At 54.3% G+C, this 56,919-nt stretch carries 46 protein-coding genes, 2 tRNA genes and 1 other RNA gene; 28 read left to right on the plus strand and 21 right to left on the minus strand.

Features of this window, described 5'->3' with window-relative positions; genetic code table 11:
* Positions 1-60 precede the first annotated feature (60 nt).
* A tRNA-Leu gene (locus ACT3R4_RS13545) sits at positions 61-145 on the minus strand.
* Between the two features lie 87 nt (positions 146-232).
* Here ACT3R4_RS13545 and ACT3R4_RS13550 point away from each other — a divergent pair.
* Complete coding sequence (locus ACT3R4_RS13550) at positions 233-937, plus strand: double zinc ribbon domain-containing protein (RefSeq protein WP_441679326.1); 705 nt, start codon at positions 233-235, stop codon at positions 935-937.
* Positions 938-976: 39 nt separating this feature from the next.
* On the opposite strand, the gene ACT3R4_RS13555 is transcribed toward ACT3R4_RS13550, so the two are convergent.
* Positions 977-1,738, minus strand: a complete 762-nt coding sequence (locus ACT3R4_RS13555; RefSeq protein ID WP_172116509.1) for an SDR family oxidoreductase — start codon at positions 1,736-1,738, stop codon at positions 977-979.
* 155 nt (positions 1,739-1,893) lie between these two features.
* Between ACT3R4_RS13555 and ACT3R4_RS13560 the strand changes: the two genes are divergently transcribed.
* The 4 genes from ACT3R4_RS13560 (at position 1,894) to ACT3R4_RS13575 (ending at position 5,527) form a co-directional block, all read left to right on the plus strand.
* The gene (locus ACT3R4_RS13560) at positions 1,894-2,394 is read left to right on the plus strand and encodes an FxsA family protein (protein WP_172116508.1); all 501 of its coding nucleotides are present in this window, start codon (positions 1,894-1,896) and stop codon (positions 2,392-2,394) included.
* A gap of 240 nt (positions 2,395-2,634) precedes the next feature.
* On the plus strand, positions 2,635-2,928 hold the full coding sequence (locus ACT3R4_RS13565; protein WP_018916005.1) for a co-chaperone GroES: 294 nt from the start codon (positions 2,635-2,637) through the stop codon (positions 2,926-2,928).
* Between the two features lie 58 nt (positions 2,929-2,986).
* Positions 2,987-4,630: a chaperonin GroEL gene (gene groL, locus ACT3R4_RS13570; RefSeq protein WP_172116507.1), complete on the plus strand. Its 1,644-nt coding sequence runs from the start codon at positions 2,987-2,989 to the stop codon at positions 4,628-4,630.
* A gap of 159 nt (positions 4,631-4,789) precedes the next feature.
* Complete coding sequence (locus tag ACT3R4_RS13575; RefSeq protein WP_193056362.1) at positions 4,790-5,527, plus strand: RNA methyltransferase; 738 nt, start codon at positions 4,790-4,792, stop codon at positions 5,525-5,527.
* Positions 5,528-5,619: 92 nt separating this feature from the next.
* Here the strand turns inward: ACT3R4_RS13575 and ACT3R4_RS13580 are convergent, their stop codons facing one another.
* From ACT3R4_RS13580 to ACT3R4_RS13595, 4 genes are all read right to left on the minus strand, one after another.
* The gene (locus ACT3R4_RS13580) at positions 5,620-6,966 is read right to left on the minus strand and encodes a Na+/H+ antiporter family protein (protein WP_172116505.1); all 1,347 of its coding nucleotides are present in this window, start codon (positions 6,964-6,966) and stop codon (positions 5,620-5,622) included.
* A 293-nt stretch (positions 6,967-7,259) separates the two neighbouring features.
* Positions 7,260-8,177, minus strand: coding sequence for a metal ABC transporter permease (locus tag ACT3R4_RS13585; RefSeq protein ID WP_172116766.1), 918 nt, complete (start codon positions 8,175-8,177; stop codon positions 7,260-7,262).
* Between the two features lie 23 nt (positions 8,178-8,200).
* Positions 8,201-9,028 carry a metal ABC transporter ATP-binding protein gene (locus ACT3R4_RS13590; RefSeq protein ID WP_193054370.1) on the minus strand — a complete coding sequence of 276 codons (828 nt, stop codon included), beginning with the start codon at positions 9,026-9,028 and terminating at the stop codon, positions 8,201-8,203.
* Positions 9,029-9,034: 6 nt separating this feature from the next.
* Positions 9,035-9,952, minus strand: coding sequence for a metal ABC transporter substrate-binding protein (locus ACT3R4_RS13595; protein ID WP_193056361.1), 918 nt, complete (start codon positions 9,950-9,952; stop codon positions 9,035-9,037).
* 198 nt (positions 9,953-10,150) lie between these two features.
* Here ACT3R4_RS13595 and mntR point away from each other — a divergent pair, with 198 nt between their 5' ends.
* The gene (gene mntR, locus ACT3R4_RS13600; RefSeq protein WP_226911993.1) at positions 10,151-10,600 is read left to right on the plus strand and encodes a manganese-binding transcriptional regulator MntR; all 450 of its coding nucleotides are present in this window, start codon (positions 10,151-10,153) and stop codon (positions 10,598-10,600) included.
* A 37-nt stretch (positions 10,601-10,637) separates the two neighbouring features.
* On the opposite strand, the gene ACT3R4_RS13605 is transcribed toward mntR, so the two are convergent.
* Positions 10,638-11,069 (minus strand): DUF488 domain-containing protein, encoded by a 432-nt coding sequence (locus ACT3R4_RS13605; protein WP_193056360.1) that lies wholly within the window; start codon positions 11,067-11,069, stop codon positions 10,638-10,640.
* A 234-nt stretch (positions 11,070-11,303) separates the two neighbouring features.
* Between ACT3R4_RS13605 and ACT3R4_RS13610 the strand changes: the two genes are divergently transcribed.
* The 3 genes from ACT3R4_RS13610 (at position 11,304) to betC (ending at position 14,438) form a co-directional block, all read left to right on the plus strand.
* The gene (locus ACT3R4_RS13610) at positions 11,304-11,750 is read left to right on the plus strand and encodes an Rrf2 family transcriptional regulator (protein ID WP_193056359.1); all 447 of its coding nucleotides are present in this window, start codon (positions 11,304-11,306) and stop codon (positions 11,748-11,750) included.
* Positions 11,751-11,918: 168 nt separating this feature from the next.
* The gene (locus ACT3R4_RS13615; RefSeq protein ID WP_193054374.1) at positions 11,919-12,662 is read left to right on the plus strand and encodes a Crp/Fnr family transcriptional regulator; all 744 of its coding nucleotides are present in this window, start codon (positions 11,919-11,921) and stop codon (positions 12,660-12,662) included.
* A gap of 261 nt (positions 12,663-12,923) precedes the next feature.
* Positions 12,924-14,438, plus strand: coding sequence for a choline-sulfatase (betC, locus tag ACT3R4_RS13620; RefSeq protein ID WP_193056357.1), 1,515 nt, complete (start codon positions 12,924-12,926; stop codon positions 14,436-14,438).
* A 161-nt stretch (positions 14,439-14,599) separates the two neighbouring features.
* Here betC and ACT3R4_RS13625 read toward each other — a convergent pair whose 3' ends face one another.
* The 4 genes from ACT3R4_RS13625 to ACT3R4_RS13640 form a co-directional block, all read right to left on the minus strand.
* Positions 14,600-16,201, minus strand: coding sequence for a BCCT family transporter (locus ACT3R4_RS13625; RefSeq protein ID WP_441679327.1), 1,602 nt, complete (start codon positions 16,199-16,201; stop codon positions 14,600-14,602).
* Between the two features lie 853 nt (positions 16,202-17,054).
* Positions 17,055-17,151: signal recognition particle sRNA small type (gene ffs / locus ACT3R4_RS13630), an RNA gene on the minus strand.
* Positions 17,152-17,201: 50 nt separating this feature from the next.
* Positions 17,202-17,278, minus strand: a tRNA-Met gene (locus tag ACT3R4_RS13635).
* 91 nt (positions 17,279-17,369) lie between these two features.
* Complete coding sequence (locus tag ACT3R4_RS13640) at positions 17,370-18,302, minus strand: choline ABC transporter substrate-binding protein (RefSeq protein ID WP_441679328.1); 933 nt, start codon at positions 18,300-18,302, stop codon at positions 17,370-17,372.
* 176 nt (positions 18,303-18,478) lie between these two features.
* Here ACT3R4_RS13640 and betI point away from each other — a divergent pair, with 176 nt between their 5' ends.
* The 5 genes from betI (at position 18,479) to ACT3R4_RS13665 (ending at position 26,908) form a co-directional block, all read left to right on the plus strand.
* Complete coding sequence (betI, locus tag ACT3R4_RS13645) at positions 18,479-19,093, plus strand: transcriptional regulator BetI (protein WP_441679329.1); 615 nt, start codon at positions 18,479-18,481, stop codon at positions 19,091-19,093.
* A 19-nt stretch (positions 19,094-19,112) separates the two neighbouring features.
* Complete coding sequence (gene betB, locus ACT3R4_RS13650) at positions 19,113-20,582, plus strand: betaine-aldehyde dehydrogenase (RefSeq protein WP_441679330.1); 1,470 nt, start codon at positions 19,113-19,115, stop codon at positions 20,580-20,582.
* 48 nt (positions 20,583-20,630) lie between these two features.
* Entirely contained in the window at positions 20,631-22,304 is a 1,674-nt protein-coding gene (gene betA / locus ACT3R4_RS13655; protein ID WP_441679331.1) for a choline dehydrogenase, read from the plus strand.
* Positions 22,305-22,602: 298 nt separating this feature from the next.
* Entirely contained in the window at positions 22,603-25,089 is a 2,487-nt protein-coding gene (locus tag ACT3R4_RS13660; protein WP_441679332.1) for an acyl-CoA dehydrogenase, read from the plus strand.
* A 178-nt stretch (positions 25,090-25,267) separates the two neighbouring features.
* Complete coding sequence (locus tag ACT3R4_RS13665; protein WP_441679333.1) at positions 25,268-26,908, plus strand: glycerol-3-phosphate dehydrogenase/oxidase; 1,641 nt, start codon at positions 25,268-25,270, stop codon at positions 26,906-26,908.
* Positions 26,909-27,044: 136 nt separating this feature from the next.
* On the opposite strand, the gene ACT3R4_RS13670 is transcribed toward ACT3R4_RS13665, so the two are convergent.
* The 5 genes from ACT3R4_RS13670 to ACT3R4_RS13690 form a co-directional block, all read right to left on the minus strand.
* Entirely contained in the window at positions 27,045-27,269 is a 225-nt protein-coding gene (locus ACT3R4_RS13670) for a hypothetical protein (RefSeq protein ID WP_172116492.1), read from the minus strand.
* Positions 27,270-27,691: 422 nt separating this feature from the next.
* Positions 27,692-29,179, minus strand: coding sequence for a glycerol kinase GlpK (gene glpK / locus ACT3R4_RS13675; protein ID WP_441679334.1), 1,488 nt, complete (start codon positions 29,177-29,179; stop codon positions 27,692-27,694).
* A gap of 109 nt (positions 29,180-29,288) precedes the next feature.
* Positions 29,289-30,047, minus strand: a complete 759-nt coding sequence (locus ACT3R4_RS13680) for a DeoR/GlpR family transcriptional regulator (protein WP_087105625.1) — start codon at positions 30,045-30,047, stop codon at positions 29,289-29,291.
* Positions 30,048-30,187: 140 nt separating this feature from the next.
* The gene (locus ACT3R4_RS13685) at positions 30,188-32,032 is read right to left on the minus strand and encodes an SLC13 family permease (RefSeq protein WP_441679335.1); all 1,845 of its coding nucleotides are present in this window, start codon (positions 32,030-32,032) and stop codon (positions 30,188-30,190) included.
* 311 nt (positions 32,033-32,343) lie between these two features.
* Positions 32,344-33,321, minus strand: a complete 978-nt coding sequence (locus tag ACT3R4_RS13690) for an NADPH:quinone reductase (RefSeq protein ID WP_441679336.1) — start codon at positions 33,319-33,321, stop codon at positions 32,344-32,346.
* Between the two features lie 195 nt (positions 33,322-33,516).
* Here ACT3R4_RS13690 and ACT3R4_RS13695 point away from each other — a divergent pair, with 195 nt between their 5' ends.
* Positions 33,517-34,281: a glycerophosphodiester phosphodiesterase family protein gene (locus ACT3R4_RS13695; RefSeq protein ID WP_441679337.1), complete on the plus strand. Its 765-nt coding sequence runs from the start codon at positions 33,517-33,519 to the stop codon at positions 34,279-34,281.
* 38 nt (positions 34,282-34,319) lie between these two features.
* Positions 34,320-35,180, plus strand: coding sequence for a deoxyribonuclease IV (gene nfo, locus ACT3R4_RS13700; RefSeq protein WP_172116487.1), 861 nt, complete (start codon positions 34,320-34,322; stop codon positions 35,178-35,180).
* Here nfo and ACT3R4_RS13705 read toward each other — a convergent pair.
* Positions 35,150-35,737 (minus strand): helix-turn-helix domain-containing protein, encoded by a 588-nt coding sequence (locus ACT3R4_RS13705; protein WP_193056347.1) that lies wholly within the window; start codon positions 35,735-35,737, stop codon positions 35,150-35,152. The genes nfo and ACT3R4_RS13705 overlap by 31 nt on opposite strands.
* A gap of 320 nt (positions 35,738-36,057) precedes the next feature.
* On the opposite strand from ACT3R4_RS13705, the gene ACT3R4_RS13710 reads away from it, so the two are divergent.
* Positions 36,058-37,269: a benzoate/H(+) symporter BenE family transporter gene (locus ACT3R4_RS13710; protein ID WP_441679338.1), complete on the plus strand. Its 1,212-nt coding sequence runs from the start codon at positions 36,058-36,060 to the stop codon at positions 37,267-37,269.
* Positions 37,270-37,383: 114 nt separating this feature from the next.
* Here ACT3R4_RS13710 and ACT3R4_RS13715 read toward each other — a convergent pair whose 3' ends face one another.
* Positions 37,384-37,818, minus strand: a complete 435-nt coding sequence (locus tag ACT3R4_RS13715; RefSeq protein WP_087105633.1) for a hypothetical protein — start codon at positions 37,816-37,818, stop codon at positions 37,384-37,386.
* A 237-nt stretch (positions 37,819-38,055) separates the two neighbouring features.
* Here ACT3R4_RS13715 and ACT3R4_RS13720 point away from each other — a divergent pair, with 237 nt between their 5' ends.
* Complete coding sequence (locus ACT3R4_RS13720) at positions 38,056-39,792, plus strand: proline--tRNA ligase (protein WP_441679339.1); 1,737 nt, start codon at positions 38,056-38,058, stop codon at positions 39,790-39,792.
* A 470-nt stretch (positions 39,793-40,262) separates the two neighbouring features.
* Here ACT3R4_RS13720 and ACT3R4_RS13725 read toward each other — a convergent pair whose 3' ends face one another.
* A complete protein-coding gene (locus tag ACT3R4_RS13725) occupies positions 40,263-40,781 on the minus strand; it encodes an FKBP-type peptidyl-prolyl cis-trans isomerase (RefSeq protein ID WP_441679340.1) in 519 nt (172 codons plus the stop codon).
* A gap of 96 nt (positions 40,782-40,877) precedes the next feature.
* Between ACT3R4_RS13725 and ACT3R4_RS13730 the strand changes: the two genes are divergently transcribed.
* Positions 40,878-42,239, plus strand: coding sequence for an AmpG family muropeptide MFS transporter (locus tag ACT3R4_RS13730; RefSeq protein WP_441679341.1), 1,362 nt, complete (start codon positions 40,878-40,880; stop codon positions 42,237-42,239).
* Positions 42,240-42,278: 39 nt separating this feature from the next.
* Here ACT3R4_RS13730 and ACT3R4_RS13735 read toward each other — a convergent pair whose 3' ends face one another.
* Both ACT3R4_RS13735 and ACT3R4_RS13740 read right to left on the minus strand, forming a co-directional pair.
* Positions 42,279-44,099: an SEC-C metal-binding domain-containing protein gene (locus ACT3R4_RS13735; RefSeq protein ID WP_441679342.1), complete on the minus strand. Its 1,821-nt coding sequence runs from the start codon at positions 44,097-44,099 to the stop codon at positions 42,279-42,281.
* A gap of 71 nt (positions 44,100-44,170) precedes the next feature.
* Positions 44,171-45,418 (minus strand): ABC1 kinase family protein, encoded by a 1,248-nt coding sequence (locus tag ACT3R4_RS13740; RefSeq protein WP_441679343.1) that lies wholly within the window; start codon positions 45,416-45,418, stop codon positions 44,171-44,173.
* 84 nt (positions 45,419-45,502) lie between these two features.
* On the opposite strand from ACT3R4_RS13740, the gene ACT3R4_RS13745 reads away from it, so the two are divergent.
* The 9 genes from ACT3R4_RS13745 to selA form a co-directional block, all read left to right on the plus strand.
* Entirely contained in the window at positions 45,503-47,416 is a 1,914-nt protein-coding gene (locus ACT3R4_RS13745) for a DNA topoisomerase III (protein ID WP_441679344.1), read from the plus strand.
* 279 nt (positions 47,417-47,695) lie between these two features.
* Positions 47,696-48,316, plus strand: coding sequence for a type IV toxin-antitoxin system AbiEi family antitoxin domain-containing protein (locus ACT3R4_RS13750; RefSeq protein ID WP_441679345.1), 621 nt, complete (start codon positions 47,696-47,698; stop codon positions 48,314-48,316).
* 46 nt (positions 48,317-48,362) lie between these two features.
* On the plus strand, positions 48,363-49,322 hold the full coding sequence (locus tag ACT3R4_RS13755; RefSeq protein ID WP_441679346.1) for a nucleotidyl transferase AbiEii/AbiGii toxin family protein: 960 nt from the start codon (positions 48,363-48,365) through the stop codon (positions 49,320-49,322).
* Between the two features lie 178 nt (positions 49,323-49,500).
* Complete coding sequence (locus tag ACT3R4_RS13760; RefSeq protein WP_172116477.1) at positions 49,501-49,899, plus strand: hypothetical protein; 399 nt, start codon at positions 49,501-49,503, stop codon at positions 49,897-49,899.
* Positions 49,900-50,052: 153 nt separating this feature from the next.
* On the plus strand, positions 50,053-53,115 hold the full coding sequence (gene fdnG, locus ACT3R4_RS13765; protein WP_441679350.1) for a formate dehydrogenase-N subunit alpha: 3,063 nt from the start codon (positions 50,053-50,055) through the stop codon (positions 53,113-53,115).
* A gap of 15 nt (positions 53,116-53,130) precedes the next feature.
* Complete coding sequence (gene fdxH, locus ACT3R4_RS13770) at positions 53,131-54,048, plus strand: formate dehydrogenase subunit beta (protein ID WP_172116476.1); 918 nt, start codon at positions 53,131-53,133, stop codon at positions 54,046-54,048.
* On the plus strand, positions 54,045-54,752 hold the full coding sequence (locus ACT3R4_RS13775; RefSeq protein ID WP_441679347.1) for a formate dehydrogenase subunit gamma: 708 nt from the start codon (positions 54,045-54,047) through the stop codon (positions 54,750-54,752). Before fdxH ends, ACT3R4_RS13775 begins: the two co-directional genes overlap by 4 nt.
* Entirely contained in the window at positions 54,749-55,675 is a 927-nt protein-coding gene (gene fdhE / locus ACT3R4_RS13780; RefSeq protein ID WP_441679348.1) for a formate dehydrogenase accessory protein FdhE, read from the plus strand. Before ACT3R4_RS13775 ends, fdhE begins: the two co-directional genes overlap by 4 nt.
* 85 nt (positions 55,676-55,760) lie before the next feature.
* Positions 55,761-56,919, plus strand: a 1,159-nt coding sequence (selA, locus tag ACT3R4_RS13785) for an L-seryl-tRNA(Sec) selenium transferase (protein ID WP_496201869.1), incomplete at its 3' end; no start/stop codon positions are given.

Consider the following 56,919-nt stretch of genomic DNA (forward strand, 5'->3'; position numbering starts at 1 on the left):
ATCGGCAAGCAGATGCTGGCCGATTGATATTTAAGCAATAACTATGAGATAACAAATAATTGGTGCGGATGGGGAGACTCGAACTCCCACACCTTACGGCACTAGAACCTAAATCTAGCGTGTCTACCAATTCCACCACATCCGCAGAAGACGAGACGTATATTATATATATGCGGTGCAAAAGTCAACGCTATCATCCAACATAATTATTCAAAAGCATTCCAGGAGCAGTATGCGTTTAAGGTCAACGTGGCAGCAAGCGGCCCATAAGGAACTTCAAAAGGCATTACCGGGCTACTGCGCCTTTTGTTTAATGCCAGCGGGTCGAGGCTTAGGCTGGTGCCAAGCTTGTTTTACTGAATTACCCTGGAACGTTTCAAGTTGCGAACAATGCGCCGAGCCCCTGGATCATCCAGCACAACGACGCTGTGGGCACTGCTTGCTTGATCCGCCTCTGGTCACTCACGCCCATGCTGCTTTGCTTTTTCAAGCATCGATTAAAGAGCTGCTGCACGATTTCAAATTCAAGGCATCTCCTCGTGCTGGGATGCTGCTGGTAGAGCTTATGCTGGCGAGCATACCCGACGACCTAGGCACTGCCTTGATAGCAGTCCCCATGCATCGCAAACGAGCACGCGAGCGAGGGTTCAATCAAGCGCGATGGTTGGCGGAGCAACTGGCAAAGCGTACAGGCCTTGTCGTGCTGGAAGCTCAATGCAATAAGCTGGTCGCTTCCCAGCGTAGCTTAAACCGACACGAACGGGCGGCTAATTTGCACGGAGCCTTCTCAATCAAAGCACCACTTCCAGCACATATAACGCTGATTGATGATGTAATCACTACCGGTGCGACCATCAATGCATTAGCGAACGTTGCCCAACAAGCAGGTGCCACACGCATCGATAGCTGGGCAGTCGCCAGGACGCCGCTGGGCTAGAGGATGATGCAAAAAAGCCAAGTGATAGCTCAGGCGATACTAAAGCCGCAAGCCGCCATCGCACTCAATAATACGCGCGCTAAAATAGTCGTTATCAAATATAAACGCGACACTTTTGGCAATATCATCCGGCTCCCCCAAGTGCTTTAATGGCACGCTTGAAGAGATCCGCTCTAACATATCAGGGCGCATGGACGCCGTCATTTCGGTCGCTATAAACCCAGGTGCCACGGTGCCGGTGCGGATGCCATAGCGCGCAAGCTCTTTACCCCACGTGACGGTTAACGCATGAACGCCCGCCTTCGCGGCGGCATAGTTGCTTTGCCCCGCATTGCCAGCCCGGGAAATACTCGAAATATTGACAATCACCCCTTCATGTCCGGCTTTGATTATCTGTGTTGCCGCTTCACGGCCGCATAGAAATACACCGGTTAGATTAACATTGAGGACTTTCTGCCAACTCTCTAGCGACATGCGCTTTTCGACCTGGCCATCACGTGCTTTTACCAGCAAGGCATCTTCGGTAATACCCGCATTATTAACGCAACCACTGATGGCACCCATGCGTTTCGCAATATCATCAAACGCCGTGATGACTGACGACTCATCGGCAACATTGACGACAAACGCTTCGGCGTGAATGCCTTGTGACTTAAGGGTTGAGACCGCTTGGTCCAACGCTTCAGCACTCCTATCAAGCAGTGCAAGCGCGGCACCTTGCTGGCCCAAACGCTCTGCAATGGCATAGCCTAATCCCCGCGCCCCGCCCGTTACTGCAATGACTTTATCGGTTAACTGCATCCGTTACTCCTTTAATGTAAGCGTGCATTCAAAATTCGAGTTTATCCAGGAGCGCCCCCTTGTCAGTAAAGGGCTTTCCGGCAAAGACCTTCGGGCGCTTGTTTTTTGCATATTTGACACAATAATGAGCGATTACGCCTGTTACGGAGTCCACCATGCCTATTCTTGTTTTTATTTCCTTGTTTACCTTACTCGATTTTATTTTGCTATTTTCGATTGGTAGTCAAATAGGCTTATTAACCACCCTACTGCTCGTGCTGGCAACCGGTGTTATTGGCCTTCATCTTATTCGTAAAGAGGGTGTGGCCACCTTTTCCCGCGCCCGCCAGCGCATGCAAGCCGGCGAGCTACCGTCCAGCGAGCTCCTAACCGGCGCGGCACTTATATTCGGCGGCGCTTTACTGATGGCGCCCGGCTTTCTCTCCGACCTATTGGGCATCGCTTGCTTGCTCCCCACTGCCCGACAGCTTATGTACAACGCATTAATGTGGCTGGGTTTAAAAACCAGAGTGAATAGCGAGCAAGCAACATCTACCAAAACGCATCGTCGTGAAGGCACGACTTACCACGAAAATAGCCACTCCAATGCTAATACCTCACATAAAGAGACTCCCCTGGAAGGCGATTTCATTAGCCGTGATGAAACTACCCGGTGACGCTAGCCTGCATTAGCAAGAAAAAATCCAACAAAAGACACTTTTTTCACTGCCACCCCCTTGAAAGGGCTACTGAAGCCCCCACTTTTGAACCAGCATACAAATTCGGTGGCGATGGTGACATTGCCACCATTAACAACGAAGGTCGCGAACCTTCATTTCTCGATGGGACATCCTCGAGAATCTTGTTTTAGCTATCTGCCCTATACGGGCCTTGACGATACTCAGGAGAACGTGAGCATGAAAATCCGTCCTTTGCACGATCGCGTCGTTGTTCGTCGCGTGGAAGAAGAACAGAAAACTGCTGGTGGCATCGTTCTGCCAGGCAATGCACAAGAAAAGCCCACGCGTGGCGAAGTTCTTGCAGTAGGCAACGGTCGCATTCTCGATAACGGCGAAGTACGTCCGCTAGACGTTAAAGTTGGCGACAGCGTCATTTTCAAAGATGGTTTCGGCGTTGAGAAGCAAAAAATCGACGGTGAAGAAGTCTTGATCATGAGCGAAGCCGACATCCTGGCGGTCGTTGAAGGCTAATCATCGCCTCGACTACTTACTTTCACCTTTTACAATTCGATTCTAGGAAGTAACGAACATGGCAGCTAAACAAGTTAAGTTTTCTGATGACGCACGCAAACGTATGGCGCATGGTATTGACGTCCTGGCCAACGCGGTAAAAGTTACTCTAGGCCCGAAAGGCCGTAACGTTGTGCTCGACAAATCCTTTGGTGCGCCGACCGTCACTAAAGACGGTGTATCAGTTGCCAAAGAGATCGAACTGAAAGACAAGTTCGAGAACATGGGCGCACAAATGGTGAAAGAAGTTGCGTCTAAAACTTCTGACGCTGCGGGCGACGGTACTACGACAGCTACCGTACTGGCTCAAGCTATTGTTGCTGAAGGCCTGAAAGGCGTAACGGCTGGCATGAACCCGATGGACCTTAAGCGCGGCATCGACCAAGCGGTTACTGCAGCGGTTAAAGAAATCCAGGCAATGTCTGTGCCCTGCACCGACACCAAGTCTATCGCTCAGGTCGGTACTATTTCTGCCAACGGCGACAAGCGCATCGGTGAAATCATCGCTGAAGCGATGGAAAAAGTCGGTAAAGAAGGCGTTATCACTGTCGATGAAGGCCGTGGCTTCGAAGACGAGCTGGAAGTCGTAGAAGGTATGCAGTTTGACCGCGGCTACCTCTCGCCCTACTTCGTTACCAACCAGGACACTATGGCGGTTGAACTTGAAGATCCTTACATCCTGCTAGTGGATAAGAAGATCTCCAACATTCGCGAACTGCTCCCGGTACTGGAAGCCGTTGCCAAGCAAGGCAAACCGCTTGCCATCATCGCTGAAGATATCGAAGGCGAAGCGCTGGCAACGTTGGTTGTGAACAACATGCGCGGCATCGTTAAAGTAGCAGCGGCCAAGGCACCTGGCTTCGGCGACCGTCGTAAAGCCATGCTGCAGGACATCGCCATCCTGACTAACGGCACCGTTATCTCTGAAGAAGTTGGCCTGACACTTGAGCAAGCGACCCTGGATCACCTGGGTACCGCCAAGCGCATGACCATGTCCAAAGAGAACACCACCATCATCGATGGCGCTGGTGCAGAGAACGATATCGAAGCACGCGTTAACCAGATCCGCGCGCAAATCGAAGACACCACTTCTGATTACGACAAAGAGAAGCTGCAAGAGCGCGTTGCCAAACTGGCAGGCGGTGTTGCCGTTATCCGCGTTGGTGCTGCTACCGAAGTAGAGATGAAAGAGAAGAAAGCTCGCGTTGAAGACGCGCTGCACTCTACTCGCGCTGCCGTAGAAGAAGGTGTTGTGCCTGGCGGCGGTACTGCGCTGGTTCGCGTAATGGCCAAAGTACAAGGCTTGACTGGCGATAACGAAGATCAGAACCACGGTATCAACATGGCGCTGCGCGCTATGCAGTCTCCGCTGCGTCAGATCGTTACCAACGCCGGTGAAGAAGCCGCTGTTGTGATCAACCGCGTTAAAGACGGCGAAGGTAACTTCGGCTACAACGCTCAAACGGGTGAGTACGGCGACCTGTTCGAAATGGGTGTTCTTGACCCGGCAAAAGTAACCCGTACTGCGCTGCAGTCTGCGGGTTCCGTTGCTGGTCTGATGATCACCACCGAGTGCATGATCGCTGACGATCCGGAAGAGAAAGAAGCTGCACCGGATATGGGTGGCATGGGCGGAATGGGTGGCATGGGCGGCATGATGTGATGCACCCCTGAGCCTACCGCTCTGACGCCTAGCGTCACCAAGAACCCCGCCTTTGCGGGGTTCTTGCCGTTTAACGCCTGCGTAATGCCCACGCGTACCCGGCGTTAAAGCGTGCTACCATCAGCGCCTTTATTAGGCAGCTTTTAGGTCATCATTACCGTGCTTTCCAACATTCGCATTGTACTCGTGCAAACCTTTCATCCTGGCAACATAGGCGCTGCCGCTCGCGCCATGAAAACCATGGGACTAACCCACCTGGTACTGGTTAACCCACGAAGCTTCCCTGATGAAGAGGCCACCCGACTGGCAGCGGGCGCGACGGATGTGCTGGAAAACGCCCGCGTGGTTACTAACCTTGAAGAAGCGGTGCAGGATTGCGTGCAAGTGATTGGCGCAAGCGCCAGATTACGCAGCCTGCCACTTCCCCACTTTGATGAGCCGGATGAAATGGCCGAACAGGTTATTTTAAACGCGGCCAATGCCCCCGTCGCACTCGTTTTTGGCCGTGAGCGTTCGGGCTTAACCAATGGCGAGATTCGCTGCTGCACGCATCAAGTCAGCATACCGGCCAACCCTGAATACGGCATTTTAAACCTTTCTCAAGCCGTACAGATCCTCGCCTACGAAACCCACCGCGCTTGGCGAAAACGCGCTGGTAACGACTTCACTTACCAGCGCCCTCTTGACGCCACCCCACCCAGCCGCGAGCAGTTTGTGCATTTCCAGGACCACTTGGGCCGCTTGATGCAGCAAAGTGGTTTTCTTACCCAGCCGCATGCGCGCACCGAAGAGCAGCTTCAGGCGCTCTTTGCACGTGCCCAGCCAAGCCGAAAAGAGCTTTCTCTGTTGCGCGGGTTATTAAGCGCCTTTGAAGTTCACTTCCCGAAGCAGCCATAAGCGCTAAAACCAACAAGGGCAGCCATTGGCTGCCCTTGTTGTGACTGCTATTACCGTTTTGAGTGCTTAATGGTTGCTGCCCTATAACACTATTAAAGCGTCATGGCCGCCAGCCAACCAAAGGCGATTAATGGCAGGTTGTAATGCAGAAATGTCGGTACAACGCTATCCCAAATGTGGTCGTGTTGCCCGTCCACGTTTAGGCCTGAGGTTGGCCCTAACGTCGAGTCAGATGCTGGTGAACCAGCATCGCCCAATGCCGCCGCCGTACCCACCAGCGCCACCGTTGCCATGGGGGAAAAGCCAAACTGTATCGCCAAGGGTACAAAAATCGCGGCAATAATCGGAATCGTCGAGAATGATGATCCAATGCCCAAGGTAATAAAAAGCCCTACCAGCAACATCACTAACGCTGCGACACCTCGATTATCCCCAAAGATATCAAAAGCCCCCGTCACTAACGTATCGATCTCACCCGTGGATTTCATCACTTCGGCGAAACCTGACGCAGAGATCATAATAAAACCGATCAGCGCCATCATCCGCATGCCGCTGGTAAACAGGTCGTCAGCTTCACGCCACTTAAAAATGCCGCCTAAGGAGAGCAAGCCAATCCCGACCAGGCCACCCAAAATCATCGACCCGCTATAAAGCTGCAAGCCAAGCGCTGCCACAATGGCAACACCAGACATTACCAATCCAAAGAGGTGAGGCTCAGCCGGTGTAGAATCCTGCTGATAAGGAGCCGCCGCCAACTCTTTATCCGCATATTCGCGATTACCGCGGTAGCTAAAGAACAGCGCCACTAATAAGCCAATGGCCATACCACCAACAGGAATGGCCATCGCCATCGGCACCATGCCACGCGTAATCTCCAAGCCAAATGGCGTACCGGCGCTGTTTAAGTTAGCCAACAAAATATCGTTCAAGAAAATTGCGCCGAACCCAACGGGCAATAACATGTAAGGCGCGGTTAGGCCGAACGTTAATGCACAGGCTACCGCTCGACGATCCAACTTCAGACGATTCATAAGGGTAAGCAGTGGAGGAATCAGTACTGGAATAAACGCAATATGCACCGGAATCACGTTTTGCGATGCAATAGCCACTAACAATATGGCGGTGAGCAGCAGCGTTTTCACACGAGCCTGACGCGCGGCCGTTGCCTCCTTGCCCAGCATGGCAATCAATCGGTTCGCCAGCATATCGGGCAAGCCAGAACGCGAGATGGCAACCGCAAACGCACCGAGCGTTGCATAGGCCAGCGCTACTTGCGCTCCCCCGCCAACGCCGTTGTTGAAGGCCTCTAACGTTTGGTCAAGCGTAAGCCCACCCACCAGGCCACCCACCAGCGCACCTACAACCAATGCAAAAACAACTGAGACACGCACAAGAGACAGCACTACCATGACAAGCACGGCAAGAATAACTGCATTCATGAAGATTTCCAGACCGATGACAAGGTGATTAGGACGTGTACGAAAAACAAGCGAATGCCGGATGGCACACTCAAGAGCCACCATTTCGTACACAGCCTAATATCGAAGGGTGCAAATTTTAGCAGATAGCGCGCTTACAAAAAGCATCCATCAGTTATTTCTCTGCTGCTACTTATGTTTTGGCATATAGAGGCATCTCTGTACGTTTGCTAGCCCCGCTAATGGCGTCACTGGCCGTACTGCTTTTTGGCCAACTCATGGCGGACTCGGGTGCTCTGTTCGTAAACGAGCCGTTATCCCATCTTCCAATGACGCCACTGGCGCGGCACGATACCCTGCTTGGGCGAAAAGAGCAGCGCCAAAACAAAGAAAGCGAAAGCCACCAGTACGATTGAGCCACCCGATGCCACGTTAAATACTACCGAAAGCCAAAGCCCGATAACCGCAGACAATATGCCAATGGATACTGAAATCAACAGCATTATCGTGAAGCGGTCTGTCAGCAGATGTGCTGTCGCACCTGGCGTGATCAACATGGCAACGACCAATATGATGCCGACAGTTTCAAGGCTTGCAACAATCGTCAGCGTCAGCAAAAGAATGAGGCCATAGTGAATAATCTGCGTATTAAAGCCCAATGCCTGTGCCTGCTGAGGGTCGAAGGCATAGAGCAACAAGGGCCGATAAGCGAGCCATACCGTTAAAATGGCAATGATGCTGGCAACAAAGGTCAGCATTAATGCTGAGTGTTTAACACCCAGTACATTGCCAAACAGAATGTGCATCAGATGGGTACTGGAAGCCAGTTTACTGATAATGACCACACCAAGGGCGAAGGAGGCGGTAAACATCAGCCCCATCGCAGCATCTGCTTTAATTCGTGTGTTCCTTTCAATCGCCCCGATGCCTACCGAGGTCAGCGCCCCAGTAATAAACGCTCCTACAAAGAAGGGCCAGCCAAGCAAATACGCAATGGCTACCCCCGGCAGCACGGCATGAGAAATCGCATCCCCCAACAGTGACCAGCGCTTTAGCACGACATAACAGGAAAGCATCCCACAAATAGCGCCTACCAGCACCGAGGTGAGTAGCGCTCTTTGCATAAATGCATACTGAAAGGCGTCAGAAACGCTGTCAGGTAGCAGGTTAACTACCACCATTAACGCTGCGATTAAGCCGTTTACCAGTGCATCGCTAAACGTTTCAATCATTAATATGCTATCAACCACGTAACTTACCCCTGCCCAGAACTATTGGAAGCCACTGGCATCGTTTGGCGATCATTGGCCGTTTGCTCAATTGAACTCACTGCAAGTTCGGCCAGTTTTGTTTCGCTTAGCATCTCTTCAGGCGTACCGGTACCCCGCACAAAGCGATTAATCAGCACGACGTGGTCCACATAGCGGCGAGCACCAGGCATATCATGTGTGACCATAATCACGGTTTTACCCGCTTCACGCTCGCGACGAAGTACCGACAAGATGAGCTTCTCGCTGGGCGGGTCAACGCCAGCCAGTGGCTCATCCAACAACAAAATGCTGGCCTGCTGCGCTAGCGCGCGTGCTAGCAACACACGTTTTTTTTGACCACCGGAAAGCGCGCCAATAGGTCGGTCAGCCAGGTCGAGCATATTGACTGCCACCAAAGCATCATGCACCGCTTCGCTATGTCGAGCGTGATGCCAGCGCGCTGGCAATAAGCGGCGCCATAACGCATCGCTGCGCATGTGTCCGTAGCGCCCACCCATAACGGTGTCCCATACCGAGACAGGAAAATCCCACTCAATCGCCTCACGCTGAGCCATATACGCGATACGCCCCGCCCGACGATGCTTTGCTATGGGCTCGTCAAAGGCTTTTACGCTGCCTTGCAGCGGCTTCATGCTGCCGGTCAACACATGAAAAAGTGTCGATTTACCCGCACCGTTAGGCCCGACAATGGCCGTCCATTTCCCAGCGGGAAATGTGAGGTGTATATCTTCCAGCACGGTTTGGCGCTGATAAGCAGCGTACAGCCCGGTTATTTCAATGGCGGCCATCGTGCTCGGTAAACTGGTTGTCATGGTGCACTACTCAACGGCTAAATACTGGCGCAGCATATCGGCGTTATGCCTCAACATGGCAAAATAGTCTCCCGCCTCGCCCTCTGGCTCGCTTAACGAATCCACGTATAAAGGGCCCGCGGTGGGAATTCCCGTATCTCTGGAAAGGCTACTAACGTAACGATCCGACGTTGTGCTTTCCCAAAAAAGCGCTGCAGGCTGGCGTGCGTTAATCAAGTCGATGACGCGCATTAACTGCTGCGGCGAGCCTTCCGTTTCGGCGTTATTTCCCCAGATACCGTCATGTTCAAAGCCATAAGTATCAGAGAAATACAAAAATGCTGCTTCGCTTGAGAGCAAAACACGACGCTCTTCCGGAATATCGCTTAGCGTCTGTTGAAGCTCCAAGTGAAGGTCTTGAAGTTCTGCCACGACGTTATCGGCACGCGCCTGAATATCCTCTGCCTGCTCTGGCAGAAGGTCTTCCAACTCATTCGCTATCACATGAACATAGGCCATTGCCGCACGCGGGTCTGTCCACAAATGTGGGTCGACATCGCCCTGCATATCGCCAATCATAATATGTTGAGTGGGGTATTCAGACGCTTCGGCAACGGCGACCAAGGACACATCGCCTTGGGTAGTCGCTTCCACTTGGCGCATCCACTGCTCCAGTTGATAGCCGTTATAAAAAACAATATCGGCTTCTTCCAGAGCGGCAAAATTATTGGGCGTTAATTCCCACTCGTGCACCTCTGCATTAACAGGGCTCAGCACTGATACGTTGGCGTCGTCTCCTGCCACGCGGGCCACCAAATCGCCCAATACTGTAAACGTCGCCACAACATTAATCGGCGGCGATAGCGTCTGGGCACTGGCCGTCGTAACGCTGCCCGCCGTCGCAAGCAACAAACTTATCATCAAGCATGTTTTTCGTTGGCTCATGGACGTCCCCCGTTGTGAATTTGGTTTGCGCTAATTACAACTTTAGCTCAACAAAAAAGCATTGTGCAAATAGTTTAGCCTTGGCTAACAATTATTCTACAATATGCGCTACCATGATCCATTAGAGTTTTCCATTCACCTCGATATAGTCTGCCAATGAGTGATAACGATCAGCCGCTTCCCCATAACGCCAAATGTATGAGTAAAAGTTACTGCAATGACGCATTGCCGCCCATTGAAGAGCACACACGGCAATATGAAACCGTGCGCAATGCGCATGAAACCGAGCTAATCGAAGATTACGTTGAGCTGATCGGCGACCTGATTCGCCATCGGGGAGAAGCGCGCGCCGCCGACATCGCCAGCCGCATGGGGGTGAGTCAAGCGACCGTATCCAAGATGATCCGCCGCTTAAATGAGCTGGGACTGGTCACCAGCAAGCCTTACCGCTCCCTGTTTCTAACAGCGGAAGGCCAAAAAATGGCAGAAACATCCCGGGCACGGCACGATATAGTGCTACATTTTTTACGCGCGCTGGGCGTTAATGATCATACCGCACGCATTGATGCTGAAGGCATGGAGCATCATGTCAGCAATGAAACTCTGGCGATTATGCAGCACTTTATTGACGAACAAACAACGCGTTAATCACGACCGATAGCCAGCCTAGTGATAACATCCCTCGCTACTCACTATCCTGAGAAGTGCTATTTAAGTAACACGGTGAGGACGCTAACTCTTGGTCTGCTCGGTCTTCTATATCCAGCGCGTCCAGCACCGCTTCACGCAGAGTGGGCAAATGTGAATGGTCCAGTTGGCGTGAAGCCGTTAATAACGTCAGCTTACCTTGCCTGGCATAACGCATCAGCGGTAGTAATGCGTCATCAGACTCCTTTAATTCCAAACGGTAGCGGGTCTGAAAGGAAGCCTCACTAATCTTGCCCTGGTGGTAGTCACGCCTTAGAGATGATGAAGGCGCGGCATCGCGATACCACTCCGTTAGCGCCAGCGAAGCACGCTCTTTTCCACGCGGCCATAAACGGTCAACCAGGACGCGTGCCCCCTCGTCGTCTTCAAACGCTGAATAGACGCGCTTAAGCACTATTTCGTAGTTCATATGACCTCCCTGATCCGCTTTTTTAACAACACCCCATCCACCCTACCCATGCTATACAGGCTACCAGGCAATTACTCTGCCCCATGTTAACGACATTAACGATGAGCAAAAATGATTAATAACGCTCATTTTCTATCAAACACCTTCCTTCTATTATCGCGGCCCGTAGCCGAATCATTCCCCATCCTTTTTAAACCCCGTACAATGCAGTGTTTAGTCCACACTTGGCAAACCATGCACCTAACCCGCTTCACGGATTACTCTATTCGCGTTTTGATTTACCTGGCAGCCAAGGGAGAAGAGCGCGCAACAATCACGGAAATTGCCGAGACATTCTCGATCTCGCGCAATCACTTGATGAAAATTGTCCAGGAACTACATCAAAAAGAGTACCTCAAAGCCATCCGCGGCAAGCATGGCGGGCTTTGGCTAAACCGGGCGCCCGAACACATTCGATTAGGGACGTTGGTGAGAGATACCGAGCAGGAAATGGCGCTCGTCGAGTGCTTTCGAGACGATAGCGCCTGCATCATTACCCCCGCATGCCGCTTAAAGCCTATCCTTAACGATGCACTAGACGCCTTTTTGGGCGTTCTGGATCAATATACACTGGCCGATTTGCTGCAAGGCCAACACACCAGCCTAGCGTCACTGATGAAAATACCTGCCACAGAACTTTAATTTTTTTTAAAGTCTCCTTCCGAATAAATAAAATTCAATACGATAAATCGCGTAACCTGGCTATTTCACCTCACGTGGAGCATGCTTGAGACTGGCATTACCAAACCATATAGTGCGCAGGAAATGTTGCATCAGGCTTCATTATTTCTGCAAACCTCGGAGCCAAACATGACCACAGCGCCCTTCTCGCCCAATCACATCATGATCCGCAAATTAGAAAATATTTTCGCGCTTACCAGTGAAGAGAAGCAGGCACTGATGGGGTTACCGATTCACACAAAAGAAATCAAGAGCAATCAAGACATTGTTAAAGTGGGCGATCAGCCAAACCAGTGCTGCTTGATGGTTGAGGGCTTTACCTGCGTCAACAAAGTATCCATTGAAGGCAAGCGCCAGATCATGGCCCTGCATGTTCCTGGCGACATACCCGACCTGCAAAGCCTTCACTTGAGAGTAATAGATATTAATATTGCCTCTATCAGCCCCTGCAAGCTCGGCTTCATTCAGCATAAAGATCTGCATCAACTCTGTGAGCGCTATCCCAGGCTTGTTGCTGCCTTTTGGCGCGAGACACTTGTCTACGCCTCTATTTTCCGTGAATGGCTGTTAAATATTGGACAACGCGAGGCTTACTCCCGCATTGCGCATATTATCTGCGAACTCATGGTGCGCCTAAAGACAGTAGGCTTAACTGAGGGGAACACGTTCTATATGCCAACGACCCAAGCAGAAATAGCAGATGCGACAGGGATGACGCCCGTCCACGTAAACCGCGTTTTTCAGGCACTACGCGCAGATGGCTTGATCATCACCGAAAGAAGCCGGATGACCATACCTGACTGGGACAAGCTGCAGCAAGCTGGCGAGTTCGACCCACTCTACCTTCACCTTAAAAACGATGGAAACACATAGCGCTCAGCCTCCAACCGGCAGGTAGGCCGTATGATTATCACCTAGCAGTAGCATTAATATAGGGCACAGTAGAACCAGGTTGATGGCGGTAACAGGCACTATCCACTAAATCGTCGTTTATACCTAAGGCCAATGTGAGTTTGGGCTTAGGGGGCAAATAAATCATTGGTTTACTACTTCCTGGCACGTCATTGTAAGGGATTGAAGTCGCGCCTATTGGCAGCTTCGAATATCAACAATACTCGCCAGGGAGATTTCTATATGGCTAGACCTAATGTACTGGTGTTAATGGCCGACCAACTCAACGGTACACTGTTCAAGGATGGCCCCGCCGATTTCTTGCATGCGCCTAACCTCAAGAAACTGGCCAAACGCTCGGTCAATTTCAACAATGCCTATACACCTAGCTATCTTTGCGCACCGGGGCGAGCCGCCTTCATGTCGAGCCAGTTGCCGAGCCGCACCGGGGTATATGACAACGCAGCGGAATTTCCTTCAAGCGTGCCGACATGGGCGCATCATTTGCGTCGCGCAGGTTATTCCACCTGCTTGTCGGGAAAGATGCATTTCGTCGGCCCAGATCAGCTCCACGGTTTCGAGAAACGCTTAACCACCGATGTCTACCCAGCTGATTTCGGCTGGACACCTGACTACACCAAGCCCGGGGAACGTATCGACTGGTGGTACCACAATCTGGGGTCGGTGACAGGCGCTGGCATTGCTGAAATTTCCAATCAGATGGAATACGACGACGAAGTCGCGTTTCACGCCGAGCAGCGGCTATATGACCTATCGCGCGGTCACGACGAGCGGCCTTGGGCGCTGTGCGTCAGTTTCACTCACCCGCACGACCCCTATGTAGCACGTCGCCAATACTGGGATTTATATAACGACTGCGAGTATCTTGAGCCCCAGCAAGGGCCCATACCCTTCGATGAACTGGATCCGCACTCCCAGCGGATTTTCGAAGCCAACGATTACACCAAGTTCAACATCCAGCCCCAAGACGTGCGCAATGCTCGCCAGGGCTATTTCGCCAACATCTCCTATGTCGACGACAAGATCGGCGGCATTCTAGACGTGCTCGAACGCACCCGCATGCTCGACAACACGATTATCGTGGTCTGTGCCGACCACGGCGATATGCTTGGCGAAAAGGGCCTGTGGTTCAAGATGAGCCCCTATGAAGGCTCGTCGCGGGTACCGCTGATGCTGTCTGCACCGGGGATCGAACCGCGCAATGTTGAGGACCCCGTATCGATCATCGATATCAACACCACCATCGCCGACCTGGTCGGCATCGACCTTTCCTCGATCGCGCCCTACACCGATGGCCAGTCGCTGCTCCCCTTGACCAGAGGCGAGAAGCGCGACGCGCCGGTGTACATGGAATACGCCGCCGAGGCCAGTTATTCGCCAATTGTGACCATCCGCGAGGGCAAGTGGAAATTCAACTATTGCGAGATTGACCCACCGCAGCTATTCGACCTGGAGGCCGACCCGCTGGAGCAGCACAACCTGGCGGTGCATCCCGACTACGCCGAGGTGGTGGCCGACTATCAGGCCAAGGTACACAAGCAGTGGGACATGAAAGCCTTCGATGCCGACGTGCGCGCCTCCCAGGCACAGCGTCTGATCGTCTACGAAGCCCTGCGTAATGGCCACTACTACCCGTGGGACTATCAGCCGCTGCAGGACGCTTGCGAGCGTTACATGCGTAATCACATGGACCTGAACGAAGTCGAAGAAGCCCAGCGCTACCCCCGCGGCGAGTAAGCTCATGGCGACTCACCTCATCTGAGCCGAATCGGATTTTCGGGGGGATTACACAAGCAACGCGGACGCCCGTACCTGTTGGGGTACAGGCGTTTTTCTTTCATGTGGGACAGTAAAAACTTCTCTTTACCGGACATCGCGCCCGGCAAAGGGTCAACACGTTACTTTCCGTTGCGCATGCGGCGCAGCTCGCCGTTCAGCGCTCGGATGATGCAGTAGCACATCAGCAGCATCAAGATGGAAAATGGGATAGCCGTCGCCGTGACACCCGCTTGAAGCGCCGACAACCCACCACCGATCAATAACACGATGGCAATCAACCCCTCTACCGTCGCCCAGAACATACGCTGAGGCCGAGGCGCTTCGATCTTGCCGCCGGCGGTGATGGTATCGATCACCAGAGAGCCGGAATCCGATGACGTCACGAAGAAAGTGAGCGCCAGAATGATCCCCAGGCTCGACATCAAGCCCGTCAGCGGTAGCTCATTGAGCATGCCGAATAGGGCTAGTTCGGGACGGTAGCTATCGATCACGTACTCCTTGACCAGACTGGCGGCGGGATTGGTATAAAGCTGATCCAGTGCAATGCTGCCGAATACCCCCATCCAGATAAAGATAAAAAGGCTTGGCACAATCAGCACGCAGAGCAGAAATTCACGCACCGTACGACCCTTGGACACGCGCGCGACAAACATGCCGACAAAAGGCGCCCAGCTGACCCACCACGCCCAGTAAAACACCGACCAGTCTTGACGATAGGCGTCATCTTCACGTCCAAAGGGCGCCGAGAGCGGAATGAGCTCCGTCACATAATGGGTGATTCCCGTCCACATGCCGCTGATCGCCATCAGGGTCGGGCCAGCGAATAGCACAAAGAAGAAGAACATCAAGGCCGCGATCATGTTGATCTCGGAGAGTCGCTTTACGCCCCCCTCCAGGCCGCGCCACACCGATACCAGCGCCACCGCAGTGACAAGTGCAATGATAATGACCTGTGTCGTGGTATTGATTTCCATGCCGAAAACAAAATTTAGTCCCGCGTTGGCCTGCTGCGCGCCCAGGCCCAGTGCCGTGGCCAAGCCAAACAAGGTGGAAAACACCGCCAGGATATCGATCCAGTGGCCCCACCAGCCCCATACGCGATCCCCCAGGATAGGAAAGAAGATCGAGCGAATAGAAAACGGCAGTTTCTTGTTATAGCTAAAGATCGCCAGGGCAAGCGCCATCACCGCGTATACGGCCCAGCCGTGCAGCCCCCAGTGTAGAAACGTCCCCGCCAGCCCCATGGCCGAGGCTTCGCCAATCGCGGCCATATTTAGCGCACCGTCGGTACCGAAGGGCGAAGGGGTGCCTAAGGGCGAAGACACATTTGCATGATAAACCGGTTCCAGCACGCTGAAGAACAGCAAGGCGATCCCGATACCCGCCGTGAACAACAAAGCGAACCACGACAGGTAGCTGTGTTCCGGCCGGGCATCCGGGCCGCCTAGTCTCACTTTGCCATGGGGAAGCACGATCAGCGCCAGACAGAAGACAATGAAAAAATCCACCAGAATCATGAAGTACCAGTCCAGCGTGCGCGTCGAGAAGCCAACGATAGATTGGAACAGCTCCCCTGCCTGCGCCGGGAGCATCAGGGTCAACACAATGAAAATCAACGAGGCGAGTGCGGACAGGACAAAGACGCGGTTATGAATGTCAAAACCGATGGGCCCCATACTTCCCTGGATGTTGTCCTGCCCTACAACATAATCCGTCTGCATGTCGCTGTCGTCGTACGTCGACGAGGCCCGTTTATTTAATAAGCCCATACGATGTATCTCCTTATTGTAGTGATTGATTTATCATTGTTCTCGCTTGGGCACTGAAGACTGGCTGCAAAGCGAAATGGCTTGCTGCTCGAAGCGTTGTTATGTAGAAAAACGTCATGCAGGAAACCCCTGGCAATGCCTTTCATGAAGTAATGCGCCCAGGCAGCTAGTCTCTGCCAGCGCCCCCCTGGGGATTCCCCTCACTCTTATGCTCTCCCCCCCTCTCACCGAGACAACGGCTACGAATAGTCAGTTGACCTGAGTGGCGCGCCAGGAGGCTGGCTTATCTCGAACTGGGGTGCTTTCACGGGGAAACCTCTCAGGCAGGGACTACCAATGCTAAAACGATTCATCTAGTCGTCGTGAGTCCATGCACAATGACGTGCTTGTCGCTAACAGACCAATGATTTATTCGCTACCTGAGCCCAAGCACACATTGGCCTTGGGCATCACCGCCACGGAGTTCTTCAAAGCCTTGGATGGATATAAGAAAATGCATGCCATCGCATAAGATAAAGGCGCTACTCGCTTTAGCTGCTTAATCGCCATGTTCCCAGTAGTAATAGCACGCGTGCTGATCACAACCCGTCAAGGAAGACTCAACAATGCGAGTACAGCTTGTTTTAAAACTAGCAAATTTGTAGAGGTTTTTAACACGAGGGTGACGGAGCTTGCGCTAAACATGACAACACCCCATTTCGTAGGATTACTACAAAAACAGGTTATGTCACGATAAGCCGCAAATTATGTCATTTTGGCTGGAATTTATATCACAACAGGCTGGAAACGACAGAAATGGAGGCGGCCCCAAAAGCCACATCCCGGCACACGCAGCCACCACTACCGTTGCTCCCTTCCGGGCCTGGCGGGGTTTGCAGTTTAGCGTTGCGGGAGGACCTAAGGGGCCACCATAGCAATACACTTGAATAGCCATGTACTGCGGCGCTGATTTTGGTGGCTACGCCCTGATTTGAACAGGGGACCCCATCATTATGAGTGATGTGCTCTAACCAGCTGAGCTACGTAGCCTTTCCGACATCAGCGGGTGCAGATTATGCCTATTCTCGAAACAAAAGGCAAGCCGAAAACAGGCTTACCTTTCAATGAGACAATGACAGATTTACAGAGCGGTCTGAACCGCTGGCAGTGCAGGCTCACCATCCCGGGTCGTCACACCTTCAAGCCACGTGGCTAATAAATCGTCGTGCTCTTTTAAATAACGATTGGCGGCAACGCGAGGGTCGACACCCTCATTCATAATGGCGCCCATTAACTGGTTTTCCATTTCCAGCGTAAACGTCATATTGCCAAGTAGTGTACCCACGTTCGGGCACGCTTCGACAAACCCGGCGCGCGTATTGGTGTGCACCGTGGCGCCACCCAAATCAGGTCCAAAGTAATCATCCGCATCGGATAAATAGGCCATATCAAAGTTGGTATTCATGGGATGCGGCTCCCACCCCAGAAAGACCATCCACTCTTCATTGGGGACGCGTGTTGTCAACTCTGAAAGCATGCCTGCTTCACTGGAATCCACCACCTGCCAATCGCCCAGGTCGTAGGCATTATCATCAATCATTTGCTGGATAAGCTCATTGCCATCGTTACCCGCCTCGATACCATGCACGCGATGGTTAAATTGATCAGCGTGAGCCGCCAAATCATTCACAGAGGTAACACCTGCATCGTACACGTATTGCGGTACGGCCAGCGTGTATTTGGCGCCTTCTAAATTGACAACTAACCGCTCAACATCGCCACTCTCAATATACGGGTCGCTGATGGACGCCATAGAGGGCATCCAGTTGCCTAGAAAAACATCAAAATCATTGTTACGCATGCCCGCATAGGCAATCGGCACTGACACCGTATCGACGGTTGGCGTGTAGCCTAGCGCCTCCAACACTTCGCTGGCCAACGCCGTCGTCGCGGTAATATCGGTCCAGCCCACTTCGGCAAAACGCACACGCGAACACTCATCGGCTTGGGCCATCATGGGCATAGCAGCCCCCAACACCAATGCGCTTAATCCCGCCACCTGGACACGTTTCATTACAACTCCCCTTCTATTTTACGTAAATGGGCATGTTTATTCCTTTAACGCCAAGCGCAGCAACATGCACCAGCGTTTATTGATTGAACGTTCAATAAACAACTACTAAGATATACAGATAATCATGACTAACCGTATGTTTCAAGTTAGGCATTCAACGTCATCAGGAGACAGCTGTGCCAAAGCTGGGAATGGAACCGATACGCCGCCAGCAGTTAATCAACGCCACCATGGCGGCCATTGACGAAGTGGGGTTGGCAGAAGCAACCATTATGCGGATTGCCCGTCACGCGGGCGTCTCTGCAGGCATCATCAGTCACTACTTTGGCGGGAAAGATGGCCTTCTTGAAGCCACTATGCGCCAGATCTTGACTGACCTTAGTGACGCTATTTCTGCGCGGCGCAGGGCGTTGAACGATGACTCACCTAAAGCGCACATCAGCGCGATTATCGAAGGCAACTTCGATCGCACTCAAGTGACCGGCCCTGCGGCTAAAACATGGCTTGCCTTTTGGGCCAGCAGCATGCACAAGCCGATGCTCCAGCGCCTACAGAATGTGAACGATAGACGCCTTTACGCCAATTTATGCTGTCAGTTTCGACGCGTGCTCCCCCACGTTGAGGCACGCAATGCGGCCCGTGGGTTGGCCGCCATGATTGATGGTTTATGGCTACGCGGTGCATTAACACCCGAAGGGCTTGATGCCGACAAAGCCCGCCATCTAGCGCTCCACTATCTTGATCAACTCTTGGCCCATCACCAATATCAACACTCAGCACCCGCTCATTAAGGTTATAAAGGAGATCAACATGTCCGCTCAAGATGTACAGCCTCTCTATATTGATGGTCGTCCGGTCGCTGCCACGTCAGGTACTACTTTTACCGTTACTAACCCATTTGATGGCAGCCTGCTTGCGACACTTGGCCAAGCAAGCCAACAGGACGTTGACGCAGCCGTTGAAGCGGCCCAGCGTGGCCAGCGCGAGTGGGCTGCCATGACCGGCATGGAGCGCGCCCGTATTATGCAGCGCGCGGTTGCGTTGCTGCGTGAGCGCAATGACGAGCTGGCAGCGCTCGAGACCCGCAACACCGGTAAGCCGATTAGCGAAACAGCAAGTGTCGACATCGTGACGGGCGCTGATGCGATTGAGTACTTCGCAGGGCTGGCCCCCGCTATTCAAGGTAGCCAAATTCCACTGCGCGAAAGCTCCTTTGTGTATACCCGCCGCGAGCCGCTGGGCGTCATTGGCGCCATCGGCGCGTGGAACTACCCCCTTCAAATCGCCTGCTGGAAAGCCGCGCCAGCGCTGGCGGCAGGTAATGCCGTTGTCTTTAAACCCAGTGAAGTGACACCGCTGAGCGCAATTAAACTGGCTGAGATATTTACCGAAGCTGGCCTGCCAGACGGTGTTTTCAACGTGGTGCAAGGCGATGGCGACGTAGGCGCGATGCTGACGGCACACCCGAGCATTGCCAAAGTGTCGTTTACCGGTGAAGCAGGTACCGGCAAAAAAGTGATGGCCGCAGCCGCTAGCTCATCGCTTAAAGACGTTACGATGGAACTGGGTGGAAAGTCACCGCTGATCATCTTTGCCGATGCGGACCTGGACCGCGCCGCCGATGCGGCCATGATGGCCAATTTCTACTCCAGTGGCCAAGTTTGCACCAACGGTACGCGGGTGTTTATCGAACGCAGTGTGAAAGACGCATTTGAAGCCAAGCTGGTGGAGCGTGTTAAGCGCATCAAAGCAGGCGACCCTATGGACCCTAGCGTTAATTTTGGTCCTCTGGTCAGTTTTGAGCACCAGGCAAAGGTGCTTTCCTATATTGCCTTGGGTAAACAGCAAGGCGCCCGCCTGCTGGTGGGGGGTGATGAGTGGAAAAGCGGCGACTGGGCCAACGGCGCTTGGGCAGCACCTACCGTATTTACCGATTGCACAGATGATATGCGCATTGTGCAGGAAGAAATTTTCGGCCCAGTGATGTCGGTGCTGGCCTTTGATGATGAAGCTGACGTCATTCGTCGCGCCAACGACACCCGGTATGGCTTGGCAGCCGGCGTATTTAGCGAAAGCTTAAACCGGGCGCATCGCGTTATTCATCAGTTGGAAGCGGGTATTTGCTGGATGAATACGTGGGGTGAATCACCTTCTGAAATGCCGGTTGGCGGTTATAAAGAGTCGGGCATTGGCCGTGAAAATGGTATCGATACGCTTAACCACTATACCCAAACCAAGTCGGTACAAATCGAGATGGGCCCCTTTGAGTCGGTGTTTTAAAGCGAAACAGCAAACACGCCAGCTATTCTACTCTCTCAAGGTGTAACTATGCCGCAACCGCATGAATTTGATTACATTATTATCGGCGCGGGCTCAGCGGGAAGCGTGCTGGCTATGCGTTTAACGGAAGACAGCGACGTCCGCGTTCTCTTGTTAGAGGCCGGCGGGCCGGACTACCGGCTTGATTTTCGTACCCAAATGCCAGCAGCCCTCGCCTTTCCACTTCAGGGAAAGCGTTACAACTGGGCATTTGAAACGGACCCGGAACCACATATGGATGGCCGTCGCATGGAGTGCGGGCGCGGGAAAGGGTTGGGCGGCTCTTCGTTGATTAACGGCATGTGCTATATCCGCGGTAATGCACTGGATTACGATAACTGGGCTCAACAGCCAGGCTTGGAAGATTGGGATTACTTAAGCTGCCTACCCTACTTTAAAAAGTCAGAAACCCGCGACACCGGGGCCAACGACTACCACGGTGGCAGCGGCCCTGTCAGCATCACTACTCCCAAAAACGGTAACAACCCGCTGTATCGCATCTTTATTGAAGCAGGCAAACAGGCAGGTTACCCGGAAACAGACGATGTTAACGGCTATCAGCAAGAAGGCTTTGGCCCCATGGACCGGTTCGTTACGCCCAAGGGGCGACGCGCCTCTACCGCCCGGGGTTACCTGGACACCGCCAAACAGCGCACCAACCTGACCATAGAAACCCACGCCGTTACCGACATCATTGAGTTTGACGGCAAGCGCGCTGTAGGTGTGCGCTACGAGCGCAAAGGGCAACAGCAGACCGCCCGCGCCAAGCGGGAAGTGCTGCTGTGTGGTGGTGCTATTGCGTCACCTCAAATTTTGCAGCGCTCGGGCATCGGCTATCCTGAAGTGCTCGAGCCGCTAGGCATCAAGCCCGTTCATGCCCTGCCGGGTGTCGGCGAAAACCTGCAAGACCACTTAGAGATGTACATTCAGTACGCATGTAAAGAACCCATCTCGCTCTACCCCGCTCTAAAATGGTACAACCAGCCCATGATAGGCGCTGAGTGGCTACTCAAGGGTACGGGCATTGGCGCCAGCAACCAGTTTGAAGCGTGTGCGTTTATTCGCAGCCGTGATGAGGAAGAGTGGCCCAACCTGCAGTATCACTTTTTACCCATCGCGATTAGCTATAATGGCAAAAGCGCGGTTCAAGCGCATGGCTTTCAAGCGCACGTGGGCTCGATGCGCTCCAAAAGCCGAGGCCGCATTCGGCTAGCCTCAAAAGACCCGCACGCGGCACCCAGTATTTTGTTCAACTACATGTCGCATGAAAAAGACTGGGAAGAGTTCCGTGATGCCATTCGCTTAACGCGCAACATTATCGAACAACCCGCATTCGATAAGTACCGAGGCCGTGAGATTTCCCCAGGGCCTGATGTACAAAGCGATGAAGCGCTGGATCAGTTTATTAAGGCAAACGCGGAAACGGCGTATCACCCCTGTGGCAGTTGCCGTATGGGAGACGATTCGCTGGCCGTGACAGATGGCCAAGGCCGCGTTCATGGCGTAGAAGGCTTAAGGGTGGTTGACGCCTCACTGTTTCCCCTAATTCCTACCGGCAACCTGAATGCGCCAACCATCATGCTGGCCGAAAAGATTGCCGACCACATCCGTGGACACGAACCGCTGCCTCGCGCGCAAGTTACCTATTTTGTAGCTAACGGCGCGCCTGCCCAACATGGGTGAATGACGTTTTCACACGTGAATCCCCGTTCATCCAAGCGCCACGGCTAACTGCCGTGGCTTTTTTTTACTAAGCTACTATTAATAAGCAGGATAAAAAGACGTAACGACTTGCGCGGGATAGCGTACGTCTGCCAATATTCAAACATCTGTTCGAATGCCTATGGCTTGCGTTCTAATCATCACTTCAAGCGTTACACACGACGGCAAGGCTGCATCGGTGGATCAGACATCAACGTTCTGAGCCAAGCGCAATGCAGACCAGAACTGGACAGTGCCTAATAATACATGGAGACGTTCTATGCTCACCCTACTACTGATTATCCTGGCCGTGGTTGGCCTGCTGATTGTTATGCGCCGCGAAGCAGGCGCCCCAGCAGCCCTGACACTGTTGGGTATATTAGGGCTTGTTGGCCTACTCTTTGACGCCGCCGTTATAGGCGTATTGCTGCTAATCGCTGCTCTGGTCGTTGCTGTGACGGGCCTTGAAGCAGTGCGCAAACAGTGGCTGACACCGCGGATTTTTAAAGTTTTCAAAAAGGTCGCGCCAAAGGTCTCCGCCACCGAGCGCACGGCGCTAGAAGCCGGTAGCGTTTCCTGGGACGGGGAGCTTTTCTCCGGTAAGCCACAGTGGAATAAGCTGCTGGCTTACAAGGATGAAGGCCTGCGCGAAGATGAACAGGCTTTTCTTGATAACCAGTGCGCTAGAGCGGCTGGCATGTGTAACGCATGGGACATTGCTCAAGAGCGTGCCGACCTGCCCCAGCAGTTATGGGACTACCTAAAAAAAGAAGGCTTCTTTGGGATGATTATTCCCAAGGAGTACGGTGGCCTGGGTTTCTCAGCAAAAGCCCAGTCCATGGCATTGCAAAAACTCTCCGCCAACGAAACGTTAATGGTGACCGTTGGGGTGCCCAACTCCCTCGGCCCGGGCGAGCTGCTGCTTAAATACGGTACTGAGGAACAGAAAGACCACTACCTGCCCCGTTTGGCCGATGGCCGCGAAATCCCCTGCTTCGGCCTAACAGGCCCGCGGGCGGGCTCTGACGCAACGTCATTGCCTGATACCGGCGTAGTGTGTAAAGAGATTATTAATGGAAAAGAGACGCTGGGCCTGCGCCTGACGTTTGAAAAACGCTGGATCACGCTGGCTCCCATTGCCACGGTTGTAGGTTTAGCCTTCCGTTTATTCGACCCTGAAAAGCTGTTGGGCGACGAAGAAGACCGAGGCATTACCTTAGCGCTCATTCCTCGCGATACGAAAGGCATGGACATTGGCCGCCGCCATCACCCCATCGGCAGCCCGTTTATGAACGGCCCGATTAAAGGTGTGGATGTCTTTGTCCCGCTGGATACCATCATCGGTGGGCAGGAGATGATTGGCCAAGGCTGGCGCATGCTGGTTGAGTGCCTATCGATTGGTCGTTGTATCACGCTGCCCTCCGGCGCGACCGGCACCGCCCGCTACGCACTGGGCTGGAGCGGTGGCTTTACGCGTGTTCGTCGTCAGTTCAACGTGCCTGTCGCCGAAATGGAAGGCGTTCAAGAACCGCTGGCACGTATGGCAGCGATGGCTTACATTTCCCAGGCAACCGTTTATCAAACGGCTAACCTGATTGATCATGGTGAGAAACCGGCGGTTCCTTCAGCGATTTTGAAGAGCCAACTGACCGAGTTCCAACGTGATTTGTTAAGCGATGCGATGGATGTGCATGGCGGTAAAGCGGTCACATTGGGCCCACGTAACTATTTAGGTATTGGCTATAGCGCCAACCCGGTAGCGATTACCGTTGAAGGCGCCAACATCATGACGCGCAACCTGATGATCTTTGGTCAAGGGGCGATCCGCTGTCACCCCTACGTGCTGGAAGAGCTGGCCGCCAAGGATGCCAACGACATCAACGCGTTTGATAAAGCCTTCTTCAGCCATGCGGGCCTGATTTTTGGTAACGCCGCACGTGCGTTCACCATGGGGCTAGGGGTTGGTAAAGAACGCGTGCCATTTGACGGGCCAGCCGCGGCTTATGCGCAAGATATTGCCCGCCTCTCGGCAGGCTTTGGACTATGTGCGGATGCCGCCATGGCAAGCCTGGGGTCCGCGCTGAAAAAACGCGAAATGCTCTCTGCCCGTTTGGGCGATGTGCTCTCTAACCTGTATCTCGCATCCATGGTGCTCAAACAGTGGCAAGCAGGTGACAAAGTGGAAGGCGAAGACGCCCTGCTTCACTACAGCTGCCGCTTCCTGCTGCACCGTGCGGAACAAGCCTTTGTGGAGATTTTCGACAACTTGCCTAATCGGGCACTCGGCCGTGTGCTTAACGCCGTGGTAATGCCAACCGGCCGTCGTTGGGATAAACCCCATGACGATTTGGCACGCGACATTGCTAAACGGGTTTCCACCCACACTGCGTTGCGTACCAAACTGCTTTCCAACACCTGGGATACCGACGACGGCGAACAACCCAACCCATTGGCGCGCTACAACGCACTGCTGGTTGATTATGACCGTGCTGAAGCCATTTATCGCACGGTTAACAAAGCCTACGCCAAAGGTGAGCTGCCTCAAACGGCCCTTCACCCTGAAGCTCGGGTTGAGGTAGCGTTTGAGAAGGGCCTGCTTAGTGAAGAAGAAACGATCTTTATGCGCGAATTCGAAAAGAACGTGCTGGAGATGCTAACGGTCGATGACTTTGCCTACGATGCGTTTGCAAAGAATAAAGGCACGCTCATTAATCATAATGCGACGCAGGCAGCGCCAATTAATCCTGAGGAAGCCCACGTCGAATAACACATCCTGGAAACAGGATTGCCATAAGCCGGCTCCACAATGGAGCCGGTTTTTTTATAGGCGCCCAATGTTCGTTTTCAAACTTGAAAGATCGCAAACGATCACATATTCTTCATAAATGAAAATAACTGTGTTTTGCTTTGGTTATCAAACCTAATTTCCCATTAATGAGGCTATCATGACCCTGCGTGAACAAAACGTTAGTCAATTGACAAGTACCACCTTTGACGCGCTGGTAATTGGTGGCGGTATTAATGGCGCGGCCAGCGCGGCGGCACTGGCAGGCAAAGGTGCCAAAGTCGCCTTGATTGATCGTGGCGACTTTGCAGGCAGCACCAGCATGCACTCCTCCAACCTGGTGTGGGGGGGCATCAAGTATATGGAAAGCAATGACTTTGGTCTGGTGCGTAAACTCTGTAAAAGCCGCAACCATCTGATCAAGAGTTACCCTTCCACGGTTGAGGAAATACGTTTTCTCACCACGATTACCAAAGGGTTTCGCCACTCCCCTCGCTATCTTTGGGCAGGCACCTGGCTTTACTGGTTAATGGGTAATGGTTTTACCAAAACGCCCCGCCTGCTTTCGCCAAAAAACATCAAGCAAGAAGAGTCGATCATTAATGTCGATACATCAGTGGGCGGCTTTGAGTATTCGGATGCCTACCTGCACGACAATGATGCTCGGTTTGTGTTTAATTTTATCCGCCACGCGCTCGATTTCGGTGCGACAGCCGCCAACTATGTGGAGTCGCTGGGTGCTGAGCGCAAAGATGGTGTCTGGGTAACGAAAGCCCGCAACACCATGGATGGCAGCACGTTTGAGATACGAGCCAAGGTATTGATTAACGCGGCTGGCCCGTGGGTAGATCATCACAACAAGCTGACCAACCAGCAGACATCTCACCAGCACCTTTACTCAAAGGGCATCCACTTAATCGTGCCGCAGTTAACAGAGTCAAAGCGTGTACTGGCGTTTTTTGCTGACGATGGGCGGCTTTTCTTTGTTATCCCCATGGGCAATCGTACCTGTATCGGCACTACCGATACGCACATGGACCACCCTAATGCGGTGGTGACCGATGAAGACGTAAGCTTCGTGCTGGAGAACATTAACAAGCGCTTAACGCTTGAGAAGCCCCTGACACCTGACGATATTATTTCAACACGCTGTGGCGTGCGCCCCTTGGCCGTCGAGGCCAACCAAGGCAGTGACCGTGACTTCCTGCAGCTTTCACGCAAGCACATTATTGATACACATGACGATACGGCACATATCAGTATCTTTGGTGGCAAGCTCACCGACTGTTTAAACGTCGGTGATGAAATTGCGGATGCGGTAACCCAGCTAGGCGTGACGTTAACCAACCCCAGGTTCCAGTGGTACGGCGAACCTGCTGATTCTGTTAAGCAGCAATTTATGGCTCAGGCCGAGCGTATCGGCCTTGATGCGATGACGCCCAGCACCTCTTCAGAGCTACTGACAAAACGCCTGTGGCGCCGCTACGCGGATAAAGCGTTTGCGATGCTTGAGAAAATCGAAGCAGACCATGACCAGGCCGCCTTGCTTATTGAAGGTACCGAATATATTCGCGTTGAGCTTGAACACGCCCGCGATTATGAAATGATCACTGAACTGGAAGATTTCCTGCGCCGCCGGGCCAAAATATCGCTTGTGGTGCGTCATGATCAGCTACGCCACTCTGAAGGGCTTAAAGAGGCTTGCCGGATGCTTTTCGGTGACCAGGCCGATGAACGATTTAATGCCTACTTCGAAAATAATTCTGGCGAGGCGATTCAACAAGCAATGGCAGACGCCTAGTGCTTGCTAAAAGCACATAACCAAACGGACATAATCAAACGGACATAACCCAATTATCGTGCTAAAAAAGCTCCCTTAAAATTTTTAAGGGAGCTTTGTGTACATCCACCACCAAGGCTTCTAAGCGTTTAACGCCTTACTCCTCGTTGGCAACCTGTAGCTGCGAGTCGCCTGCCAACACTTCATCCCAGGCTTCATCCAGCGTACAGCCAGACCGACTATCGAGCGTATCGATCACTTCCACGGCACATTGAAGCGATCTCGGGCTATCTTTAAGCGCAAGTACCAGTTTAGCTAGGTCCTGCTTGCTAAATGTACTGGCAATCTGGTTAGCTTGTTGGCTTAGTTCAATACAGTTCATATTCAGTACCTCATGGTATGGTCATCCGTTGCCGGTCTCACAAAGGGCTTTCGTTGGCAAAGCCAGCCGCCCTATACGTATGGTGGCATTGCTACTCATGCCAGGTCGGATAAGCACCTGGTTCGGTGACTGCGAACGGTCAAAAAAACAGATAAAATCTTCGCTCTTTAGCGCCTGCTGTATGCACGCACAAAGGTTATATGGCAAGGCATAGTGCGATGTGTCGGGGTAACGAGGCATCACTCCATCCCATGCCTTGACTATGGTTCATGAACGATCAGCCAACAATGCATCATTGGACGCACGCCCCGTTGTAGCTTGACTACATTGGCCGCCGCCCAGGGTTAAACGTGTTAAAAGCTTACAACAAGAAGAGAATCAAGAAGTGCACGCAGCCACCTTACGATGGCTACGTGATGGCCTTATTCGCCGGAACGTACGCGCGACACGGCATCCAGCCAGCCTTGGTACAGCTGCTCGCGAGACGCATCCTCCATGGTCGGCATAAAGCTCTTTTCACAGTCCCAGAGCTGTTCAATTTCTTCCAAAGAGTCATACCAGCCTAAGCGTAAGCCTGCCAGGTACGCTGCTCCCAGTGCAGTAGTTTCTAAAATAGTGGGACGATCCACCTCAACATCCAGCATGTCGGACAAAAACTGCATCAGCCAGCTGTTCTTAACCATGCCGCCATCCACGCGTAGTTTGCTTGGTGTGGCGTCCATATCGTCGTTCATGCAGTGCTGTAAATCGCGAGTTTGATAACAGACTGCCTGCAAGCCTGCCGCAACGATTTCTGCAATACCGGTGTCCCGTGTCAGGCCAAAGATTGCTCCCCGCGCTTTAGGGTCCCAGTGCGGCGCCCCAAGCCCCGTAAAGGCAGGTACCAAATAGACGCTATGGCCCAGCCGGGTCTCCTTGGCAAGCGCCTCGGTTTCAGCCGCATCCGCAAACAGGTTCAAGCCATCCCGCAGCCACTGTACGGTTGCGCCTGCGACAAAAATACTGCCTTCCAGCGCATAGGTGGGCTTACCGTTAAGCCGATAGCCGATGGTGGTCAACAAGCGATTACGCGAAAGCGCGGGCGTGTCACCGGTGTTTACAATCATAAAGCAGCCGGTGCCGTAGGTGCTTTTTCCCATACCCGGCGTAAAGCATGCCTGCCCTACTAGCGCTGCCTGCTGATCGCCCGCCACACCGGCAATCGGTAGCTCAGCCCCTAACCACTCTGTCTCCATCATGCCAAAATCATCGCTGGAGTCTTTCACACTGGGCAGCAGGTTGGCGGGTATGTTGAACAGCGCCAGCAAATCCTCATCCCATTGCTGGGTGTGTATGTTAAAGAGCGCTGTACGTGAGGCATTGGTGGCATCGGTGACATGCTGCTTACCGTTTGTCAGCCGCCAAATCAGAAAGCTATCTACGGTGCCAAATGCCAGCTCGCCACGCTCAGCGCGTTCACGGGCACCCTCCACGTTCTCAAGCAACCACGCCAGTTTCGTCGCCGAAAAGTAGGGATCAATTAACAGGCCGGTTTTTGCTTGAACGCTATCGGTATGCCCAGCTTCACGCAGCGTTTGGCAGGTATCAGACGTTCGCCGATCCTGCCATACAATCGCGTTATAAAGTGGCTTACCTGTTGCGCGGTCCCACAACAGCGTGGTTTCACGCTGATTGGTAATACCCACACCCGCCACTTGACCTGCAGAAATACTGGCCTTCACCAGCACTTCTTTGCAGGTCGCAACTACTGATTCCCAAATATCTTCAGGATCATGCTCAATCCAGCCATCACGGGGAAAGTGCTGGGTAAACTCTTGCTGGGCAACGGCCGCAATTTCCCCTTGTCGGTTAAACAAGATGGCACGGGAGCTGGTGGTACCTTGATCAATAGAAAGTAGATAACGGGACATTAGATGTTCGCTTTGAGGTGAATATTTTCGCTTTATTATGAATAAGGCTACGCTAAGCCTTATTGATGCTCAAGTACGAAAATACCTCTACAAAGCAGCCTTGGCCCGTTTAGGCGATATAGAGCGCCACATCATATTGGGTTAGCAACTGCTGGATAGACTCGGGAGGCTTACGGTCAGTGAACAACGCATCCAGCTGGGAAAGATTCCCTTGGCGTACCACAGGGTTGCGATGGAACTTGGAGTAATCCGCGGCTAGATACACGCGTCGCGAATTAGCAATGATCGCTTGGGCCACACGTACTTCCTGGTAATCGAACTCCAACAAAGAGCCATCTTCATCAATACCGCTGATACCAATAATGCCGTAGTCGACCTTAAACTGATTAATAAAGTCGATGGTGGCTTCACCGATGATGCCGCCATCCCGGGAGCGCACTTGGCCGCCCGCAATGATGACGTTAAAGTCTTCTTTATGCTGCAAAATAGCGGCAACGTTCAGGTTGTTGGTGATCACTTCCAACCCTTGATGCTCCAGCAATGCCTGGGCAATGATTTCATTGCTGGTACCAATATTGATAAACAGCGATGAGTGATTAGGAATATGCTGCGCCAGACAATGAGCAATACGCTCTTTCTCTTCAAGATGGAGTGTTTTACGTGTGCTGTAGGCCGTATTAACGGTGCTTGACTCAATTCCCACGCCACCATGCACCCGCCTCACTCGGCCCTCATTCGCCAACGTGTTGAGATCGCGCCGAATCGTTTGAGGCGTTACTGCGAAATGATCAGTCAGTTGCTCAATGCTCATATAACCGTGCTGACGAACCAGCTCGACAATCGCATCCTGACGGTATTGTTGATTCATAGGCTTAGCCTGTTCACTTTTATTTATCGCCAAGCGTAATAGGGTAACAAAATCTGATAGCCCTGATCCACACGACGAAGCTCAACAAAGCTCGGTGGCACACGGAGGGGCCACCGAGCACTATCTTTTGCTGTCGTTACTTACAGCGGCCATACCCACAAAATAACCGGTAGGGCGACTACCAGCACAACGATCGAAAGCGGCAAACCTAGCTTCCAATAATCACCAAACCGATAGCCGCCTGGCCCCAGCACCAGTGTATTGGACTGATGGCCGATGGGGGTTAAAAACGCGCATGAAGCACTCACCGCGACCACCATTAAAAACGGATCAAGAGAGACATTAAAGCCTTGGGCTAAACTGGCGGAAATCGGTGCCATTAACAATGCGGCGGCGGCATTATTGACCACATTTGAAAGTAGCATGGTGAGCACGAAAAGGCCGATTAAGGAAATAAAGATGGGCCACTGCGCGCCAAAGTCCAGCAAGATGTTCGCTACAATCGTGGCTCCACCGCTGGTTTCCAAGGCCTCCCCTACGGGTATCATAGCGGCTAACAGTACAATCACAGGGCCATCAATGGCCTGGTAGCCATCCCGCAGTGGCAATACCCCAATTAATAGCGAAATAAGCGCGGCACAGCCCATTGCGACCGCAGCGGGCAGAAGGTCCAGCAGCATCGCGACAATGGCCAGCGCAAAAATCCCGATTGAGATAACCAACTTACGCGGCTGGCCTAACTGCAGCTCCCGATTAGCCAACGGCAAACAGCCTAAGGTAGAAAGGCTATCACTAATTTCGTTCTCGCTGCCCTGAAGCAGTAGTACATCGCCGGTTTGAAAACGAATATCCCGCAAGCGCTGCTTCAAACGACTACCGTCACGAGCAACCGCCACCAGATGTAGACCAAACTGTTGATTTAATCGCAGCTGTCGGACACTGCGATTATTCATCATCGAATCATTACGCACGACCGCTTCGATCAGTTGCAGCCCTTCGGTATCCACCGGCTGCCGGCCCTCACTGCTGTCTGCTTCGCCCTCATCCTCTTTTGAGGCATCTTCATCCTTCTCCTCAGGCTCCGCAACCGCACTCAACCCTACTTTATCTTCAAGCAGCTTTAGATCATCCGGGCCCGCCTCAAGCAGTAAAATATCGCCCTCTTGCAAGATCCCATGAAAGGAGTAGCCCGCCCGACGGTTATCGTCGCGCACTACGGCCAATACAGGAATGGTTTCCTCAAGCTCATCGCGTAACTGCGGCAGCGTTAAGCCGTTGGCTTTAGAGTCCTTGGTAACGTTAAGCTCTACCAGATAATTGGCGGTATCAAACATCTCTTCAGTTGATGACTTCGCATTGCGTTTAGGCGTTAAGCGCCAGCCAATTAACACGATAAACACAAGGCCTACAGCAGCTACCGCAACCCCGACAGGGGAAAAGCTGAACATGCCAAAATTTTCCCCGGTTACACTGCCACGGTAGCTGGAGATAATAATATTGGGCGGTGTGCCAATCAGGGTGGTTAAGCCCCCCAGCAACGAACCAAACGCGAGCGGCATTAAAAGCAGGGAAGGAGACGTGTTATGTTCGCGGGCAAGCCGCATGGCAACGGGTAGCAATAGCGCTAACGCCCCCACATTATTCATAATGCCGGACAACACCACCACGGTTCCTACTAGCGCTAAAAGCTGGTGTATCAGTCGGTCACCCACCTTGAGCACTTGGTTGGAGATAATATCCACTACGCCAGAACGCTCAAAACCACGGCTTAACACCAGCACGGCAGCCACCGTAATGACGGCGGGATGACCAAACCCGGCAAACGCTGAATCAGCCGGAACAAGCCCTAGCATCACCGATGCAAAAAGCGCCGTTAATGCCACTAAATCATAGCGGAAACGCCCCCATACGAACGCTACCAACGTTAATCCCAGCACGATAAATATCAGTGTGCTGGGTGCTAAGCCGATTGCTTCCATCGCCATGCGAATCATCCCCTGTAATGCTACCCGGCCTACTTACCCCTTCCGGCTTGCCTTTGTAAACCACAACCCATGTAAAGAATGAGAAGAACCTTCACACATTAGACGGTATCTATACAGACGTATAGCGTGTGCAAACGTTAGAGAATAGCCGACCGGCTGGAACTGCTGATAAAGCCGCATAGGGACGACACATTGGCTGCGCTTCCCAGAACGGTAATCTGAAAAAGGTACAAATAAGCAGTAAAGAGGAGCTAGTCTGAAAGCTAAAATCAACAAAAGCCGCGTTTGCGGCTTTTGTTGCTCGCTACCGATCAGGGCAGCAGTACGGTTGAACCGGTTGTTTTACGGTTCTGGAGTGCATCCTGGGCTTTACCCGCATCGGCCAGCGGATAGCGGTTGGCAACATCAATTTTGATTTTGCCACTCTCGATCATGCTAAAGAAATCTTTGCACATCATTTCCAGGCGCTCGCGCGTGTCGGCATAACCGTTCAAGCTGGGACGGGTCACAAATAGCGACCCTTTCTGATTCAAAATTCCAATATTAACGCCATCAACCGGGCCGGAGGCATTACCGAAGCTGACCATTAACGCGCGAGGCTTCAGGCAGTTTAACGACATTTCCCACGTGTCCTTACCTACAGAATCATAAACTACATCGCACATTTCGCCGTTGGTAAGCTCGCGAACACATTCAACAACATCTTCTTCAGTGTAATTAATGGTCGCCCATGCGCCATTTGCCAGCGCTAAGTCGGCTTTCTCTTTAGAACTAACCGTACCAATCAACTTCACACCTAACGCCTTGGCCCACTGGCAGGCAATCGAGCCTACACCACCCGCCGCGGCATGGAACAAGATGGTCTCGCCACCTTTAAGTTCATGCGTTTGGCGTAACAGATACTGCACGGTTAAGCCTTTAAGCATGCTCGCCGCGGCGGTTTCAAAATCGATGAAGTCAGGCAGTTTGACGACTTTTTCAGCCGGCAGCGTATGGTGCGTCGCATAAGCGCCTAACGGGCCTTGCGCATAGGCAACGCGGTCCCCAACACTGAGATGAGTCACCCCTTCGCCAACCGCATCAACAATACCCGCGCCTTCAGTACCCAAGCCCGCAGGCAGCGACGGTGCTGGGTAAAGGCCGGTACGAAAATAAATATCAATAAAGTTGAGGCCAACGGCTTTATTGGCGATCCGAACTTCACCTGACTTGGGCGCTGCCGGGGTAACCGTCGCTACTTCAAGCACCTCGGAACCGCCGGTACGGGCAAACTCGATACGCTGAGACATATAAACTCCTTATACTTTATTTTGACAGACAGACATTTTGTAAACGAGCTAACGGCTATCCAAACGCTTTAGGCGTCAGAAATCAAGCCGTTAGTTCTAAGCGAGCGGCATTCACTGCGATTGACCTGACACGCTGATGTCACTTGCGCATGCTAGACTGATTTTACTCAATCTGTGACGCCTTATGGATGTGCGATGACCCACCCTGCTATTACCCTCCCTACCCTAATTGCTCACCGCGGCTATTCCGCCGCCGCCCCTGAAAACACGCTAGCCGCCGTACGAGCCGCGTATGAAGCAGGTGCCCGCTGGGTTGAGCTGGATGTTCAATTACTGGGCGACGGCACCCCCGTGATTTGGCATGACGCAGAAGTGGACCGTTGCTCTGATGGGCGGGGGAACCTCAACACGCTCACTTGGCCACAGGCCAACGTTCTGGATGTCGGCAGTTGGTTTGGCGATGCCTTTGCGGGTGAAAAAATGGCCAGTCTGGAGGCCATGCTGGCGCTGCTCAATGAGCTGGAGATGGGCGTCAATATGGAAATAAAAGTCAATAAAGGCCGCGACCCAATCGAATTGGTCAATCGCGTACTACCAGAAATGCGCGATGCCCTATCGCCAGAACGCATGATTGTGTCTTCGTTTGATGTAGATGCACTTAAACACTGCCGCACATTGGCGCCAAAAGAAGAGCTGGCGCTGGGAGTCTTGTTTGGTAACACGCCCAGGGAGTGGCGCGCCCTCTGCGAGGCGGTTGATGCGTTCAGTATTCACCCTCACTGGCCACGCTTAAAACGCGACCAGGCCGATGCCATGCACCAGGCGGGCTATCAACTGTTGTGTTACACCGCGAATGACCCAAGCGCTTTTAATAACCGTTGGGAATGGGGCATTGCTAGCGTGATTACCGACGAACCTGCTATTTTTAAACGTTTTTTGGATAACCAGCGTTCAAAATAGAGTCATTAGGGGGATATCATGGAATACAAGGGGGGTTCATGAAATACATAGGTGCACACGTTAGCGCAGCGGGCGGAGCCGACCAGGCCGTGCAACGTGCGGTGGAAATAGGCGCTAATGCCTTTGCGCTATTCACTAAAAACCAGCGCCAGTGGAAAGGCAAGCCGTTAACCGATAAGGCAATTGAGGCTTTTAAAGCCGCTTGTCGCCAGCATGGCTTTGGCCCAGAGCAAATTCTTCCCCACGATAGCTACCTGATTAACCTGGGGCACCCGGAAGCCGAGGGGCTTGAGAAATCCCGTGCGGCTTTTTTGGATGAAATGCAGCGCTGCGAACAACTAGGGCTGACGCTACTTAACTTTCACCCCGGCAGCCATCTAAACAAAATCAGCGAGGCGGATTGCTTAAAACGTATTGCGGAATCGGTTAACGAAGCGCTGGTGCATACCCAAGGCGTAACGGCCGTTATCGAGAATACCGCTGGGCAAGGCACTAACCTTGGCTGGCACTTCGAGCACTTGGCGGAAATCATTCGCCATGTCGATGACAAGTCACGCGTTGGCGTATGTATCGATACCTGCCATGCGTTTGCGGCGGGGTATGATTTACGAACCGCCGAAGCGACACAGGCAACCTTAAATGAGCTTGGCAGCATCGTAGGCTTTGAGTATCTGCGCGGTATGCATTTAAACGATGCCAAAAGTGCGTTTGCCAGCCGGGTTGACCGCCACCACAGTTTAGGAAAAGGCAATATTGGCCTGCCTGCCTTTACCACCATCATGCAGGATGCCCGCATTGATGGGATCCCGATGATTTTAGAAACCGTAGAGCCTGATATCTGGCCTGAAGAAATCAGCTGGCTGCGCACTCAAGCAGAAGAGGCCGCCCCCGGCAAATAGTGAATCACATCATGAAAGCGTAAGCGCGTGGCCGTGGCATTGCGCATTGCGTGGGGGCGGTCAGCAAAAAAGCGCAGCCCCTCGCCTACCTTTAGCGTTTGCCAACGGTCATCAATGCGCAGCTCCATCTCCCCTTCAACCACCACAATATGTTCTACCACGCCCTCGGCATGCGGCGCTGACTCGCTGATCGCGCCGGGCGCCAGCTCAATCATGAACATTTCAAAGCCCAACAATGGATCATAAGGGAAAATCAGCCGTGCCTGCATACCTGCACTGTCATCTCCCCATACCGACTCTCCGCTATCCCGGCGTAGCTCACCCTGAACCGGTTTTTGGCTGTCGAATAGGGTAGAAAACGACACTCGAAAGCCACTGGCGATTTTCCACAGCGTTGATACGGTCGGGCTCGACTCACCACGCTCGATTTGCCCTAACATGGCTTTGCTTACGCCTGTTTCAGCCGCTGTGCGATCCAGGCTCCAGCCCTGTTTATTGCGTAACTGCTTAACCGTGCTGGCTATATGTTCAGCAATGGTGTGAACTTCACTCGCCATAGGGCTCCCCCTTTAACGCCATAAAAGAAGTTTACTGACTCACTCGTCAAAGCGACACACGCATTTAATCGGCACCGCGATGCGTATCTTTCCGTGCTGATAATGACTTTCACTTCGCCAGCCCTTCGGGCCGGCATGTTCTGTTGCTTTTTTAGCTACGTATCGCCGCCCAAGCTCATGAGCAAGGGCCCCTTAAACGGCGCATATCTCTTTAGGGTAAGGCCTTCTTAATGGCGTTGTGCGCTATAGCGCACGGTGGTAGCCTACACAACTGTGCGCTATAACGCACATTTACTAATAAGCGTTAGCGAGGAGATACCATGGAGGCGCCATCCAGCGAAGAGCATGCCACCTCGCCACGGCCACACAACTCGGCTTGGCGGGATGTTAGCCTATCAACGGTGACGGCTGGGTTTGTTGCCGTCGTCATTGGCTATACCAGTTCAGCAGCGATTATTTTTCAGGCCGCAGAGGCTAGCGGCGCATCCGCAGCGCAAATAAGCTCCTGGCTCTGGGCGCTGGGAATTGGCATGGGTGTTACCTCCTTCGGGCTTTCGCTGCGTTACCGCATGCCGATGCTAACCGCCTGGTCGACGCCAGGCGCCGCCTTTCTGGCCACTAGCTTGCCGGGTATCCCGCTTGATGAAGCTATTGGCGCTTTTCTATTCTCAGCGCTGCTTATTACGCTATGCGGCGTAACGGGGCTGTTTGATCGTTTAATGCGCTATATACCAGGCGCGATAGCGGCCGCCATGTTGGCTGGCATTCTGCTGCGCTTTGGGCTGGGGCTGTTTAACGTTATCGAGACACAGTGGCTAATCCCACTCGTTATGCTGGCCGCCTGGATAGCAGGCCGTCGCTTATGGCCCACCCTTGCGGTACCCGGCGTACTCGTCACCGGGCTGGGGCTTGCATTTGCGCAGGGGCAAATCAATTTAAACGATATTCCATTGACTCCGGCCATGCCCGTTTTTACTGCGCCTGCATTCTCCTTAACGACCCTGATTGGCGTGGGCATTCCACTTTTTATCATTACCATGGCGACCCAAAATCTACCAGGCGTGGCGGTTTTACGCGCGGCAGGCTATCAACCTGACAGCTCACCGCTTATCAGTTGGACAGGCGGCGCAAGCCTGCTGCTTGCACCATTTGGTGGCTTTGCGCTCAATATGGCGGCGATCAGTGCCGCTGTCTGCATAGGCCCTGATGCCCACGCTGATCCACGGCGCCGCTACACGGCTGGCATGGCCGCTGGCATTTTTTATACCATTATGGGGATTTTTGGCGCGACGGTGACCGGCGTGTTTAACGCCCTACCCAGCGCACTGGTGATTGCCCTGGCGGGTATCGCGCTGCTTGGCACACTGGCAGGCGGGCTAGCCAGTGCTTTTGCCGATAGCCGACATCGTGATGCCGCCATCGTCACTTTCTTGTTGACCGGTTCAGGCATTACGCTACTGGGTATTGCTGGGCCATTTTGGGGGTTAATCGCGGGTTTAATCACCTTAAAGCTGACGGCGCCCAACCAATAACTAATCATTAATAACCAACAACCAATAAAAAACGAGATCCCCAGGCAGACTTACAGTACAGCCCTGGGATCTCGTTTTCTTCAATGAAGGTTTGTTGATGTAGGGCTTTAAACGTTACATCGTCGCCAGGCGCTCTTCATCCATCACACCCGACATCCGCACCATTGCCAGCGCTTCTTCAAGGTTGCTCATTTCTTCAATCATCACCAGCTCGCTTTCCAGGCTAACCGGCTGGCCCGCCTTGTCGGACAACAACTTTTCAAGTGACGCCAGATTTAAGTCACGATCAAGGTGTAGAACATCAACAGAAGCGCTGTTATTACTGGGCAGGTAGATCGTGCCATTTGAGAAGTCGACCGCGTAGGCAATAACACCGGGAACAATGAAAAACAGAAGACCCACACCGTTGGCAATGGCCACTACCGGGTCAATTTGGCCGCTTAATTGGCCTTTCCGCTCTGGATGAAACAGGGTACCGCAACCAGTCAATGCAATAATGGAGGCGCCCACAACGGCTCCCGATAACCAACGGCGTACAGTTTGCTTCATCAAGATTCTCTCAAAAATTCAAAAAAGCGCGCAGGCAAAAAGATACCTTTAAAAGATAGCTTTACAGGAAAACTGCCCGCGAGCACATGTGAAAACGCGTTCATATTAACACAAACAGCCCCCTGGATAACGGGCATGCTGGCGGCAGTATTTTGCCGCGCTAACCGCTAAGCCGTACAATAGCCTCATTCAACGCTAAACCAGCGGCTTTTATACTATTAAGGAATGTTATCTCCCATGCGCGCCAGCCAATTATTAATCGCTACGTTAAAAGAAACCCCGGCCGACGCCGAAGTCATTAGCCATCAGTTAATGTTGCGTGCCGGGATGATTCGCCGCCTGACCTCTGGCCTGTACACTTGGCTTCCGCTGGGTCTGCGTACACTGCGTAAAGTAGAAGCGATTGTTCGCGAAGAAATGAACCGTGCCGGTGGTCAGGAAGTACTGATGCCCGCCGTTCAGCCGGCAGAACTATGGCAGGAGTCTGGTCGCTGGGAGCAGTACGGCCCTGAGTTACTACGCGTAAAAGACCGCCATGATCGTGACTACTGCGTAGGCCCGACCCATGAAGAAGTCATTACGGACCTGGTGCGCAAAGAGATAGCAAGCTATAAGCAGCTGCCGGTTAACTTCTACCAAATCCAAACCAAATTCCGTGATGAGATCCGTCCACGCTTTGGAGTGATGCGTTCGCGCGAGTTCATCATGAAAGATGCCTACTCCTTCCATTTGGATGAAGCATCGCTGAAAGAGACATACCAGGCCATGTACGACGCCTACACGCGAATTTTTACCCGTTTGGGGCTGGACTTCCGCCCGGTGATTGCGGATAACGGCTCTATCGGCGGCACCGGCTCTCACGAATTCCATGTACTAGCAAGCTCCGGCGAAGACGATATCGTGTTCTCGAATGCCTCTGACTACGCCGCCAATATGGAAAAAGCTGAAGCCTTACCGGCACCGTTAGGTAGCGATGTACAGCGCGCAGCGCCCAGTGAAGAAATGCGCGTTGTAGAGACGCCAAACGCCAAAACCATCGCAGCACTGGTTGAGCAGTTTAAGCTCCCTATCGAAAAAACCGTAAAAACATTGATGGTTCATGCTGCTGAAGGCGGATTGATTACGCTGTTGGTGCGCGGCGACCACGAGCTTAATGAAGTCAAGGCAGAAAACCTTCCTCAGGTAGCGACGCCGCTCACCATGGCAAACGAAGAAGAAATTCGTGCTGCTGTAGGCGCGGGACCTGGCTCACTAGGCCCTATCGGCCTTAAAATGCCGGTCATCATTGACCGCAGCGTTGCCTTGATGAGTGACTTTGGCGCGGGCGCGAATATTGATGGCAAGCACTACTTTGGCATTAACTGGGAGCGCGACGTTGCCCTGCCCCAGGTCGCCGATTTACGTAAAGTGGTTGAAGGCGACCCGTCACCGGATGGTGAAGGCACGCTGTCGATCAAGCGCGGCATTGAAGTCGGCCACGTGTTCCAGCTAGGTCAAAAATACTCTGAAGCCATGAACGCGAGCGTGCTGGGCGACAACGGCAAAACCAGCCATCCGTGGATGGGCTGCTACGGCATTGGCATTACTCGTGTGGTGGCAGCAGCGATTGAACAAAACCACGACGAGTCCGGTATTATTTGGCCTAACGCAATTGCTCCTTTCCAGGTCGCGCTGGTGCCCATGAATGCGCATAAATCCCAGCGCGTTCGCGAAGAGTCAGAGCATCTTTACCAAGCGTTAACAGCCGCAGGCCTGGACGTACTGCTTGATGACCGCGATACACGCCCAGGCGTTAAGTTTGCTGATTTGGAACTGATGGGCGTTCCTCACCGCTTGGTAATTGGTGACCGTAGCCTGGATAACGGCGAGCTTGAATACAAGGGCCGCCGTGACAGTGAAGCGACCATGATTCCAGCAGATGATATTGTCGATTTCCTGCTCGAAAAAGCCAGCGCGCACCCCACAGCTCAGTAAAGCAGCATCTCGTCCCACCGCCGTGTCTCAACGCGGCGGTGATCCTCGCGACTTAACAACCACACAGGCTTAACAGCGCTTGTACGTACTCATCGTTATGTCGCAGACAAAAAAAACCGGCCCAGTGGGCCGGTAAAAAGGAAGCTTACTTCTTAAAGTAAACCCCCTCCCCTGACGCAAGGCTTAGCAGGCGTTTGCTTGCGTGGCATGCTGCATCAATAACGGGCGTCGCCACGCGCCTACTAACCAAGAAAATGAGTGACAATACTCGCATTTGGGTCACTGGCACACCGCTTGGGACTCCCCAATCTAAAGCGGCTTATGTGCGCTAACTGGTCATCATCTTATCGAGCCGCACTATATCAGTCTCTGACCTGGGTCAAATTTTAAGAAGGTGCCACGAACCTTTTTGAGTCATTTTAATACAGCCTTTAAACACCCACGCTGAGACGCGCTTAACGCAGCTCAACTTAAAGCACTTTACGATCCTCTACCTTGGCATGCTCGGTTCCCGGTGGAAGCGGATGTCCTTTTGCCAGTTCCGCCCGTGTTGCTTCACGCTGCTCCAGAATGTTTACCTGGTAGCTCAGCGTACGCCCTGCCAACGGATGATTGGTATCTACGGTAACTCGGTCTCCTGCCACGCTCACTACCGTTACAATTTGCGGCCCGGCCTCGCCTTCGGTTTGAAAGCGGCTGCCCGGCGTTAAGTCGGCGTTACCAAACGAGCCACGGCCGACTTCTTGTACCAGGCCTTCATTGCGCAGGCCATAGGCCTCTTCAGGTAAAAGCGTCACCGTTACTTCATCACCGGCCTTTAGGCCAGCTAATGCGCGCTCAAGCCCAGACACGATATTGTCGTGGCCATGCAGATACTCAAGGGGCTTATTGCGGGCTCGTGAATCATCCAATACCTGCTCACTGTTATCGCTTAAAACATCGCTAAGCACATAGTGCAACGTAACGACCTGATGTGCCGTGATCGACATGGAAAACTCCTCTCCGGTAAGCTATCAACATTGTCATAAACATTGATGCAGTTTATCACTTGGCTCAGGCCAACGTCTCTTCTGGAGTTGAACGATATGCCCACCCCTTTACCCCAGCGTAGCTGGCTAGCCGCGCTGGCGATTTACTTTCGGGCACCTGTTATTACCATGCTGTTTCTGGGGTTTTCCGCGGGCTTACCGTTCTTACTGGTTTTTTCTACGCTGTCGGCCTGGCTACGTAGCGACGGGATTGACGTCGCCGCCATCGGCTTTTTCGCGTGGATAGGAATGCTCTACTCGATCAAGTTTTTCTGGGCGCCCGTGGTAGACAGGCTCGCCCTGCCGGTCCTCACGCGCATGTTCGGGCAGCGACGAGGCTGGATGCTGCTGGCCCAAGCAATGATTGCAGCGGGGCTTGTGGGTCTTGCAGGCGTTAATCCCCAAGGTAATCTTGGCGTGGTAGCCGCGTTTGCGCTGCTGGTAGCGTTTGGCTCAGCTACCCAGGATATTGCGATTGATGCCTACCGCATTGAGTCCGCCGATGACGACGTCCAGGCCGCCATGGCATCTACCTACATTATCGGCTACCGGGGTGGCCTGCTGGCCGCAGGCGCCGGGGCGCTCTATGTAGCGTCAGCCATTTCCTGGGACGTGGCCTACTTAACCATGGCGGCGCTCGTCGGCGTGGGTGTCCTCACCGTGCTGATTCGCCCCGAGCCCAAGCGGGCGTCGCTCTCGGTGCAGTTAATTCATGAACCTAAAGTACGTGCGTTTATTCGCGCTAGCCGTGGCCAACCTAAAGTGCTACGCCGCATGGGCGCCTGGTTTATCGGCGCCATCGTATGCCCCTTTACCGATTTCTTTCGTCGTTATGGGGTAAAAGCGCTGGGCATTCTGGTGTTCATTGCAGTGTTTAGAATAAGCGATCTTGCCATGGCGTCGATGGCTAACCCGCTTTACATTGATCTTGGCTTTTCACTGGCAACGATTGCCAATGTGACCAACATCTTCGGTATTGCCATGAGTATTGGCGGCGGTCTTCTGGGCGGGTTACTGGTCGCACGTTACGGTATTGGGCCGGTGCTGATACTGGGGGCCGTTGCCGCCACCTTCACCAATTTGCTGTTCTCGGTACTTGCATTGATCGGCAATCAGGTACCCATGCTGGTGGTCACCATCATCGGCGATAACCTGGCCAATGGATTGGCAAGCGCCGTGTTTATTGCGTTTCTCTCCACGCTCACGTCGCGTGCATATACGGCAACACAGTACGCGTTGTTTTCATCATTGATGACGCTACCGGGGAAGTTTTTAAGCGGCTTTGGCGGGCTAGTGGTTAGCGCCCAAGGGTATGTCACGTTCTTTATCGTTGCTACGTTGCTGGGGTTACCCGCCATTCTGCTGGCTATCTGGATTAGCCGCGACAAGCAGCTGGTGCCCACCCCACAGCCGCGCTGAGCGGCTGTGGGAAGAGTAAGCTCGTACATAAGAAGAGGGTTAGCGGTGGCTATCCAGCCACTCAAGCGCACCTGGCGTGGTACGCCACTGATCACGCATCAGCGTACGGTACTGCCACGCCTCAGCACGTGAACCTGGGTCCACCTGGCCATCGGCATAAGGTGTCGCTGGGCGCGGTTTTTCCGCACAGATCATCTCAAGCGCGTGACGATTATGAGCGGTGACGTCGCCAAGCACCTCCTCGGCCGCCTCATGCTCATTTAAGCGATAAAGCGCCAACGTGCGTCCCATTAGTAACCCAAGCACCAGTGAGCCATCATCGTCTTCCGACTCCTCAGTGAGTGCCAGCGCTTCCTGGTTGCGGTCATCGCGCAGTAGCTGGTCAAGCACCAACTCTTTAAGGCCCAGGCTATCTTCCTGGTCGATGGCTAACAACTCTTCAGCCAGCTCTCGCGAATGCTGGCGTGCGCCGCGCTCCATGCCGACCACTAGCGCCAACCCTGTGCGCAGCAGCATGGCATTATCAGCATCATCCCAGCACAGGCTGCCATTACCTGCGGCTCGGGCTTGTTCCAGCCAACGTGAAAGACGCACCGCCAGCGGCTCCAGCAGGCTTGGCGCCATCCACGGTAGGCTTCCAAAACGGCTGGTAAGCGCGAGAGTGACATCCTGAACGACCTGAGGCGCATCCAGCCACTCAGGGTGCGCGCAGAGCGCTGACATCCACTCCTCTGCATTGCCCCACGGGTCGTCGCGAAAGCCCAGCGCCACATCTTCATCGACCATTACCTGGAACTGCTCATGCCAAGCGGCGAACAGGGTCGCTTCACGTGCGGTGGTCACATAATGCAAATGCCCACTTTCCGGGTCGGTGTTAATATCAAGCTTGGGCGCTGTAGGAAGGACAGCAAGCAGTGTTTGCAGGGATACCAGCGGCGTGGCCAGGTCCTCTTCAGCACTTAACAGCTGATCCGCAAGCGTCGCCCCAGGATTATCAGCAAGTGCCGCAAGAAAATCCAACTGCTCCTCGTCAAGATCACCCTGGCGCACCAGGCGCCGATACCAGAAATTAGCCCGCTCTTTGGCTTCTTCTTCATGGCCTTCATGAAGCAGCAACATCGCCTCAATATAAGCAAGCGTGGGCGAATCAGGCAGGGCCTGCTGGGCTTTGACAAAGGCTGCCCGGGCGCTGTCCAAATCATCATTATCCAAATGCATTAAACAGAGCCGTTCAAGGGCAACACCGCGTAAAAACAGCGGCCCGCGCTCCATCACTTCATCTAGTAGGTCTGCCCGTTTGCGGGTAAAGCCACGCTCCTGATAGATATCCAGCAGGATTTCAAAGGCGGGCTCGGCCTGCTCTGGCAGCCGCGACCAGTCACTGCCATCAAACAGTGACTCCAGAATCTGCATCGCCCGGCCAGTTTGACCGCTTTCTGCGGCAATCAGCCCGGCTTCCAGCAGTGCCTGCGGCGGCGCCTGACGGCTCTCCAATGCAGACTTCAGCGTGGCGCCCTTCCATTCACGCAGCGACAACATCCACATCATCTGCTCTGGAATGTCGGTGGGGAAATCAACGCGATAACAGCACTGCTTATACTTGCGCCCAGAGTCGCACCAGCAAGCTTCGTTACGCCCTGGCGTCGCCAGCGGTTCACTGGCAAAATCCAGCCTGGCCAACGGCGTTTGTGACCATAAAATAGGGGCCAGCGCCTGGGCGGTGGCGACATCACCGTTAAATGACTTGGCGCCCTCATCGCGTGCCCAGGTCATAAAATCGGGATAGTGTTCTTGCTGCCTGATTGCCGAGAGTGCCCTGGAGGCAAATCCCAGCAGCTGATCGACCCATACCGCTAGCATTGCCGTCTCCACTGTGTTTAAAAGCGCAATAGCTTACCATGAAGGTGCACATGGCCGCAGCGGTAAACTCTTTATCGTCGGGCTACGCACTCAAACAGCGGCGCGGTCCGTGCGTGCATATCCAGCCGCGCTTTTAAACGCACCAGATTCCAGTAGTGGCCATTCAGCGCTCGGGAGAGTAGCAGCGTATCCGCAGGGGGCTGCAAACGGTCCATCGCCGCCCACACTTTGGGCGACAGTTCACGCAGGCGGCGGTGCACACGCACATCGCTGAAATCCTGCTCACCCGGCTCAAACAGTGGAGAGACACTTTCAGCAGTCTCGCGGTAAAGCGCCAACGGTGCGCCTTGGCCTTGGCGGCCGCCCAAATTGACGAGTGCGTCATCCATAGCCATGGGGTCATGATCAAGCGTGGCGCTGAGCAAATGCATCATCGCCTCAATACGTGCTTCGGGCACCGCAATCACAGCACCAAAATCGTAAATAATCAGCCGACCTTGCTCATCTGCCGCAAAATTACCTGCATGCGGGTCAGCATGCAGTTCGCCGTGGGTAAACAGCTCCTGGGTAATCCAGTCGGCAAGCGTGGTGGCTACCTTCTGGCGCACTGTATCATCGGCGCCTTCCAACTCACGTAGCGGCGTACCTGGCACGTAAGACATGGCCAGAACATGCTGGCCCGAAAGCTCAAACAGCGGCTTGGGTATGATGATTCGCGAATCGCTCTGATAACGCTCTCGGTACCGCGCCAAGGCATTTGCTTCCGCCTGATAATCCAGCTCATCGCGAAGCCCCGCCGCCAGCTCTTCAAACAGCGCATCCAGGCGCGCCTGAGGCACCTTGAACCAACGCCCCAACCCGATAATGCGGCGCACCTGTTTTAAATCACTTTCCAGCACGTCCGCCAAACCGGGGTACTGCACTTTCAGCACCACCGTTTCGCCCTCAAGGGTGACCGCCTTGTGCACCTGACCCATGGAAGCGCTGGCAAAAGGCCGCTCCTCAATCTCGGTAAAATACTCATGGATATCGCCGTACTGAAGCACCAAGGCTTCATGGATACGCGACCAAGGCATTGGCTCTGCCTGGCGCTGCAAGCGCGCCAGCTCATCGGCTAAATCTGGCGGCAGTAGGTCATCCCACTGCGACATCATTTGAGCAAGCTTCATTGCCGGGCCTTTAAGCTCGGAAAGCCCTTCGAACAGCGCCTCACCTAACGCACGCCAATCCGCCTGGCCGCCCAAGCGCGTTTTGAGAAGCGCACCGCCCGTGCGTGCACCTAGGCCCATTAACCTGCGTGTTCTACCGCGTTCGCGCATATCAATCCCCACTGCCCTGCCCTATAAGTCACCGCTACTGTTACCATAGGCGCATTTCGAACAGACGTTAAGGCCACGCTTCGCATGCGCTTGATTATTGCCGAAAAACCCAGCCTTGCCCGGGCCATTGCTGAAGCGCTGCCGGGAAGCCCCAAACGCCAGGAAGGCGCTATTGTGTGCGGTGATACCACCGTGACCTGGTGTTTGGGCCACCTGCTTGAGCAGTCCCCACCTGAGGCCTACGACCCCGCCGATAAACAGTGGCGGCTGGACCGCTTGCCCATCGTGCCCGGCACCTGGAAGTTGGCACCGCATTATAAAGCGCGTGGGCAGCTAGCGGTGATTCGCAAGTTAATCAAGCAGGCCACTGATGTTGTTCATGCTGGCGATCCGGACCGCGAAGGCCAGCTACTGGTGCAGGAAGTGATTGAGCACCTGAAGTACCGTGGCCCGGTTCAACGCCTGTTGATCAGCGATTTGAACCGCCCAGCGGTCAGTCGCGCCCTCGCCAAACTGCGCTCCAATCAAGAATTCCAGCCGCTTTTTCAGGCAGCGCAAGCGCGTTCACGCGCTGACTGGCTGTATGGCATCAACTTGACCCGTGCCTGGACGCTCACCGGCCGCCAGGCGGGCCACGATGGTGTACTTTCCGTGGGCCGCGTGCAAACACCGGTACTCGGGCTGATTGTGCGCCGCGATAACGCCATTCGAGATTTCAGGCCGCACCCGTTCTATCCGCTCTGGGTGGACTTACAGGTTGAAAAAGGCCAGCTACGCGCCTGGTGGGCGCCCAAGGAACACCAGCCGCTGGATGATCAAGGCCGCTTGATTGATCGCACGCCGGCCGATGCGCTGGCCGCCCAATTGCCGGGTGCAACCGGCCAGCTCACCAAGCTCGACCAGCAGGAAAAACGTCAGGCGCCGCCGCTGCCCTACTCGCTTTCCGCACTTCAGGTAGATGCCGCCCGACGCTTTGGGCTTTCCGCACAAATGGTGCTGGATATTTGCCAGCGCCTTTACGAGCAGCACAAGCTGATCACCTACCCGCGTTCCGACTGTCGCTATCTTCCCGAAGAGCACTTGGCCCTTGCCCAGCGCAGCTTAACCGGCGCCTGCCAAAATGATGACACGCTCAGCCGGTGGCTGAATGGTGCCGATTTCTCGCTGCGCTCAAAGGCGTGGAACGACAAGCAGGTGGGTGCCCACCATGCCTTGGCGCCTACCGGCAAGCCTGCTGATTTCAGTCAGCTCTCGGCCACCGAAGGCCACGTGTTTCGGTTGGTGGTGCGCAACGTCATGGCCCAGTTCTATCGCCCTTTGCGCACCTTTGAAGTGAAAGCCGAGTTCACTCTGTTAAACGAGGCGTTCCGTGCCCGCGGCCAAAGCATTCTCGACCCTGGCTGGAAACCGCTTTTCACCACGAAAGAAGAAGCGCCGCCGCTGCCATCGCTTACCCAAAATGAGCACTGCAAAGCGCTGGGTGCAGGCGTAGAGGAAAAGGAAACCCGCCCACCCGAGCCGTTTACCGATGCCAGCCTAATCAAGGCGATGATGAACATCGGCCGCTACGTGGATGACCCGAACGTTCGCAAGACCTTACGGGACACCGATGGCCTGGGTACCGAAGCCACCCGCGCCGGTATCATCGAAACCCTGGTGCAACGCGGCTACCTGGTGCGCCAACAAAAAGCCCTACGTGCCACCAAACTGGGGAACGCGTTAATCACCGCCCTACCCAGCGCCGTCAGCACGCCGGAACGCACCGCCCTTTGGGAGCAGCGCTTGCGCGCCATTTCAGAACAGCAGGATGATGCAGGCGCTTTTCAGCATGCGCTGCTGGAAGACCTTCGCGCCCTGCTCGAACAAAGTGACGCGAACAAACTCAGGCAGAGTTTGCAAACAGCCCAAGGTGCAGCGGGTAGCCCGGCAAAGCCAAGGAAAAGCACTAAAACCAAACGCGCCAGCTATATGAAACGCAAACCTGCCAAGCAACGCTGACTGGGGGTTCAACTTTGGCGACGCCAGCAAGTTAATGAAACACGGCCCCCAACACCTATAAGACACCTTGTTACACTAAAGCCTGTCATGCCTTTTTTTATTAGAGCTAGGCCCCGATTTCATTATCGCCTGAACAGAAAGTTCACGTACGCCATGGATGCTACGCATTGTAAGAAACTGCTTGCGCTCGACCAGTCCAACACCCCCGACGAAGCTGCCGCTTGAATCTTCAAGCGCGATCAGACAAAGTATCACCACATATAAACAAGTGGTGACACTTTGTCTGAATCCTGCTCCACCCGATCTTTTCGGACTCAACTTCAAACCCTGTTCCGCCAGCAAGGCGGTAAGCTTCGCCTGAGTGAGGCCCTGACACTGGGTATCAGCCGGTACCAGTTCTATCGCCTTCGTGATGAAGGGCTGATTGAGCCGGTCAGCCGTGGCCTCTATCGACTGGCGGACCTTCCCCCGATTGATAATCCAGATTTGGTGGCCACCGCCACCCGTTTTCCCCATGCCGTGCTCTGCTTGATTTCGGCGCTAGACTGGCACGGCATTACCACCCAGATTCCTCACCAAGTGCATCTAGCGGTGAAACGGGATGCCCGTCTGCCGGTTCTGGATTATCCGCCGGTGGCCGGTTATCGGTTCTCAGGGCAGGCCTTCAGCACAGGCATCGAGCAGGTAGAAGTAGATGACATCACGCTACAGGTCTACAACCCGGAGAAAACCCTGGCGGACTGCTTCAAGTTCCGTAACCGTATCGGCATGGATGTGGTGCTGGAGGCGCTTGAGCTCTACCGCAACCGTAAAACATTCCGGCCTGGGAAACTGATGGAATACGCCAGCATCTGCCGAGTTGCGAAGGTGATGGCGCCCTATGTAGAGGCCAAGCTTTGAGCGGAATCACTCAGTCAACGAACCAACAAGATGACAGGAGACTACGGTGGCCAAAAACATCGCCGCGTCTGTGCGCCAGAAGTTGCTGAATAAATCCCGAGAAGAAAAACGCCCCTTCCAAGAGTTACTACAGTACTTCGCTATGGAGCGGTTTCTTTACCGGCTTAGCCAATCGACTCATAACCGCAGTTTTACGCTAAAGGGTGCCCTACTGCTTTGGGTTATGCAGGGGCCGGACATTCGGCCGACGCGTGATATCGATATGCTGGGTCAAACAAGCAATCGCCCAGATGCCATTCTGGCCCAAGTGAGCGATGTGTTGGCTACGGGCGTAATGGATGATGGATTATCGTTTGACTTAAATACGCTAAAAGCCGAAACCATTACCGAAGACGCCGACTATCAAGGGATTAGGGTGACGTTTACCGGATTTCTCGATAATGCCAAAATCCCCATGCAATTGGATATTGGTTTTGGCGACATTATTTTTCCGCTGCCTTCCTGGCAGACATTTCCCGGCCTACTAGGCTTCCCTACCGACAGAATTCTTTGTTATACACCGGAATCATCCATTGCTGAGAAGTTTCAGGCGATGGTCCATCTGGGTGAATTGAACAGCCGCATGAAAGACTTTTACGATATTTGGATACTTTCGCGGCAGCACTCTTTCACGCTTTCGAACCTGGATGGCGCTATAACAAGAACCTTTGCTAACCGACATACGGCACTCCCTGAAACTAACCCTTTTTCTACCGCTTTCGTGGACAGCAAGCAGCCACAATGGCAGGCGTTCCATAAGCGCCTTGGCCAAGACCATGTGCCGGAGGCGTTTTCGGAGGTTGTCGTAGCGGTGTTGGAATTTCTTGGCCCCGTCATAGAGAAAACACCCGCTAATCCCGTGCACAAAATCTGGCACCCACCCGGTCCATGGAGTCCGCAGCCCAGCCAAGCGTACGAGCAAGCCAAAAAAGAGCTATACAAAGAGAAAAAGTACCAGTGGGAGTAAGAAGTAGAATAACGATGACGGGATGAACACCTCTTAACCCATATTCTTGCGCCAAGCGGCGCGACTGTCTATACAGAAGGTAGATACGGCATCGCTGCCCTTAAATAGTAGCCAGTGTGGATCGCTCAGCGGCAGAGGCCTTGACCCATTCGACTTAGCTCATTCGAGGAGTTCCAGCATGATACGACGCACGCTCCCCCTCCTTGTTGCCTTGCTAAGCACTGGCGCCACCATCACGCTTCAGGCCTCCGAACCAGCAGCGCCTCAGAATGAAAGCGGCGTACTTCCCAACGCCATGCCCGAGAAGCCGAATATAGATACCGGCACGGCGGGTACCACCAGCGGCATTACCGGGGCGAATATGGATCAGGAGGATGAGACCACCGGTGGTGGTCAATCCCGGGGCGATGCCATGTTCCAGACGTCGGACTCTCAGCCCGATGCTGGGTCCACCTACGAAACCGAGACACCTGAGCGCGAGGAAGCACTTTTGCCGGATGAACCGCTGGGAGCCGACGACAGTGGGCGCCGGGAAGACGGTGAATCTCAGGGCAGCACGTCCGATTCGCCCGAATAAGCCGTTAATAGCAAGCCCTAGTGGCAACCTTCTCATTGGACAAACGACACCGCGACGCACCGACAAACAAGAACAGACGCACTATGCTTAACGGATATGCCATCTCAGGAAGTGACGACATTCAGAACAAATCGATAGGAGGCCGGGATGACTCTGAAGGTTACGCGAAGACAGTTTTTTAAACTCGGGGCAGTCGGCATGGCCACCTCCAGTATGGCCATGATGGGCTTTGCACCTGAGCCCGCGCTCGCCTCAGTTCGCCAGTTCAAGCTTACCGGCGCCAAGATAACCCGCAGCAACTGCACCTACTGCTCGGTGGGCTGCGGCGTGCTGCTCTATAGCCGCGGCGATGGGGCGATCAACAGCATTGATAGCATCTACCATGTCGAGGGCGACCCGGATCATCCGGTCAGTCGCGGCTCGCTGTGTCCCAAGGGTGCGGGGCTGCTCGACTACATCCAGAGTGAATCGCGCCTCAAGTATCCTCAGGTACGCGAACCCGGCACTGATGAGTGGAAACGCATCAGTTGGGACGACGCGCTGACACGTATCGCCCGGCACATGAAGGATGATCGCGACGCCAACTTTGTCACCCAGGACGATGCAGGCAATACCGTCAACCACTGGACCACGACCGGGATGCTGGCGGCGTCCGCCTCGACCAACGAGACGGCGTACCTGACACAGAAGATAGTCCGCAGCCTTGGCATGGTGGTACTCGACAACCAGGCGCGCGTCTGACACGGACCGACGGTGGCAGGTCTTGCCCCAACATTCGGTCGCGGTGCCATGACCAACCACTGGGTCGACATCCGCAACGCTGATCTTGTTCTCGTCATGGGTGGCAATGCCGCCGAGGCGCATCCCGTTGGTTTTCGCTGGGTGATGGAAGCCAAGGAGCACAACGATGCCCGTTTAGTGGTGGTCGATCCCCGCTTCAACCGCACGGCAGCGGTGGCGGACTACTACGCGGAAATTCGTACCGGCACCGATATCGCTTTTCTGGGCGGTCTGATCAGCTACTTGATCGAAACCGATCAGATCCATCATGAGTATGTACGCGCCTACACCGACGCGAGCCTCATCGTGCGCGAGGATTTCGGCTTCGAGGATGGCCTGTTCACCGGCTACAACGCCGAGAATGGCGACTACGACAAAGAGACCTGGCGGTACGAGTATAACGACGAAGGCTATGCCCTGCGTGACGATACGCTCCAACACCCCCGCTGCGTATTCCAATTGATGCGTGCGCATTTCAGTCGCTATACCCCTGATGTGGTCTCTTCAGTGTGCGGTACGCCTCGTGACAAGCTTCTGCACGTCTGGGACATGGTCGCCGCGACCGTCGTGGACGACAAGACCATGACGATCCTCTACGCACTGGGGTGGACGCAGCACTCGATCGGTTCGCAGATCATTCGCACTGCGGCGATGCTTCAGTTGTTGCTTGGCAACATGGGCATGCGCGGGGGTGGCGTCAACGCTCTGCGTGGGCACTCCAACATCCAGGGGCTGACCGATTTAGGCCTGCTCTCGGACTTACTACCTGGATACATGTCGCTGCCCGAGGCCGACGAGCAGGATTACGACGCCTATATCCTTGATCGCTCCCGCCCGGACCTCCTGCCTGGTGAAGTGTCCTACTGGCGCTATTACGAGCGTTTTCATGTCAGCCTGATGAAGGCCTGGTTCGGCGATGCGGCCACCGAAACAAACAACTGGTGCTATGACTGGCTGCCCAAGCTCAGCGAGACCCTGTATGACGTGCTGCATACTTTCGAGCGAATGAGCCATGGTGAAATCAACGGCTATATTTGCCAAGGGTTCAATCCGCTAGCCGCCTTTCCACATAAAGCCAAGACTAGTGCGGCGCTTTCCCGCTTGAAGTACTTGGTGGTCATCGATCCGCTGAGAACCGAAACCGCCGAGTTCTGGAAGAACCATGGCGAATTCAACGACGTGAACACCGCCGAGATCGATACTGAAGTGTTCCGCTTGCCGACCACCGCATTTGCCGAGGAAGACGGTTCCATCGTCAACAGCTCACGCTGGCTGCAATGGTTCTGGGCAGCGGCACCGCCCCCGGGCGAAGCGATTCCCGATACCGCCATTCTGGCGGGCATCTTCTTGCGGATGCAGCAGATGTATCGTGACGAAGGCGGCGTCTTTTCAGATGCGCTGCTCAATCTAAGCTGGCCCTATCGCTACCCGGCAGAACCAAGCGCTAACGAAATAGCCCGGGAGTACAACGGTTGGGCACTCGAAGACGTGGTTGATGAACAGCGCAATATTGTCTGCCGGGCGGGCGAGCAGATCGAGGACTTCGGCATGCTGCGTGCCGATGGCAGCACGGCGAGCGGTTGCTGGATATTTGCCGGCTGCTGGACCGATGAAGGTAACCAGATGACCCGCCGCGACAACTCCGACCCCTACGGCGTCGGCCAGACGCTGGGCTGGGCCTGGTCGTGGCCGGCCAACCGGCGAATACTCTACAACCGGGCAAGCGCACGTCCCGACGGCGCGCCGTGGGCTGAGCGCAAGGCGGTTGTCTGGTGGAACGGCAATCGCTGGGTGGGTAATGACGTTCCCGACTTCCCGGTGGAATCCGCACCGACAGAAGCTCAGGGCCCCTTCATCATGAACCAGACGGGGCGAGGGCAGTTCTTTGCCCGTGACCGTATGGTCGAAGGGCCTTTCCCGGAACACTACGAACCGTTTGAAACACCCATCGCCAATAATCCGATGCACCCCAACAATCCGCTGGCCAAGAACAATCCAGGGGCGCGGGTGTTCGAGCAGGATCGAGCCAATTTCGGCACCTTCGAGGAGTTTCCGCATGCGGCGACTACCTATCGCCTCACTGAACACTTCCACTACTGGACGATGCACAACCGCTTGAACGCCATCGCCCAGCCGGAAAAATTCGTGGAGATTGGCGAAACTCTGGCCAACGAACTGGGCATTGTTAAAGGTGACCGAGTCCGCGTCAGCTCCAAGCGCGGCCATATCGAAGCGGTGGCGGTGGTGACCAAACGCATTCGTCCATTGCAGGTAGCGGGACATACGGTGCACCAGATAGGCATCCCGATTCACTGGGGTTATCTGGGCGAAACCAGGCAGGCTCACCTGACCAATACGCTGACGCCCTCTGTAGGTGACGCCAATACCCAGACGCCGGAGTTCAAGTCGTTCCTGGTACGGGTCGAAAAGCTATAACGCAAGGAGGAGAGCATGCGTGGGGAACAAATCAACTCGCAGAATATCATCGCCCGCTCAGCGACCTCAGTACCTTCGCCTCAAAGGCGAAGCGGCAGCGTTGAAACTGTCACCAAGCTGATTGATGTATCCCGCTGCATCGGTTGCAAGGCATGCCAGGTGGCATGCTCTGAGTGGAACGACTTGCGTGACGAGGTGGGTGAATGCGTGGGTGAATACGACAACCCGACTGACCTTACGCCCGACTCCTGGCAGGTAATGCGTTTCAACGAGCACGAGAACGAGCAAGGCAACCTGGAGTGGCTGATCCGAAAGGACAACTGCATGCACTGCGCCGAACCGGGCTGCCTTGAGGCGTGCCCGGCACCTGGCGCTATCGTCCAATACGCCAACGGCATCGTTGACTTCAACTCCGAGCACTGCATCGGTTGCGGCTACTGTGTCACTGGCTGCCCTTTTGATGTTCCACGGATTTCGAAAAAGGATTCCAAGGCCTATAAATGCACACTGTGTTCTGATCGTGTCTCTCATGGCCTGGAACCAGCCTGTGTAAAATCGTGCCCTACCGGTTCGATCATGTTCGGCACCAAGGAGGATATGCTCGATCTCGCTGAGACGCGCACCGATTTTCTCAAAGGGCGCGGCTTTGAAAATGCCGGTATCTATGACCCTCAAGGGGTGGGTGGCACCCATGTGATCTACGTGCTGCAACATGCCGACAAACCGGAGATCTACAGCGGCTTGCCCAAGGACCCGCGCATCAGTCCTCTGGTCGAGGGTTGGAAAGGTATACCCAAGCCGCTGGCCTCAGCAGCTATCGGGCTTGCCGCATTTGCCGGGTTCTTCCACTACCTCACCGCAGGCCCCAAGGAAACACCGGAAGAGGTGGAAGAAGGAGTGGAGGACGAGGAGCCTGAGGAGAAACAGCCATGAATGAGCCGAAACCGCATGCCAAATCCGACCCAGGCATCCTGCGATATGATACGTTTTCACGCATCAATCACTGGCTCGTCGCGATCAGCTTCGTGATGCTGGTGCTCAGTGGGCTGCCCTTTTTTCACCCCTTCTTCTGGTCGTTAACCGGTCTGTTCGGCGGCCCGATCATGACGCGCATCCTGCACCCGTATATTGGGCTGTGTATGACGCTATTTTTCGTGATCATGGTGATCCGCTTCTTCAAGGTGAGCCTGATCAAGCGCCATGACATTCAGTGGCTCAAGCAGATCAAGGACGTGCTGAGTAATCATGACGAGCGTCTGCCGCCGGTAGGTAAGAACAATGCCGGGCAGAAGCTCGTTTACTGGATCATGGTGCTCTGCGTGCCATTGTTGCTGGTAACCGGTCTGCTCATCTGGCAACCCTACTTTGCCGATGCCGTCCCCATCACACTACGTCGGTTGGCCGCCGTTGGGCATGCTTATGTGGCTTTTCTCGCGATCATTACCTTGATCATCCACATTTACTCGGGTATCTGGGTGAAGGGGTCGTTCACCGCCATGATTCGTGGCCGGGTCAGCAAGCCTTGGGCGAAACATCATCATGATTTATGGTACGAGGAGGAAATGGACAAAGAGCGCAAGGAGCGCGAGATGACCAAGCAGCCGCACACGACCATGACAAGAGAGGAGCCCAAGTGAATCACGCATATGGCAATGCCCCGATGGGCGTTATTGATCCCCCCTCCGTGGTGCTGCCCGAGCAGGAGCACTTTGCCCAGCGCGCACAGCGCTTGCGTGGCCTCTCCGAGCGTATCGAACCGCTGCGTGATTTTCTGGCCTTTATGGCACAGCTCTCCCAAGCACAGCAGCGGGCACTCGAGCACAATACCCCAGCGTGGCTGCCCGAGCCGGGCGCCTTTGCGCTGGCCTTTGAGCACGGCATGCCGCCGCTGGGTGCCCAAGCGATTTGCCGCGACATCGATTTTCATAGTGAACTCGCAGCACTTCTCGATGGCCTCGATTTGCATGTCGGTGAGGCGCAGCGGCCGTTGCTCGACACCCTGCGTAAGCTGCCCAGGGAGGAAATCGACCGCCTTGCCCAGGAAGTGCTGGAAGCGCGTCCCGGCCCTGAAGCAAGCCGTGGGCTGATGCCCTTGGTAGCGGCAGCGTTGCAAGTGGCCTGGCTGCGCTTGGCACGCACCTTGCCCCAACCGCCAAAGCGCCCCTCCGCCGAGGCCCGTTCGATCTGCCCCTGTTGCGGCTCACTGCCGGTGGCAAGCATCATCCAGATCGATTCTAAACGCAGCGGGGTGCGTTACCTGCAGTGTGGGCTATGCGCGACACAGTGGTATCTGGAGCGCTCCAAGTGCAGTGTCTGCGATCAGAGCGGTAAGCTTGACTACCTGAGCCTTGAGGACGAGAGCGGCGAGCGCCTGCTTCCTACTCAGGCCGAGACCTGTGGCGACTGTCACTCCTATCTCAAAATCATGCCACATGAGCTCGATGCACATGCTGAACCCCTCGCTGATGACCTTGCGAGCCTGGCGCTGGATCTTCTGCTTGCTGAGGAAAAGCAGTATTTTCGTAGCGGCTTCAACCCGCTGCTGATCGTTGGCGAATAAGGGCATCCCCGAGCGACCATGGACGACCCGCGCTCAGCCATGCTATACCTTGGGATTTGAATCCCGGCATGGATTGAAAACAACAATGGACGTTCGACGCAGCCTGCCCGCCGTAGACACTCTGCTGACCCACCCCACTCTGCAGCAAGCCCAGCAGCGCCATGGTGGGCGCCTGGTCAGGCAGGCCATCCGCCTGACCCTTGAGAGCGAGCGCTCTCGCCTTGCGGGGAGTTCGGAGCTTACCGAGCATCAACTTGCCGCCCTCTCTATCAATACACTCACTGCCCGAGTGCTTGAACGCCTGGAGCAGCTGGTACGGCCTAATAGCCGCAGCGTGTTCAATTTGACCGGTACGGTGATTCATACCAACCTCGGCCGCTCGCCACTTGCCGAGCCCGCCATTGTGGCCATGGTTCAAGCCGCCCGCCATCCCATGGCGCTTGAGTATGATCTGGAGAGCGGCGGCCGTGGCGACCGCGACCGCCTAGTGGAACCCTTGCTTTGCGAGCTGACTGGCGCCGAAGCAGCCACCGTGGTCAACAATAACGCTGGCGCTGTACTTCTGACCCTGAGCGCTCTGGCCAATGGCCGCGAGGCGGTCATATCACGCGGCGAGTTGATTGAGATAGGCGGTGCCTTTCGCATGCCCGACATCATGGCCGCGGCGGGCTGTCGGCTGCATGAGGTAGGCGCTACCAACCGCACCCATGCCAAGGATTTCCAGGCCGCTATGGGCGAGAGCACCGGGTTGATCGTCAAGGCACACACCTCCAACTACGCCATCACCGGTTTTACCAAGAGCGTGCCCGAGCGCGAACTGGCGAGTATTGCACACGCGCAGGGAGTCCCCTTCATGGTTGACCTGGGCAGCGGCGCACTAGCCGACTTCTCCGCGCTTGGCCTGCCTCATGAAGAGCAACCTCGCGAGGCAATCGCCGCCGGAGCCGATGTCGTCACCTTTAGCGGCGACAAGCTACTGGGCGGCCCGCAGGCAGGCATCATTGTTGGCCGCCGTGACCTTATCGATACGATCAAGCGCCATCCATTAAAACGTGCCCTGCGCCTGGACAAGCTGACCCTGGCCGCTCTAGAAGCCACTCTGCGTCTTTATCGTGACAGTGACGCGCCGCAGCGGGACATCCCCACACTGGCAATGTTGACGCGTACTGACGTCGAGATTGCGGCGACCGGCGAGCGTTTACTCTCCGCCGCCCAAGCTTTGCTCGATGACATCGATGTTACCC

Source organism: Halomonas sp. AOP7-E1-9, assembly GCF_052376035.1.
Taxonomy (GTDB): Bacteria; Pseudomonadota; Gammaproteobacteria; order Pseudomonadales; family Halomonadaceae; genus Vreelandella; species Vreelandella citrativorans.

Excerpts from the sequence above, each read along its gene's own strand:
- betA (WP_441679331.1), top strand. The coding sequence starts at position 20,631 with ATGCCGCAACCGCATGAATTTGATTACATTATTATCGGCGCGGGCTCA.
- ACT3R4_RS13665 (WP_441679333.1), top strand. The coding sequence starts at position 25,268 with ATGACCCTGCGTGAACAAAACGTTAGTCAATTGACAAGTACCACCTTT.
- ACT3R4_RS13685 (WP_441679335.1), bottom strand. The coding sequence starts at position 32,032 with ATGGCGATGGAAGCAATCGGCTTAGCACCCAGCACACTGATATTTATC.
- ACT3R4_RS13585 (WP_172116766.1), bottom strand. The coding sequence starts at position 8,177 with ATGATTGAAACGTTTAGCGATGCACTGGTAAACGGCTTAATCGCAGCG.
- groL (WP_172116507.1), top strand. The coding sequence starts at position 2,987 with ATGGCAGCTAAACAAGTTAAGTTTTCTGATGACGCACGCAAACGTATG.
- ACT3R4_RS13730 (WP_441679341.1), top strand. The coding sequence starts at position 40,878 with ATGCCCACCCCTTTACCCCAGCGTAGCTGGCTAGCCGCGCTGGCGATT.
- ACT3R4_RS13735 (WP_441679342.1), bottom strand. The coding sequence starts at position 44,099 with ATGCTAGCGGTATGGGTCGATCAGCTGCTGGGATTTGCCTCCAGGGCA.
- ACT3R4_RS13710 (WP_441679338.1), top strand. The coding sequence starts at position 36,058 with ATGGAGGCGCCATCCAGCGAAGAGCATGCCACCTCGCCACGGCCACAC.
- ACT3R4_RS13560 (WP_172116508.1), top strand. The coding sequence starts at position 1,894 with ATGCCTATTCTTGTTTTTATTTCCTTGTTTACCTTACTCGATTTTATT.
- ACT3R4_RS13615 (WP_193054374.1), top strand. The coding sequence starts at position 11,919 with ATGACCACAGCGCCCTTCTCGCCCAATCACATCATGATCCGCAAATTA.
- ACT3R4_RS13680 (WP_087105625.1), bottom strand. The coding sequence starts at position 30,047 with ATGAATCAACAATACCGTCAGGATGCGATTGTCGAGCTGGTTCGTCAG.
- ACT3R4_RS13605 (WP_193056360.1), bottom strand. The coding sequence starts at position 11,069 with ATGAACTACGAAATAGTGCTTAAGCGCGTCTATTCAGCGTTTGAAGAC.
- nfo (WP_172116487.1), top strand. The coding sequence starts at position 34,320 with ATGAAATACATAGGTGCACACGTTAGCGCAGCGGGCGGAGCCGACCAG.
- ACT3R4_RS13625 (WP_441679327.1), bottom strand. The coding sequence starts at position 16,201 with ATGCAGACGGATTATGTTGTAGGGCAGGACAACATCCAGGGAAGTATG.
- ACT3R4_RS13640 (WP_441679328.1), bottom strand. The coding sequence starts at position 18,302 with ATGAAACGTGTCCAGGTGGCGGGATTAAGCGCATTGGTGTTGGGGGCT.
- ACT3R4_RS13745 (WP_441679344.1), top strand. The coding sequence starts at position 45,503 with ATGCGCTTGATTATTGCCGAAAAACCCAGCCTTGCCCGGGCCATTGCT.
- ACT3R4_RS13720 (WP_441679339.1), top strand. The coding sequence starts at position 38,056 with ATGCGCGCCAGCCAATTATTAATCGCTACGTTAAAAGAAACCCCGGCC.
- ACT3R4_RS13740 (WP_441679343.1), bottom strand. The coding sequence starts at position 45,418 with ATGCGCGAACGCGGTAGAACACGCAGGTTAATGGGCCTAGGTGCACGC.
- ACT3R4_RS13690 (WP_441679336.1), bottom strand. The coding sequence starts at position 33,321 with ATGTCTCAGCGTATCGAGTTTGCCCGTACCGGCGGTTCCGAGGTGCTT.
- ACT3R4_RS13705 (WP_193056347.1), bottom strand. The coding sequence starts at position 35,737 with ATGGCGAGTGAAGTTCACACCATTGCTGAACATATAGCCAGCACGGTT.
- ACT3R4_RS13715 (WP_087105633.1), bottom strand. The coding sequence starts at position 37,818 with ATGAAGCAAACTGTACGCCGTTGGTTATCGGGAGCCGTTGTGGGCGCC.
- mntR (WP_226911993.1), top strand. The coding sequence starts at position 10,151 with ATGAGTAAAAGTTACTGCAATGACGCATTGCCGCCCATTGAAGAGCAC.
- ACT3R4_RS13660 (WP_441679332.1), top strand. The coding sequence starts at position 22,603 with ATGCTCACCCTACTACTGATTATCCTGGCCGTGGTTGGCCTGCTGATT.
- ACT3R4_RS13610 (WP_193056359.1), top strand. The coding sequence starts at position 11,304 with ATGCACCTAACCCGCTTCACGGATTACTCTATTCGCGTTTTGATTTAC.
- ACT3R4_RS13670 (WP_172116492.1), bottom strand. The coding sequence starts at position 27,269 with ATGAACTGTATTGAACTAAGCCAACAAGCTAACCAGATTGCCAGTACA.
- ACT3R4_RS13565 (WP_018916005.1), top strand. The coding sequence starts at position 2,635 with ATGAAAATCCGTCCTTTGCACGATCGCGTCGTTGTTCGTCGCGTGGAA.
- fdxH (WP_172116476.1), top strand. The coding sequence starts at position 53,131 with ATGCGTGGGGAACAAATCAACTCGCAGAATATCATCGCCCGCTCAGCG.
- ACT3R4_RS13695 (WP_441679337.1), top strand. The coding sequence starts at position 33,517 with ATGACCCACCCTGCTATTACCCTCCCTACCCTAATTGCTCACCGCGGC.
- glpK (WP_441679334.1), bottom strand. The coding sequence starts at position 29,179 with ATGTCCCGTTATCTACTTTCTATTGATCAAGGTACCACCAGCTCCCGT.
- betC (WP_193056357.1), top strand. The coding sequence starts at position 12,924 with ATGGCTAGACCTAATGTACTGGTGTTAATGGCCGACCAACTCAACGGT.
- ACT3R4_RS13595 (WP_193056361.1), bottom strand. The coding sequence starts at position 9,952 with ATGAGCCAACGAAAAACATGCTTGATGATAAGTTTGTTGCTTGCGACG.
- ACT3R4_RS13760 (WP_172116477.1), top strand. The coding sequence starts at position 49,501 with ATGATACGACGCACGCTCCCCCTCCTTGTTGCCTTGCTAAGCACTGGC.
- betB (WP_441679330.1), top strand. The coding sequence starts at position 19,113 with ATGTCCGCTCAAGATGTACAGCCTCTCTATATTGATGGTCGTCCGGTC.
- ACT3R4_RS13725 (WP_441679340.1), bottom strand. The coding sequence starts at position 40,781 with ATGTCGATCACGGCACATCAGGTCGTTACGTTGCACTATGTGCTTAGC.
- ACT3R4_RS13590 (WP_193054370.1), bottom strand. The coding sequence starts at position 9,028 with ATGACAACCAGTTTACCGAGCACGATGGCCGCCATTGAAATAACCGGG.
- ACT3R4_RS13550 (WP_441679326.1), top strand. The coding sequence starts at position 233 with ATGCGTTTAAGGTCAACGTGGCAGCAAGCGGCCCATAAGGAACTTCAA.
- ACT3R4_RS13580 (WP_172116505.1), bottom strand. The coding sequence starts at position 6,966 with ATGAATGCAGTTATTCTTGCCGTGCTTGTCATGGTAGTGCTGTCTCTT.
- ACT3R4_RS13555 (WP_172116509.1), bottom strand. The coding sequence starts at position 1,738 with ATGCAGTTAACCGATAAAGTCATTGCAGTAACGGGCGGGGCGCGGGGA.
- ACT3R4_RS13775 (WP_441679347.1), top strand. The coding sequence starts at position 54,045 with ATGAATGAGCCGAAACCGCATGCCAAATCCGACCCAGGCATCCTGCGA.